59 protein-coding genes, 5 tRNA genes and 2 rRNA genes (2 of these 66 running past the window's edge) are annotated in these 56,306 nt (G+C 59.5%); 3 read left to right on the top strand and 63 right to left on the bottom strand.

All coding sequences use genetic code 11. The features are described 5' to 3' along the window. A protein-coding gene (locus NY023_RS02535) for an asparaginase (RefSeq protein ID WP_024086175.1) crosses the window boundary here: on the top strand, positions 1-811 show its 3' portion. Its footprint begins 179 nt before the window's first position; 811 of the gene's 990 nt are visible here — the last part of the coding sequence; the start codon falls outside the window, past its left edge; it ends in the stop codon at positions 809-811. A gap of 126 nt (positions 812-937) precedes the next feature. Here the strand turns inward: NY023_RS02535 and NY023_RS02530 are convergent. From NY023_RS02530 to NY023_RS02490, 9 genes are all read right to left on the bottom strand, one after another. Next, positions 938-1,033 (bottom strand) — tRNA-Sec (locus tag NY023_RS02530). Between the two features lie 6 nt (positions 1,034-1,039). Further along, positions 1,040-2,962, bottom strand: coding sequence for a selenocysteine-specific translation elongation factor (gene selB, locus NY023_RS02525; RefSeq protein ID WP_013970654.1), 1,923 nt, complete (start codon positions 2,960-2,962; stop codon positions 1,040-1,042). After that, positions 2,959-4,386, bottom strand: a complete 1,428-nt coding sequence (gene selA / locus NY023_RS02520; protein WP_013970653.1) for an L-seryl-tRNA(Sec) selenium transferase — start codon at positions 4,384-4,386, stop codon at positions 2,959-2,961. Before selA ends, selB begins: the two co-directional genes overlap by 4 nt. Positions 4,387-4,545: 159 nt before the next feature. Next, positions 4,546-5,466 carry a formate dehydrogenase accessory protein FdhE gene (fdhE, locus tag NY023_RS02515; RefSeq protein ID WP_024086174.1) on the bottom strand — a complete coding sequence of 307 codons (921 nt, stop codon included), beginning with the start codon at positions 5,464-5,466 and terminating at the stop codon, positions 4,546-4,548. Positions 5,467-5,470: 4 nt separating this feature from the next. Next, positions 5,471-6,127 carry a formate dehydrogenase subunit gamma gene (locus NY023_RS02510; protein ID WP_013970651.1) on the bottom strand — a complete coding sequence of 219 codons (657 nt, stop codon included), beginning with the start codon at positions 6,125-6,127 and terminating at the stop codon, positions 5,471-5,473. Further along, the gene (fdxH, locus tag NY023_RS02505) at positions 6,124-7,074 is read right to left on the bottom strand and encodes a formate dehydrogenase subunit beta (protein WP_013970650.1); all 951 of its coding nucleotides are present in this window, start codon (positions 7,072-7,074) and stop codon (positions 6,124-6,126) included. The genes NY023_RS02510 and fdxH overlap by 4 nt, the downstream gene beginning before the upstream one ends. Continuing rightward, positions 7,074-10,142, bottom strand: a complete 3,069-nt coding sequence (gene fdnG, locus NY023_RS02500) for a formate dehydrogenase-N subunit alpha (RefSeq protein ID WP_143133120.1) — start codon at positions 10,140-10,142, stop codon at positions 7,074-7,076. Before fdnG ends, fdxH begins: the two co-directional genes overlap by 1 nt. Before the next feature lie 272 nt (positions 10,143-10,414). Beyond that, positions 10,415-11,176: an SDR family NAD(P)-dependent oxidoreductase gene (locus NY023_RS02495; protein WP_013970647.1), complete on the bottom strand. Its 762-nt coding sequence runs from the start codon at positions 11,174-11,176 to the stop codon at positions 10,415-10,417. 21 nt (positions 11,177-11,197) lie between these two features. Then, a complete protein-coding gene (locus NY023_RS02490) occupies positions 11,198-11,983 on the bottom strand; it encodes a TSUP family transporter (RefSeq protein WP_044046878.1) in 786 nt (261 codons plus the stop codon). A 199-nt stretch (positions 11,984-12,182) separates the two neighbouring features. Here NY023_RS02490 and NY023_RS02485 point away from each other — a divergent pair, with 199 nt between their 5' ends. Further along, on the top strand, positions 12,183-13,565 hold the full coding sequence (locus NY023_RS02485) for a PLP-dependent aminotransferase family protein (RefSeq protein ID WP_044046877.1): 1,383 nt from the start codon (positions 12,183-12,185) through the stop codon (positions 13,563-13,565). A 143-nt stretch (positions 13,566-13,708) separates the two neighbouring features. Here NY023_RS02485 and NY023_RS02480 read toward each other — a convergent pair whose 3' ends face one another. Next, on the bottom strand, positions 13,709-14,251 hold the full coding sequence (locus NY023_RS02480; RefSeq protein ID WP_013970644.1) for a single-stranded DNA-binding protein: 543 nt from the start codon (positions 14,249-14,251) through the stop codon (positions 13,709-13,711). Between the two features lie 9 nt (positions 14,252-14,260). Beyond that, the gene (locus tag NY023_RS02475; RefSeq protein ID WP_013970643.1) at positions 14,261-15,655 is read right to left on the bottom strand and encodes an MFS transporter; all 1,395 of its coding nucleotides are present in this window, start codon (positions 15,653-15,655) and stop codon (positions 14,261-14,263) included. 129 nt (positions 15,656-15,784) lie between these two features. Here NY023_RS02475 and uvrA point away from each other — a divergent pair, with 129 nt between their 5' ends. Next, a complete protein-coding gene (gene uvrA / locus NY023_RS02470) occupies positions 15,785-18,619 on the top strand; it encodes an excinuclease ABC subunit UvrA (RefSeq protein WP_013970642.1) in 2,835 nt (944 codons plus the stop codon). A gap of 116 nt (positions 18,620-18,735) precedes the next feature. On the opposite strand, the gene bfr is transcribed toward uvrA, so the two are convergent. The 52 genes from bfr to NY023_RS02210 form a co-directional block, all read right to left on the bottom strand. Beyond that, entirely contained in the window at positions 18,736-19,200 is a 465-nt protein-coding gene (gene bfr, locus NY023_RS02465; RefSeq protein WP_003257116.1) for a bacterioferritin, read from the bottom strand. Positions 19,201-19,363: 163 nt separating this feature from the next. Next, a complete protein-coding gene (locus tag NY023_RS02460; RefSeq protein ID WP_013970641.1) occupies positions 19,364-20,803 on the bottom strand; it encodes a catalase in 1,440 nt (479 codons plus the stop codon). Positions 20,804-20,974: 171 nt separating this feature from the next. After that, positions 20,975-21,361, bottom strand: a complete 387-nt coding sequence (gene rplQ / locus NY023_RS02455) for a 50S ribosomal protein L17 (RefSeq protein WP_003255451.1) — start codon at positions 21,359-21,361, stop codon at positions 20,975-20,977. A 42-nt stretch (positions 21,362-21,403) separates the two neighbouring features. Then, positions 21,404-22,405: a DNA-directed RNA polymerase subunit alpha gene (locus NY023_RS02450; protein ID WP_003255452.1), complete on the bottom strand. Its 1,002-nt coding sequence runs from the start codon at positions 22,403-22,405 to the stop codon at positions 21,404-21,406. 22 nt (positions 22,406-22,427) lie between these two features. Beyond that, a complete protein-coding gene (rpsD, locus tag NY023_RS02445) occupies positions 22,428-23,048 on the bottom strand; it encodes a 30S ribosomal protein S4 (RefSeq protein ID WP_003257114.1) in 621 nt (206 codons plus the stop codon). Between the two features lie 15 nt (positions 23,049-23,063). Continuing rightward, entirely contained in the window at positions 23,064-23,453 is a 390-nt protein-coding gene (gene rpsK / locus NY023_RS02440; protein ID WP_003255454.1) for a 30S ribosomal protein S11, read from the bottom strand. An 18-nt stretch (positions 23,454-23,471) separates the two neighbouring features. Beyond that, complete coding sequence (gene rpsM, locus NY023_RS02435) at positions 23,472-23,828, bottom strand: 30S ribosomal protein S13 (protein WP_003257112.1); 357 nt, start codon at positions 23,826-23,828, stop codon at positions 23,472-23,474. A gap of 131 nt (positions 23,829-23,959) precedes the next feature. Beyond that, entirely contained in the window at positions 23,960-24,076 is a 117-nt protein-coding gene (rpmJ, locus tag NY023_RS02430) for a 50S ribosomal protein L36 (RefSeq protein ID WP_002555468.1), read from the bottom strand. A 28-nt stretch (positions 24,077-24,104) separates the two neighbouring features. Continuing rightward, on the bottom strand, positions 24,105-25,436 hold the full coding sequence (secY, locus tag NY023_RS02425) for a preprotein translocase subunit SecY (RefSeq protein ID WP_003257108.1): 1,332 nt from the start codon (positions 25,434-25,436) through the stop codon (positions 24,105-24,107). After that, positions 25,437-25,871 carry a 50S ribosomal protein L15 gene (rplO, locus tag NY023_RS02420; protein ID WP_003257107.1) on the bottom strand — a complete coding sequence of 145 codons (435 nt, stop codon included), beginning with the start codon at positions 25,869-25,871 and terminating at the stop codon, positions 25,437-25,439. A 3-nt stretch (positions 25,872-25,874) separates the two neighbouring features. After that, positions 25,875-26,051, bottom strand: a complete 177-nt coding sequence (gene rpmD / locus NY023_RS02415) for a 50S ribosomal protein L30 (RefSeq protein ID WP_003255463.1) — start codon at positions 26,049-26,051, stop codon at positions 25,875-25,877. Positions 26,052-26,053: 2 nt separating this feature from the next. After that, complete coding sequence (gene rpsE, locus NY023_RS02410) at positions 26,054-26,554, bottom strand: 30S ribosomal protein S5 (RefSeq protein WP_003255465.1); 501 nt, start codon at positions 26,552-26,554, stop codon at positions 26,054-26,056. 3 nt (positions 26,555-26,557) lie between these two features. Further along, complete coding sequence (rplR, locus tag NY023_RS02405; protein WP_009397496.1) at positions 26,558-26,908, bottom strand: 50S ribosomal protein L18; 351 nt, start codon at positions 26,906-26,908, stop codon at positions 26,558-26,560. 10 nt (positions 26,909-26,918) lie between these two features. Further along, positions 26,919-27,452, bottom strand: coding sequence for a 50S ribosomal protein L6 (gene rplF, locus NY023_RS02400; RefSeq protein WP_009681972.1), 534 nt, complete (start codon positions 27,450-27,452; stop codon positions 26,919-26,921). Positions 27,453-27,464: 12 nt separating this feature from the next. Continuing rightward, the gene (gene rpsH / locus NY023_RS02395) at positions 27,465-27,857 is read right to left on the bottom strand and encodes a 30S ribosomal protein S8 (protein WP_009681971.1); all 393 of its coding nucleotides are present in this window, start codon (positions 27,855-27,857) and stop codon (positions 27,465-27,467) included. 209 nt (positions 27,858-28,066) lie between these two features. Next, positions 28,067-28,372 carry a 30S ribosomal protein S14 gene (gene rpsN / locus NY023_RS02390; protein WP_013970638.1) on the bottom strand — a complete coding sequence of 102 codons (306 nt, stop codon included), beginning with the start codon at positions 28,370-28,372 and terminating at the stop codon, positions 28,067-28,069. A gap of 13 nt (positions 28,373-28,385) precedes the next feature. Then, positions 28,386-28,925: a 50S ribosomal protein L5 gene (rplE, locus tag NY023_RS02385; RefSeq protein WP_003257095.1), complete on the bottom strand. Its 540-nt coding sequence runs from the start codon at positions 28,923-28,925 to the stop codon at positions 28,386-28,388. A 20-nt stretch (positions 28,926-28,945) separates the two neighbouring features. Further along, positions 28,946-29,260: a 50S ribosomal protein L24 gene (rplX, locus tag NY023_RS02380; protein WP_013970637.1), complete on the bottom strand. Its 315-nt coding sequence runs from the start codon at positions 29,258-29,260 to the stop codon at positions 28,946-28,948. 11 nt (positions 29,261-29,271) lie between these two features. Then, on the bottom strand, positions 29,272-29,640 hold the full coding sequence (gene rplN, locus NY023_RS02375; RefSeq protein WP_002555479.1) for a 50S ribosomal protein L14: 369 nt from the start codon (positions 29,638-29,640) through the stop codon (positions 29,272-29,274). 23 nt (positions 29,641-29,663) lie between these two features. Then, positions 29,664-29,930 carry a 30S ribosomal protein S17 gene (rpsQ, locus tag NY023_RS02370; RefSeq protein ID WP_003255478.1) on the bottom strand — a complete coding sequence of 89 codons (267 nt, stop codon included), beginning with the start codon at positions 29,928-29,930 and terminating at the stop codon, positions 29,664-29,666. 2 nt (positions 29,931-29,932) lie between these two features. Continuing rightward, a complete protein-coding gene (rpmC, locus tag NY023_RS02365; protein ID WP_002555481.1) occupies positions 29,933-30,124 on the bottom strand; it encodes a 50S ribosomal protein L29 in 192 nt (63 codons plus the stop codon). Beyond that, on the bottom strand, positions 30,124-30,537 hold the full coding sequence (gene rplP, locus NY023_RS02360) for a 50S ribosomal protein L16 (protein ID WP_003255479.1): 414 nt from the start codon (positions 30,535-30,537) through the stop codon (positions 30,124-30,126). Before rplP ends, rpmC begins: the two co-directional genes overlap by 1 nt. 12 nt (positions 30,538-30,549) lie before the next feature. Continuing rightward, complete coding sequence (rpsC, locus tag NY023_RS02355; protein ID WP_003255481.1) at positions 30,550-31,236, bottom strand: 30S ribosomal protein S3; 687 nt, start codon at positions 31,234-31,236, stop codon at positions 30,550-30,552. Between the two features lie 13 nt (positions 31,237-31,249). Continuing rightward, the gene (gene rplV, locus NY023_RS02350) at positions 31,250-31,582 is read right to left on the bottom strand and encodes a 50S ribosomal protein L22 (protein ID WP_003103908.1); all 333 of its coding nucleotides are present in this window, start codon (positions 31,580-31,582) and stop codon (positions 31,250-31,252) included. 11 nt (positions 31,583-31,593) lie between these two features. Then, positions 31,594-31,869: a 30S ribosomal protein S19 gene (gene rpsS, locus NY023_RS02345; RefSeq protein WP_003255482.1), complete on the bottom strand. Its 276-nt coding sequence runs from the start codon at positions 31,867-31,869 to the stop codon at positions 31,594-31,596. 16 nt (positions 31,870-31,885) lie between these two features. Then, positions 31,886-32,710 (bottom strand): 50S ribosomal protein L2, encoded by an 825-nt coding sequence (gene rplB / locus NY023_RS02340; protein ID WP_015268750.1) that lies wholly within the window; start codon positions 32,708-32,710, stop codon positions 31,886-31,888. Positions 32,711-32,724: 14 nt separating this feature from the next. Continuing rightward, the gene (gene rplW / locus NY023_RS02335; protein ID WP_003255484.1) at positions 32,725-33,024 is read right to left on the bottom strand and encodes a 50S ribosomal protein L23; all 300 of its coding nucleotides are present in this window, start codon (positions 33,022-33,024) and stop codon (positions 32,725-32,727) included. Beyond that, positions 33,021-33,623, bottom strand: coding sequence for a 50S ribosomal protein L4 (rplD, locus tag NY023_RS02330; protein WP_008089819.1), 603 nt, complete (start codon positions 33,621-33,623; stop codon positions 33,021-33,023). The genes rplW and rplD overlap by 4 nt, the downstream gene beginning before the upstream one ends. Positions 33,624-33,635: 12 nt before the next feature. After that, complete coding sequence (gene rplC, locus NY023_RS02325; protein WP_003257089.1) at positions 33,636-34,271, bottom strand: 50S ribosomal protein L3; 636 nt, start codon at positions 34,269-34,271, stop codon at positions 33,636-33,638. An 80-nt stretch (positions 34,272-34,351) separates the two neighbouring features. After that, positions 34,352-34,663 carry a 30S ribosomal protein S10 gene (rpsJ, locus tag NY023_RS02320; protein ID WP_003186070.1) on the bottom strand — a complete coding sequence of 104 codons (312 nt, stop codon included), beginning with the start codon at positions 34,661-34,663 and terminating at the stop codon, positions 34,352-34,354. Positions 34,664-34,804: 141 nt separating this feature from the next. Beyond that, positions 34,805-35,998, bottom strand: coding sequence for an elongation factor Tu (tuf, locus tag NY023_RS02315; protein ID WP_013970634.1), 1,194 nt, complete (start codon positions 35,996-35,998; stop codon positions 34,805-34,807). A gap of 27 nt (positions 35,999-36,025) precedes the next feature. Beyond that, on the bottom strand, positions 36,026-38,173 hold the full coding sequence (gene fusA / locus NY023_RS02310) for an elongation factor G (RefSeq protein ID WP_013970633.1): 2,148 nt from the start codon (positions 38,171-38,173) through the stop codon (positions 36,026-36,028). Positions 38,174-38,203: 30 nt separating this feature from the next. Beyond that, on the bottom strand, positions 38,204-38,674 hold the full coding sequence (rpsG, locus tag NY023_RS02305; protein WP_003246741.1) for a 30S ribosomal protein S7: 471 nt from the start codon (positions 38,672-38,674) through the stop codon (positions 38,204-38,206). 106 nt (positions 38,675-38,780) lie between these two features. Beyond that, entirely contained in the window at positions 38,781-39,152 is a 372-nt protein-coding gene (gene rpsL / locus NY023_RS02300; RefSeq protein ID WP_003257088.1) for a 30S ribosomal protein S12, read from the bottom strand. 211 nt (positions 39,153-39,363) lie between these two features. Further along, complete coding sequence (gene rpoC / locus NY023_RS02295; protein ID WP_013970632.1) at positions 39,364-43,563, bottom strand: DNA-directed RNA polymerase subunit beta'; 4,200 nt, start codon at positions 43,561-43,563, stop codon at positions 39,364-39,366. Between the two features lie 64 nt (positions 43,564-43,627). Beyond that, positions 43,628-47,701 carry a DNA-directed RNA polymerase subunit beta gene (gene rpoB / locus NY023_RS02290; protein ID WP_013970631.1) on the bottom strand — a complete coding sequence of 1,358 codons (4,074 nt, stop codon included), beginning with the start codon at positions 47,699-47,701 and terminating at the stop codon, positions 43,628-43,630. 220 nt (positions 47,702-47,921) lie between these two features. After that, a complete protein-coding gene (rplL, locus tag NY023_RS02285) occupies positions 47,922-48,293 on the bottom strand; it encodes a 50S ribosomal protein L7/L12 (protein ID WP_013970630.1) in 372 nt (123 codons plus the stop codon). A 78-nt stretch (positions 48,294-48,371) separates the two neighbouring features. Further along, a complete protein-coding gene (rplJ, locus tag NY023_RS02280; RefSeq protein WP_003257082.1) occupies positions 48,372-48,872 on the bottom strand; it encodes a 50S ribosomal protein L10 in 501 nt (166 codons plus the stop codon). A gap of 197 nt (positions 48,873-49,069) precedes the next feature. Beyond that, positions 49,070-49,765 carry a 50S ribosomal protein L1 gene (gene rplA, locus NY023_RS02275; protein ID WP_013970629.1) on the bottom strand — a complete coding sequence of 232 codons (696 nt, stop codon included), beginning with the start codon at positions 49,763-49,765 and terminating at the stop codon, positions 49,070-49,072. Next, a complete protein-coding gene (rplK, locus tag NY023_RS02270; protein WP_003255500.1) occupies positions 49,765-50,196 on the bottom strand; it encodes a 50S ribosomal protein L11 in 432 nt (143 codons plus the stop codon). Before rplK ends, rplA begins: the two co-directional genes overlap by 1 nt. 119 nt (positions 50,197-50,315) lie before the next feature. Further along, positions 50,316-50,849: a transcription termination/antitermination protein NusG gene (gene nusG, locus NY023_RS02265; RefSeq protein WP_003255501.1), complete on the bottom strand. Its 534-nt coding sequence runs from the start codon at positions 50,847-50,849 to the stop codon at positions 50,316-50,318. Between the two features lie 9 nt (positions 50,850-50,858). After that, positions 50,859-51,227: a preprotein translocase subunit SecE gene (gene secE, locus NY023_RS02260; protein WP_003257081.1), complete on the bottom strand. Its 369-nt coding sequence runs from the start codon at positions 51,225-51,227 to the stop codon at positions 50,859-50,861. Positions 51,228-51,271: 44 nt separating this feature from the next. Further along, positions 51,272-51,347, bottom strand: a tRNA-Trp gene (locus NY023_RS02255). 54 nt (positions 51,348-51,401) lie between these two features. Continuing rightward, entirely contained in the window at positions 51,402-52,595 is a 1,194-nt protein-coding gene (gene tuf / locus NY023_RS02250; RefSeq protein ID WP_013970626.1) for an elongation factor Tu, read from the bottom strand. 78 nt (positions 52,596-52,673) lie between these two features. After that, a tRNA-Thr gene (locus NY023_RS02245) sits at positions 52,674-52,749 on the bottom strand. 29 nt (positions 52,750-52,778) lie between these two features. Beyond that, positions 52,779-52,852: transfer RNA gene (locus NY023_RS02240), tRNA-Gly, on the bottom strand. A gap of 24 nt (positions 52,853-52,876) precedes the next feature. Beyond that, positions 52,877-52,960: transfer RNA gene (locus NY023_RS02235), tRNA-Tyr, on the bottom strand. Between the two features lie 152 nt (positions 52,961-53,112). After that, a complete protein-coding gene (locus NY023_RS02230; RefSeq protein ID WP_013970625.1) occupies positions 53,113-53,538 on the bottom strand; it encodes a hypothetical protein in 426 nt (141 codons plus the stop codon). A 7-nt stretch (positions 53,539-53,545) separates the two neighbouring features. Next, on the bottom strand, positions 53,546-54,295 hold the full coding sequence (locus tag NY023_RS02225; RefSeq protein WP_013970624.1) for a pantothenate kinase: 750 nt from the start codon (positions 54,293-54,295) through the stop codon (positions 53,546-53,548). Beyond that, positions 54,285-55,244: a bifunctional biotin--[acetyl-CoA-carboxylase] ligase/biotin operon repressor BirA gene (gene birA / locus NY023_RS02220; protein ID WP_013970623.1), complete on the bottom strand. Its 960-nt coding sequence runs from the start codon at positions 55,242-55,244 to the stop codon at positions 54,285-54,287. The genes NY023_RS02225 and birA overlap by 11 nt, the downstream gene beginning before the upstream one ends. Positions 55,245-55,529: 285 nt before the next feature. Continuing rightward, positions 55,530-55,645, bottom strand: a 5S ribosomal RNA gene (gene rrf, locus NY023_RS02215). A gap of 131 nt (positions 55,646-55,776) precedes the next feature. Then, positions 55,777-56,306 (bottom strand): 23S ribosomal RNA (locus NY023_RS02210) (it continues 2,362 nt past the right edge of the window).

The following is a 56,306-nucleotide window of genomic DNA, read 5'->3' as shown; positions in this document are numbered from 1 at the left end:
CAGCGCCAACATGCAACAGCACAACTGGCTGGCGATGCGCGATGCAATCGTCGCAGCGGTAGAGGTGGCTGGCCATGATGGCGTGCTCGTACTGCATGGTACCGACAGCCTGGCCTACAGCGCCGCGGCGTTGTCGTTCCTGCTGCTGGGCCTGCCGGTGCCAGTGCTGCTGACCGGCTCGATGCTGCCGGCAGGTAGCGCGGACAGCGACGCCTGGGGCAACTTGTGCGGCGCACTGCGCCAGTTCGAACAAGGGCTGGAAGATGGCGTGCAGCTGTACTTCCATGGGCAGCTGCTGCATGGCTGCCGGGCGTCGAAGCTGCGCAGCGAGGCGTTCGATGCCTTTGCCGCGCTGCCGCGTCATCGTGACAGTGAGCGCGCAACGGCGATCCCTGCCGAGCTTGGCTACAAGCACCCGCGCCAGCCAGTCAACCTGGCGGTAGTGCCGGTGTTCCCGGGCCTGCAGGCCGGGCATTTGCAGGCACTGCTGGGCAGCGGCGTGCAGGGTTTGCTGCTGGAATGCTACGGCAGCGGAACCGGGCCGTCGGATGACCAGGCGTTGCTGGATGTGCTGAGCACGGCACGCCAGCGGGGTGTGATGCTGGCAGCTATCAGCCAGTGCCCTGAGGGGTCGGTGGTGTTCGATACCTATGCGGCGGGTAACCGCTTGCGCGGGGCCGGGCTGGTCAGTGGCGGGGGCATGACCCGGGAGGCGGCGCTGGCCAAGATGGTTGCGTTGCTGGGGGCCGGGCTGGATGTCGAAACGGCAGAGCGGTGGTTTGCCCTGGATCTGTGTGGCGAGCGGGCCTGACTGTTACCTGCTCTGGCCTCTTCGCGGGTAAACCCGCTCCTACAGGGGCGTCACAGTTCCAGAGACTTGTACGGTACCTGTGGGAGCGGGTTCACCCGCGAATAGGCCCTGACAGGCAAAAGAAAATGGCGGAAGGCAGCGGGAGTCGAACCTGCCCGGGAACGGCTGCCGTCCCCAACCGGGTTTGAAGCCCGGCCGCGCCACCGGGCGCGATTGCCTTCCTTGAACTCAGTGCCTGGCCTGCTGCTGGGCCAGGGCGCTGTCGGCGCGAATGTGACGCTGATCGGCCACCCTCCGGGTCAGGCCGATGCGGTCGAAGTACTCCAGAATCTGCACACTGCGCTTGCGACCGATGCCCAACATATCGCGAAACGCGGCAACCTGCACTATCGGCGTTTCACTGGCCTGCCCCAGCAGCAGCTCTGCCATGCGCTGTAGCGTCGCCTCGGGGTAGAACAGGTCGCGCACCACCTGGTGCACCAGGCCCAACCGGGCCAGCTTGCGCAGCAACAGGCGCACATCGGCTTCGGCACAATTTTCCTCGCTCGCCAGCGTCCGGACCCAGGGCGGATCGTATTGCCCCGCCAGCAACTTCGGTTGCAGACTCGCCCATAATGCACTGTCGGCTTCGCTCAACTGCACCTTGTGATCGGGCAGGTGCAGCCAAGGCCCGCTGCTGGCAATGGCGCCGTCTTCGAGCAACTCATCCAGCAGGCTGACAAAAGCGGGCCGCTCCAGCGGCAAGGCAGCAAAGCGGCGCAGGCGGTCGCGGTCCGGGCCGAGCTGGTCGGGCTCCTGTTCATGGAACCGCGCCAGCTGCTCCAGCACCTGGCGCTTGAGCGACTGCCACCGGGCACTGGCAAACAGCAGTTGGCCCTGCCGCGTGGCCACCACCAGCACATCTTCCGGCAACTGCCAGGTTTCGCGCAGGCGATTGAACTGCCGTTCCAGACGTTGCGGGTCGATACCCCCGGGTGCGCTGGCAAGCAGTGCCGGCAAGGCCTGCTCCAGGTCCTCGGCATCACGCAGCACCTGCAATTGGCGCAGGCGCTCATCACTGCGACGCTGACGGCTTGGCGCGAACGGATCGAGTACCTTGCCGCCCCCCAGTGTGCGCTGGGCACGCTGATCGCGCAGCACCAAGCGGTCGCCGTGCACCGCCTGCAGCGGCGCGTTGAGCAGCAACTGGGCGAACATGCGCTGGCCTGCCACCAAGGTTTCACCCTCGAGCAAGGCTACCCGGGCCGTTACATCCTGGGTGCCCAGGTGCACGTGCACAGCGCTGAAATGCTCGAAGGTACGGGTCTCGCCCGGCAACAGGTTCAGCTCGATATCCACCCGCACGCTAGGCGCATGCAGCCACTCGGGCACCAGCCAGTCCCCCCGGCGCACCTGCTCCACCGCCAGGCGTTCGGCAGCAATGTTCAGTGCCACCCGCTGGCCCGCTTCGGCCACCAGTGCGGCCTGGTTCTGCGCATGCAGGCCACGCACCCGCACCGGTTTGCCGGCCTTGCCCAGTAACAAGGTGTCACCGGCACTGACCCGCCCGGCCAGCGCCGTGCCCGTGACCACCACACCCGCACCGGTAACGGCAAAGGCGCGGTCGACGGCCAGGCGGAAACCGCCGCGCACGCTGCGCTGGCACACGCGCTGTTGCGCGGCCAGCAAGGCCTGGCGCAAGGCATCGATACCTTCACCGGTCACACTGGACAACGGAAACTGCCGCGCACCGGCATATGGGCCCGGCGCCAGAAGTTCGCTGACCTGTGCCTGCACTTCGGCCAGGCGGGCCGGCTCTACACGGTCGCATTTGCTGATCGCCACCAGGGCTTGTGGGATGCCCAGCAACTCGATGATCGCCAGGTGCTCACGGGTTTGAGGCATTACCCCGTCGTCGGCCGCCACTACCAGCAGTACCAGATCGATGCCATGGGCGCCGGCCAGCATGTTGTGGATAAAGCGCTCGTGACCGGGCACGTCGATGAAGCCGGTCAGCGCTGCGCCCTCGGTCAACGCCGCATAGCGATAGCCAAGGTCGATGGTCATGCCACGGGCGCGCTCCTCCTGGCGCTGGTCACCGGCCTGGCCGGTCAGGGCCTGGAGCAGTGCGGTCTTGCCGTGGTCGATGTGGCCGGCGGTACCAACGATCACTGTACCGGCCCCAATTGCAGGGCGGGCAACTGAGCCAGCCACTGGGCCTCGTCATCCAGTTGGCGCAGGTCCAGCCACAGGGCGTCATCGTCGATTCGGCCGAGCACTGGCACGGGCAGACCGCGCAAGGCGCGCTCCACTACATGCAGGCTGCGCCCGCGCAACTTCTTCGACACCTGCGGGCGCAGGCACAATGCCGCGCTTGGCAGGCGGGCCACCGGTTGGCTGCCACTGCCAATCATGCCCAACGCCGGCTCCACACTGACCGCCCATTGCTCGCCGAGGCGAGCTTTGATTTCAGGGGCCAGGCGCTCGGCCTGGGCCTGGATTTCTGCCTGGCTGCGGGTCAGCAGGCGCAGGCTGGGCAGGCGCTCGGCCAGGCGGTCGGGGTTTCGGTACAACGCCAGCACCGCTTCGAGTGCGGCAAGGGTGATCTTGTCGACCCGCAGCGCGCGCTTGAGCGGGTTCTTCTTGATTCTGGCGATCAGCTCCTTGCGCCCGACGATGATTCCGGCTTGCGGCCCGCCAAGCAGTTTGTCGCCGCTGAAGGTGACGATATCGGCGCCGTCAGCCAGGGCCTGACGCACAGTAGGCTCGGCGGGCAGGCCCCAGCGGGTAAGGTCAAGCAGGCTGCCGCTGCCAAGGTCTTCAAGCAACGGCAAGTCATGTTGGTGGGCGATACGCGCCAGCTCGGCGGTGGGCACCTGGGTAGTGAAGCCCTGAATGCTGTAGTTGCTGCAATGCACCCGCATCAGCAGGCCCGTACGCGGGCTGATGGCGGCCTCGTAGTCACGGGCGTGAGTGCGGTTGGTGGTGCCGACTTCGTGCAGCTTCACGCCGGCGCGGGCCATGATGTCGGGGATGCGGAAGGCACCGCCGATCTCGATCAGCTCACCGCGGGAGATGATCCCCTCCTTGCGCGCACCCAGGCTGTTGAGCGCCAGCAGCACGGCGGCGGCGTTGTTGTTGACCACGGTGACGGCTTCGGCGCCTGTCAGCTCGCGGATCAGGCCCTCGATCAGGTCGTCACGGTCGCCGCGCTTGCCGGTGGCCAGGTCGAACTCCAGGTTGAGCGGGTAGCGGGCGGCGGTCTGCATGGCCTCGATGGCCTCCTCTGGCAACAGGGCGCGGCCGAGGTTGGTGTGCAACACGGTGCCGGTGAGGTTGAACACTCGGCGGACCTGGCTGCGTTGCTGGGTGGCCAAGCGTTCGCCAGTGCGGCCCAACAGGACTTCAGCGGCCAGTTCGGCGGTGCTGAGCTGGCCGGTGCGGGCGGGGTCGCGCAGGTCGTCGAGCAGTTGCCGCAGGGTGGCCAGGACCGCGTCGCGACCGTGGCGGTCGATCAGCGGGAGGCAGGCTGGGTGGCGCAAAAGGGTGTCGATGGAGGGCAGGCGTGGGGTGTCGCTGGCTAGGCTGGAGGACATGCGGTACTACCTTGGACTGATCCGTTGTCTGTACTGGCCTCTTCGCGGGTAAACCCGCTGCTACAAGGGCCGCGCAAGCCTCAAAAGCTGCGCGGGCCCTGTGGGAGCGGGTTTACCCGCGAAGACGGCGACTCGGTCTTACAGTGTAGACACTCTCCATTACCCGGGTGCGAGCATCAGGTTCGGTGCCAACCGATGGAAGCCCTCCTCGTCCAGGCGAATGTCCAGTGCCAGGCTGGCCAGGTCATCGGCCAGCGGCTCGGCCGCCGCATCGTTTTCCAGGTAGTTCTGCTTCAGGTAGCTCTCGCACTCCGGGCAGCACTCCGCCCGTAGCGGCGCCTTGCCCGGCGCATGGCGGTCATCGTCAAGGCTGGTATAGCGCAGGTCCTTGCTCGACTCGCAGTACACGCATTTGACCCGCACCACATGCCATTCGCAGGCACACAGCGAACAAGCCAGGTAGCGCAGGCCATTGTGCTTGCCGCGGTTGCGCACCACCCCGGCCATCGCCGGCGAACCGCAGGCCGGGCACTGGGCCAGGCTGTCGGCGGGCTTGAGCTCTGGTGCGGGCAGCGCCAGCAACCAGCTGGACCAGGCCGCCTGCAAGGCCGCCCCGATGAACGGCACCAGTGCTGCGGGCACTGCGTCGTACTGGCCGGCGAGCAAGGCGATGCCCCAACCCTTGCGTTGACAGTCATCACTGCTGCGCAGGACTTGCAGCGCCTCCCCTAATGGACCGCTGGTCTGCGCATTGAAGTGCTTGAGCAAGGCCTGCAACCAGACCAGCCACGGCCCTTCACGCACCAGGCTGTCCGCCGCCAGTGGCGGCAAACCATGACTTATGCACAGGCGCTGACGCTCCTCTGCCACCGGCATGCCAGCGGGTGGGTTATCCACAAGCTGCTGCTGGATACGGCACAAACAAGCCACCAGCTTCAGGTATTCGCCAAGGGCATTGCCCTCGGCCAGCTGCTCCAGGCGCTCGGCGCGCAGTTCGAACAGGTTGGCGGGGGGCAGGTGCAGAAACGGCGGCATCACTGCCGACGCTTCGATCTGCCCGGGTTCGAGTATCGTGCTCAAGCGCTCATCCTTCTTTTCGTCCGTGATTGCCCGGCGTCTTGTCACCAGTCACTTCGCGGTACCACAACTCATGGTGCTTGCGCGCCCAGGCGCGGCTGACCCAGCCATGCAGCATGGCGCCGATCGAGCCCTTGATCCAGATACCGGCGTAGATGTGCACGATGATGCTGAGGATCAGCACGAACGCCGCCAGGGCGTGGAGCAGAGCGGACAGCCGAATGACCTCGATGCCGAACAAATGGCTGAAGTATGCACGCCAGATCACCACACCGCTGACCAGCAGAACCAGCATGCACACCAGCAGGGTCCAGAACAACAGCTTCTGCCCGGCGTTGTACTTGCCGATCGGTGGCACACCCTCCTCCTTGTTGAGCATCACCCGGTCCACCCGGCGCAGCCACAGTCGGTCATTGGCAGTGATGAAATTGGCGCGCCAGAAACGCAGCACCAGGCCGAGGAAGAACACGAACATCGCCACCCCGAGGAAGGGGTGCAGGATGCGTGTCCACGGGCCACCGCCGAACAGGTTGCTGAGCCAGAACAGCGCCGGATGGAACAGCGCCAGCCCCGACAGGCCAGCCAGGATGAACAGGATCGCGACGACCCAGTGGTTACTGCGCTCGTTGGCGTTGTAGCGCAGGATGGGTTTGTTGTCGTTCATGGTCGCTGCTCCCCTTGCCCACCGGGCTTGGTCGGATCATAGACATGGACCGACGGGTCCACCTGGTGCACGCTTTCATCCGCGGGTGTCGGGTGTTCGTCCTCCTCCACCCGCTGTGGCCCTACCCGCACATAGTGGAAGAACCCGGCCAGCACCGCAGCCCCCATGGCCAGCAGCGCCAGCGGCTTGGTAATGCCCTTCCACAGCCCCACCAGCGGACTGATCACCGGCTGGTCCGGCAGGCCGGCGTACAGCTTCGGCGTGTCGGCATGGTGCAGCACATACATCACGTGGGTGCCACCGACGCCGTCCGGGTCGTAAAGCCCAGCCTTGTCGTAGCCCCGCGACTGCAGGTCGACGATGCGCTCGGCAGCATGCACCTTCATCTCATCCTTGGTGCCGAACACGATCGCCCCGGTCGGGCAGGTTTTCACGCAGGCCGGCTCCAGGCCCACGGTCACGCGGTCGGAACACAGGGTGCACTTGTACGCCTTGTGGTCCTTCTGCGAAATACGCGGGATATTGAACGGGCAACCGGTGATGCAGTACCCACAACCGATGCAGTGGTCCTGGTTGAAGTCGACGATGCCGTTGGCGTGCTTGATGATCGCCCCAGGGCTCGGGCACGCCTTCAGGCAACCTGGCTCGGCGCAGTGCATGCAGCCATCCTTGCGAATCAGCCACTCCAGGTTGCCGTCGTCGCGCTCGTGCTCGGTAAAGCGCATCAGGGTCCAGGTCTCGGCAGTGAGGTCCTGGGGGTTGTCGTAGGTGCCGTGGTTGTGGCCGACCTCGTCACGCAGTTCGTTCCACTCCGAACACGCCACCTGGCAAGCCTTGCAGCCGATGCATTTGGTGGTGTCGATCAGCTTGGCGACTTCCTGCTGCTGGCGTACCGAAGGCGGTACGGTGGTGGTGGCCGAGCGGGCGATGATGTCTTGGCTGGCCATCAGAGTTTCTCCACTTTGACGAGGAACGACTTGGACTCTGGCGTCTGGGTATTGCCGTCACCCAGGAAAGGCACCAGGGTGTTGGTCAGGTAGCCATGCCGCGTAGCCCCGGTGAAGCCCCAGTGCAGCGGGATGCCGATCTGGTGCACGGTCTGGTTGTTGACCTGGAGCGGGCGAATCCGCTTGGTCACTACCGCCACCGCATCGATATGCCCGCGCTTGCTCGATACCCGCACCCGGTCACCGGCCTTGATACCTTTCTCGTTGGCCAGCACCTCGCCGATTTCGACGAACTGCTCGGGCTGGGCAATGGCGTTGAGCCGGCAATGCTTGCTCCAGAAGTGGAAGTGCTCGGTCAGCCTGTACGTGGTCGCCGCGTACGGGAACTCTTCGTGCTTGCCGAGGGTGTCCCACACCGAGTCGAACACCCGCCCGGCCGGGTTGCTGGTGGCCTTCTTGTTCTGCGGGTGCAGCGGGTTGATGCCAATCGGCGTCTCGAACGGCTCGTAGTGCTCGGGGAACGGGCCTTCGGCCATCTTGTCGATGGCAAAGAACCGCGCCACGCCTTCGGGGTTCATGATGAACGGGTTCATCCCCGCCTCGGGCGGCGAGTCGACCTTGAAGTCGGGCACATCGGTCCCGGTCCAGGCCTTGCCGTTCCACCACACCAGGCGCTTCTTCTCCGGGTCCCACGGCTTGCCTTGCGGGTCGCTGGAAGCACGGTTGTAGAGGATGCGGCGGTTGGCCGGCCAGGCCCAGGCCCAGTTCTGCACCTGGTGCATGCCGTACGGGTCGCTGTTGTCACGGCGAGCCATCTGGTTACCCTGCTCGGTCCAGCTGCCGGCGAAGATCCAGCAACCGGACGCAGTGCTGCCGTCGTCCTTGAGCTGGCCAAAGCCCGCCAGTTGCTGGCCGGCCTTGAGCACTGCGCCAGTCGGATCGGTGACGTCCGTCACCGCCCAGCCGTTCATTTCCTTGGCCAGCTCCTCCGGGGATGGCTCTTCAGGGACCTTGTATGGCCAGTTGATGTTCATCAGCGCGTCAGGATAGGCGCCGCCTTCGGCCTGGTAGCGTCGGCGCAGGCGCAGGAACAGCTCGCTCATGATGTGAACGTCGGTGCGGGTCTCGCCCGGGCCGTCGGCGCCCTTCCAGTGCCACTGCAGCCAGCGGCTGCTGTTGACCAGCGAGCCGTCTTCCTCGGCAAAGCAGGTAGTGGGCAGGCGGATCACTTCGGTCTGGATGTTGGCCGTGTCGACATCGTTGAACGGCCCGGCGTTGCGCCAGAACTCCGAGGTCTCGGTGGCCAGCGGGTCCATGATCACCAGCCACTTGAGTTTGCTCAGGGCGGCAGTGACACGGTTCTTGTCCGGCAGCGCGGCAATCGGGTTGAAACCTTGGCACATGTAGCCGTTTACCTTGCCCTGGCCCATCATCTCGAACATGCGCAGCACGTCGTAGGCCGGCACATCGAGCTTGGGCAGCCAGTCGTAGCCCCAGTTGTTCTCCGCCGTGGCATTGGCGCCGTACCACGCCTTCATCAGGCTGACATGGAACTTGCCGTAGTTCTGCCAGTACGACAGTTGGCCAGGACGCAGTGGCTTGGAGGCGCGCTTGTCGATATAGGCGGCATAGTCCTGCTCGGCATCGCCGGCAAGGGTCAAGTAACCCGGCAACGAGTTGGACAGCAGGCCGAGGTCGGTCAGGCCCTGGATGTTGGAGTGCCCGCGCAAGGCGTTGACCCCGCCACCTGGCATGCCGACGTTACCCAGCAGCAACTGCACCATGGCCGCACTGCGGATGATCTGCGCACCGATCGAGTGCTGCGTCCAGCCCAGCGCGTAGAGGATCGTCATGGTCTTGCCCGGTACCGAGCAGGTGGCGATCTCTTCCCAGATCTTCAACATGGCGTCCTGCGGCATGCCACAGGTCATGCTTGCCAGTTCCGGTGTATAGCGGCTGTAGTGCTGCTTCATCAGCTGGAACACGCAGCGCGGGTGCTGCAGCGTCGGGTCAACCTTGGCAAAGCCGTCTGCACCCAGCTCGTAACCCCAGCCGGACTTGTCGGAATACACGCGCTTGGCCTCGTCGTACCCGCTGAACAGGCCATCCTCGAAGCCATAGTTCTCTTTGACGATGAACGACACATCGGTGTAGTTGCGCACGTACTCGTGCTGGATCTTGTCATTGCTCAGCAAGTAATTGATCAACCCGCCCATGAAGGCGATGTCGGTACCGGTACGAATCGGTGCGTAGTAGTCGGCCACCGAAGCGGTACGGGTAAACCGCGGGTCGACCACGATCAGCCGCGCCTTGTTGTGCGCCTTGGCCTCGGTCACCCACTTGAAGCCGCACGGATGCGCTTCTGCTGCGTTGCCACCCATCACCAGGACCAGATTCGCATTGGCGATATCGGACCAGTGGTTGGTCATGGCGCCACGGCCGTACGTCGGGGCAAGACTTGCCACCGTCGGGCCATGTCAGACACGAGCCTGGTTATCGAACCCCAGCATGCCTGTTGCGCGGATGACCTTGTGGGTCAGGTAGCCGGCCTCGCTGGAGGCGGCGGAAGCAGCAAGAAAACCGGTGGTGAGCCAGCGGTTGACCGTTTGCCCCTGGGCGTTCTTTTCGATGAAGTTGGCGTCGCGGTCCTGCTTCATCAGGTCGGCGACGCGATCGAGCGCCTCGTCCCAGCTGACCCGCACCCACTCCTTGCTGCCCGGCTTGCGTACCTCGGGGTACTGCAGGCGGCTCGGGCTGTGGATGAAGTCCAGCAGGCCAGCGCCTTTCGGGCAGAGGGTGCCGCGGTTGACCGGGTGGTCGGCGTCACCTTCGATATGGATGATGTTCTGTTTGACGTTCTTGCCCGCATCGCCCTGGCTGTACATGATCAGGCCGCAGCCGACCGAGCAGTAAGGGCAGGTGTTACGGGTTTCCTTGGTATGCGCCAGCTTGAAGTGACGCACCTGCTCGGCAAATGCTGGTGTCGGGGCCATGCCCAACGCCGCAAGGCTCGAGCCTCCAAGGCCGACGGCGGCGACCTTGAAGAACTGCCGACGGTTCAGGTCCATCGTGCACTCCTGATCAGGTGGTGGACGCACGGAACATGGCCGGCGCCTCTTGGTAGTCACGGTGGCGGCCAATTGATGGCCGCCAACAGTTAAGACTAGCCAAGAATCGAGAAGGTGCGATGACATGGGTCAGCTGAAGGCGCTGTGTTGCCTGATTCGCGGGTGAACCCGCTCCCACAGTTACTGCACATGCCCGAAGCAGGGCGCCATTCCTGTGGGAGCGGGCGTGCACGCGAACACCGGCAACACCGGTGCCATCCACCACCGGCCGATCAGCAAGCCGGCAGGTTGCGCACCACGTTCAGCGCCGCACTGCTCTGGGCCACCGGCATGATCTCGATGGTATTGATGTTCACATGCGCCGGCTGCTCGGCAATCCAGGCCACCGTGGCCGCGATGTCCTCGGGCAGGATGGCCTCCACGTCCCGATACAGCGCCTGCACGGCATCCAGATCACCGTTCAGGCGCACCACCGAGAAATCGGTCCCCGAGCACAGCCCAGGCTCGATGTTGCTCACTCGAACGCGGGTGCCCGCCAGATCGGCGCGCAGGTTGAGGCTGAAGTGGCGAACGAAGGCCTTGCTGGCGCCATACACGTTACCGCCCGGGTAGGGATAGGTGCCGGCGATCGAGCCGATATTGATGATCATGCCGCTGTCAGCTTCCACCATCTGCGGCAGGATCTTGTGGGTGACCATGGCCAGGCCAGTGATGTTGGTGTCGATCATCCGCTGCCAGTTTTCCGCACTACTGGCCTGGGCACGGTCCACGCCCAGCGCCAGCCCGGCATTATTGACCAGCAGGTCGACCTGCAGTGACGCATCACTAATCTGCTCGACCACCTTCTCGAGCGACACCGGGTCGGTGACATCCAGCGCCAGCGGAATGAAATTGACGCCTAGCTCGGCGGCCAGCGCTTGCAGCTTGTCCATGCGCCGGGCGCCACCGATCACGCGGTAGCCTTTGCCGATCAAGGTACGGCAGATGGCGCGGCCAAAGCCCGAGGAGGCGCCGGTTACGAATGCAGTTTTCATCAGTTGTCTCCTATGGAAGGGTCAGGCCAGATACTTAACGCCCAGGCTGGTGAACAGGCAGAGCATCGAGAACACCAGCGCCTTGCGCACCACTTCGTTGCCCTTGCGCAGGGCCAGTGCACTGCCAAGGTGGTTACCGAGGATGTTGCAGGCCACCAGCGCCACCGCCAGCAGGTAGACGACCTTGCCGGCAATGACGAAGGCCACCAAAGCGCCGATGTTGGATGCGAAGTTGAAGGTTTTTGAATTGGCCGAGCTGGAGACCAGGTCCATGCGCAGCAGGTAGTGGAACGCGATGATGAACATGCTGCCGGTACCCGGGCCGAAGAAGCCGTCGTAGAAGCCGATGGCCAGGCAGGTCAGCGGCACCACGGTGAAGAGCATGCGCGATGACAGTTCGCGCTCCTCGACCAAGCGGTCCTTGGGGGTGAGGAAGATGAGGATGCCGAAGGGGATCAGCGCCAGGATGATCTTGCCCACAGCTTCCTGGGAGATCGAGACGATCAGGTGCGCTCCCAGGTAGGCACCGAGCAACGAGAATGGCACGCCGACCAGCGCCACCTGCCAGACCATCTTGCTGTTGGCCAGGAAGTTGCGAATGGCTGCCAGTGTGCCAAGGGTACTGACCAGTTTTTCCTGGCCGAGGGCAACCTGCGGTGGCATGCCGACCAGCAGAAAGCCCGGCACCAGGAACAACCCGCCGCCACCGGCAATGCTGTCTACGAAGCCGGCAACGAAAGCGATAGCCCCAAGCATGAGCACCGCAAGCAACCAGTGTTCCGCCCAGAAAGCGCCCAGAATTTCCATAGCGAAGTCCATCCAGTGGAATGTCCTGCCAAGCACAACGCAAGTGTGCATGTCCCAATCAGCGCGATGATTGTAATTACAAAAATTGAATCGATGCAATATAGAATTAAATCGACTCAATGGCGAAGATTGCCATCATTACCCGCATCCTGGCTTTCATGTTAGGCTGCGCGCAATTGCAGAATCTGGTGCCATTTCCATGTGGGTCCCTCAATACGGCGATCAAACCCAGCCGGTTTACCTGATGATCGCTAATGCCCTTGAACAGGACATCGAAAGTGGTCGGCTTACAGCAGGCGATCGTTTGCCCACCCTCAAAGACCTTGCCGAGGCACTGAATGTAACCCCCGGCACCGTTGGAAGAGCCTACGACGAAGCCGCCAAGCGCGGCCTGGTGGTTGGAGAGGTAGGCCGTGGCACATTTGTCAGACAGTTGCGACAGCGGTTATCCGCCCCGTCGGTGCCTACACCAGTTACTGGCGAAAGCAGCCAGATCGACCTCTCGATCATCAAACCCAACGACGCCCACATGAGCGAGTGGCTGGGTACGGCGATCAGCGAGCTGGCCACCTCTGCGGACCTGGGACAGGTACTCGACTATGTGACAGAAGGTGGTCACACCTCCCACAAACAAGCAGGTGCAGACTGGATTCGGCGCTGGCTGCCTGATGCGCGCTGGCAACAGGTTGTACTGACCTCTGGCGCGCAGCATGGACTATTGGTGGCCCTCAGCAGCCTGTCGAAGAGCGACGATGTGGTGCTGTGCGAATCGTTCTGCTACCCAGGCATCATCTCCCTGGCCCACAGCATGGGCCGCCGCCTGCGTGGCGTGGCCATGGACGAGCATGGCCTTATTCCCGAGGCATTGCGCGCGGCCTGCCTGGAGCATCGCCCTTCCCTGTTGGTGTGTGTCACCACCCACCAGAACCCCACCAACTCGATCATGCCCCACGCACGGCGCCAGGCCATCGCAGAGATCGCCCGCGAGTTCGACCTGTTCATCGTCGATGACGATATCTACGGCTTCCTTGAACCCGCACCGGATTACCAGCCACTGGCGGCGTATGCGCCAGAACGTTCGGTGTATCTCACCAGCCTGTCCAAAAGTGTGCTGCCGGCGCTGCGTATCGGTTACCTGTACGCCCCACCGCAAACCCTCTCGCGGCTATCGTCGATGGTACGCAGCAGCGTCTGGATGCCATCGCCGTTGATGGCACAACTGGCCAGCAACCTGATCAACAGCGGCATGGCCGACCAGTTGGTGCGAGAACAACAGGAAGAGGCGGCCGCGCGCCAGCAAATGGCCCAGGAGATCCTTGGCAAGTACAAGATCCGCAGCCAGCCCAACAGCTTCCACATCTGGCTGGAGTTGCCCGCGCCGTGGACCAGCGACGAATTCGCCAACCTGGCGCGTAACAACGGCGTCACTGTAGTCAGTGGCAGCCAGTTCCTGCCAGAGCGCAGCCACGCCAGCTGCGGCGTGCGCATCGCCTTGATGGCCCCCAGCCGTCAGGAGTTGGGCTTTGCCCTGACCAAGCTGGTCAGCTTGCTGGACTCGCCGGAGCCGCGGCTGTTCTATTGATCAGGCTCGCTACTGGAGTGGCAGTCGGTACCAATTCATTCTCGGGCAAACCCGCCCACAAAAAGGTACGCGGCACCGCCCATAAAAAAACCCAGGGCAACTGCCCTGGGTTTCTGGTTTTGCCAGACGCCTAACCGTTCTGATCAGAACGGAATATCGTCATCGAAGCTGTCGAAGTCAGCCGCCGGCTGCGGGGCTGGCTGCTGCGGGGCCGGGCGCTGAGGAGCCTGTTGCGGGCGCGGGGCCTGCTGGCGTGGGGCCTGGTTGTACTGCTGCGGCTGGCCGCCACCGTAGTTGCCGCCACCCTGGTTGTACGGGTCACCGCCCTGCTGCTGGTTCTGCGGACGACCGCCGAGCAGCTGCATGGTGCCGTTGATGTCGACGATGATCTCGGTGGTGTAGCGCTTGATGCCGTCTTTTTCCCACTCGCGGGTCTGCAGCTTGCCTTCGATGTAGCACTGCGAACCTTTGCGCAGATATTCGCCGGCGATTTCGGCAACCTTGCCGAACAGCGACACACGGTGCCACTCGGTACGCTCGACCTTCTGGCCCGACTGCTTGTCGGTCCACTGCTCGCTGGTAGCCAGGCTCAGGTTGGTCACGGCGTTACCGTTGGGCAGGTAGCGGACTTCGGGATCCTGGCCACAGGTGCCGACCAGAATGACTTTGTTAACCCCACGGGCCATAACGTTCTCCTAGGCTTCGCACGCCGAAGAGGCCGGGTTCACCAGGCGCTCGAGGGTCGTACGGTCCAAAATTTTCGTATCCAGTTTGATATAGATGGCGGCTTCTTCCGCCACCACGACGGCGTCGGTCACACCCGGTACAGCCATCAGGCGCTCGGTCAGGCCGGCTTCCCGGACTGCCTCTGGCGTCAGCGGCATGCGCAGGCTGGTCACATAGGGCGGCTCGTTCATGCGCAAGGCGACGACCAACCAGATGGCACACAGTACCGCACAACCGAGGAACACCATGTTCAGCCCGCCGTGCTGGAACAACCAGCCACCGAGGATTCCTCCCAGGGCAGCACCGAGGAACTGGCTGGTGGAGTAGACCCCCATTGCCGTCCCCTTGCCACCTGCAGGCGACACCTTGCTCACCAGCGAAGGCAGTGATGCCTCCAGCAGGTTGAATGCAGTAAAGAATACCACGGTGCCGATCACCAGTCCGCGCAAACCGTCAGCCCACTGCCAGAAGAACACCTCCACCAGCAGCAACACACTGACCGCCCCGGCCAGCACGCGTCTCATCTTGCGCTTTTTTTCGCCATAGATGATGAACGGGACCATTGCAAAAAATGAGATGAACAACGCGGTCAGGTATACCCACCAGTGCTGCTCCTTCGGCAGGCCGCCGCGCTCGACAAAGGCCAGTGGCAATGCGACGAAGCTGGCCATGAGGATGGCGTGGAGGATGAAGATGCCCACATCCAGGCGCAGAAGGTCCGGATGGCGCAGGGTCGGGCCGATGGCCTGGCGCGCCACACCCGACTCACGGTGCTGCAGGATGCTGTGGGTATTGGGCACCACAAAGGCGATCAGCAAGATGCCGACCAGGGCAAGTCCTGCCGTGGCGAGGAACAATCCTGACAAGCCAAAGGCACGAGTCAGCAATGGGCCGACGACCATGGCGACGGCAAACGACAGGCCGATGCTCATGCCGATCATGGCCATGGCCTTGGTCCGGTGCTGCTCGCGGGTGAGGTCGGACAGCAGCGCCATGACCGCAGCGGAAATCGCCCCGGCGCCCTGCAGGATACGCCCGGCGATCACTCCCCAGATGGAGTCGGCCTGGGCCGCCAATACACTGCCCAGGGCAAAGATGACCAGCCCCAGGTAAATCACCGGCCGGCGGCCGATGCGATCGGAAATCATCCCGAACGGGATCTGCAATACGGCCTGCGTCAGGCCATAGGCACCAATGGCCAGGCCGATCAGCGCAGGCGTGGCACCTGCCAGGTCCATGCCGTAGGTAGCCAGCACCGGCAAGACCATGAACATGCCCAGCATACGAAAGGCAAAGACCAGGGCCAGGCCGCCAGCGGCGCGGGTTTCGCCGCCACTCATGCGCTCGTTGTGGGTGTCGTGCATGGATTAACCTCGTGTGAACCGGCGGCGATTCTATCAGTCCGACAGCTTGACGGCATCTACGCGACGCTTTGCCGCGTACTGGCAGCGCGCCGTATACTTCCTTGTTTATGCCCGCCGAGCGAGGCCGCAGTGGACAAGATCCTGATTCGTGGGGCACGTACCCACAACCTGAAGAACATCGACCTGACCCTGCCCCGGGACAAGCTGATCGTGATCACCGGCCTGTCCGGTTCCGGAAAGTCGTCCCTGGCGTTCGACACCCTGTACGCCGAAGGCCAGCGCCGCTATGTGGAATCGCTGTCGGCCTACGCCCGGCAGTTCCTGTCGATGATGGAAAAGCCCGACGTCGACACCATCGAAGGCCTGTCGCCGGCCATTTCCATCGAGCAGAAGTCGACCTCGCACAACCCCCGCTCCACGGTCGGCACCATCACCGAAATCTACGACTATCTGCGCCTGCTGTACGCTCGCGTGGGTACCCCACGCTGCCCGGATCACGATATCCCGCTGGAAGCGCAAACGATCAGCCAGATGGTCGACCTGGTGCTGGAGCGACCGGAAGGCAGCAAGCTGATGCTGCTGGCGCCGGTGGTGCGCGAGCGCAAGGGCGAGCACCTGGCGGTATTCGACGAGCTACGGGCCCAGGGCTTTGTGCGCGCCCGGGTCAACGGCAAGCTCTACGAGCTCGACGAACTGCCCAAGCTGGACAAGCAGAAAAAACACAGCATCGATGTGGTGGTGGACCGTTTCAAGGTCCGCGCCGACCTGCAACAGCGCCTGGCCGAGTCGTTCGAGACCGCGCTCAAGCTGGCCGACGGCATAGCCCTGGTAGCGCCGATGGATGACGAGCCAGGCGAGGAGACGATCTTCTCCGCGCGTTTCGCCTGCCCGGTCTGTGGCCATGCCATCAGCGAGCTGGAGCCGAAACTGTTCTCCTTCAACAACCCCGCCGGCGCCTGCCCGACCTGCGATGGACTGGGGGTGAAGCAGTTCTTCGACACCAAGCGCCTGGTCAATGCCGAGCTCACCTTGGCCGAAGGCGCGATCCGCGGCTGGGACCGGCGCAACGTGTACTACTTCCAGATGCTCGGCTCGCTGGCCGCGCATTACGGCTTCAGCCTGGAGGAACCATTCGGCCAGCTTTCGGCCGAGCACCAGAAGGTGATCCTGCAGGGCAGCGGCAAGCAGAGCGTCGACTTCAAGTACCTCAACGACCGTGGCGACATCGTCAAGCGCTCGCACCCGTTCGAAGGCATCGTGCCGAACCTGGAGCGTCGCTACCGCGAGACCGAGTCGGCCACCGTGCGCGAAGAACTGGCCAAGTTCCTCGGCACCCAGCCGTGCCCCGATTGCCGCGGCACCCGCCTGCGCCGTGAGGCAAGGCATGTGTGGGTGGGCGAAAAAACGCTACCGGCAGTGACCAACCTGCCGATCGGTGAAGCCAGCAACTACTTCGGCGAGCTGACTCTGACCGGACGCCGTGGCGAGATTGCGGCGAAGATCCTCAAGGAAATCTGCGAGCGCCTGCAGTTCCTGGTGAACGTCGGTCTCGACTATCTCACCCTGGACCGCAGCGCTGATACCCTATCCGGTGGCGAAGCGCAGCGTATCCGCCTGGCCAGCCAGATCGGTGCTGGCCTGGTGGGAGTGATGTACATCCTCGATGAGCCGTCCATCGGCCTTCATCAACGTGACAATGACCGCCTGCTGGCCACCCTCAACCACCTGCGCGACCTGGGCAACACGGTGATCGTGGTGGAACACGACGAAGACGCCATCCGCCTGGCTGACTACGTGGTGGACATCGGCCCTGGGGCCGGCGTGCACGGCGGTCAGATCGTCGCCGAGGGGTCGCCGCAGGAAGTCATGGAGCACCCCGACTCGCTGACCGGCAAGTACCTGTCAGGGCGCAAGAAGATCGTAGTGCCGGCCAAGCGCACGCCGCGCAACAAGAAGCTGCAACTCAAGCTCAAGGGCGCGCGTGGCAACAACCTGCAAAACGTCGACCTTGAAATCCCGATCGGCCTGCTGACCTGCGTGACGGGGGTGTCCGGTTCGGGCAAGTCGACACTGATCAACAACACCCTATTCCCACTGGCCGCGACCGCCCTGAATGGCTCAAGCAGCCTGGAAGCGGCGCCGCATGCCAGCATGGATGGCCTGCAGCACCTGGACAAGGTAGTGGACATCGACCAGAGCCCGATCGGCCGCACCCCTCGCTCGAACCCGGCGACCTACACCGGCATCTTCACGCCGATCCGCGAGCTGTTCTCCGGTGTGCCGGAATCGCGTTCGCGCGGCTATGGTCCGGGGCGTTTCTCGTTCAACGTCAAGGGAGGCCGTTGCGAGGCCTGCCAGGGCGATGGCCTGATCAAGGTGGAGATGCACTTCCTGCCGGATATCTATGTGCCGTGCGACGTGTGCAAGAGCAAGCGCTACAACCGCGAAACCCTGGAGATCAAGTACAAGGGCAAGAACATCCACGAGGTGCTGGAAATGACCATCGAGGATGCCCGCGAGTTCTTCGACGCAGTGCCGGCGCTGGCGCGCAAGCTGCAGACGTTGATGGATGTGGGGCTGTCATACATCAAGCTGGGCCAGTCGGCGACCACGCTGTCGGGCGGTGAGGCACAGCGAGTGAAGCTGTCGCGCGAGCTGTCCAAGCGTGATACCGGCAAGACCTTGTACATTCTCGACGAGCCGACCACGGGCCTGCACTTTGCCGATATTCAGCAGTTGCTGGACGTCCTGCATCGCCTGCGCGACCACGGCAATACCGTGGTGGTGATCGAGCACAACCTGGATGTGATCAAGACCGCGGATTGGCTGGTGGATCTGGGGCCGGAGGGTGGTTCGAAAGGCGGGCAGATCATTGCCTGCGGTACGCCGGAAGAACTGAGTACGATGAAGCAGTCGTATACCGGGCACTACCTGAAACCGTTGCTGGAGCGGGATCGGGCGTAAGGCCTTGGGGGCGCTTTTTGCCCTTTTCGCGACAAAAGGCCGCTCCACAGGAGGAATGCATTTCCCTGTGGGAGCGGCCTTTTGTCGCGATAGGGCTGCAGAGCAGCCCCAGCCTTTTACATCTGCGACTGCAGGTAATTCTCGAGGCCAATGGCCTTGATCAGCCCCTGCTGCTTCTCCAGCCAGTAGGTGTGATCTTCTTCGGTATCAGCCAACTGAGCGCGCAGGATGTCGCGGCTGATGTAGTCCTTGTGCAATTCGCACAGTTCGATGCCTTTGCACAGCGCGCCGCGTACCTTGTACTCGAGCTTGAGGTCGGCCTCGATCATTTCCGGCACGGTGCTGCCCACTTCCAGGTCGTCCGCGCGCATGTCAGGGGTGCCTTCGAGCATGAGGATGCGACGCATCAGGGCATCGGCGTGCTGCGTCTCTTCTTCCATTTCGTGGTTGATGCGCTCGTAGAGCTTGGACAGGCCCCAGTCTTCGTACATACGCGAGTGAATGAAGTACTGGTCGCGAGCCGCCAGTTCGCCCTTCAGCAGCGTAACGAGGTAGTTGATTACGTCCGGGTGACCTTGCATCGCCCTGTTTCTCCATGTGAAAACGTCTATGCCACACAGTGTGAACCAGCTTTTGCCTGCGGTCACTGAAAACCGCGCAATTAGAAGCAAAAAATCGGTTAAACAGTAGTGATATTCATTGAAAAACCGCCCAAATGAGGGCGGTTCTTCTTATCACTTCGACTTAGGCGAGATTGACGCCCAAGGCCTTGGCAACCCCTTCGCCGTAGGCCGGATCGGCCTTGAAGAAGTATTGCAGCTGACGCTGGATCACGTCTTCGCTGACGCCTGCCATGGTGCCGGCTATGTTGTTTATCAGCAGGGCTTTCTGCTCATCGCTCATCAGGCGGAACAGCGCGCCGGCGTGGCTGTAGTAGTCGGTATCCTCGCGGTGGTCGTAGCGATCTGCCGAACCATTCAGGGCCAGTGCAGGCTCGGCGTGGCCTGGTGACTGCTTCGGTGCATCGCTGTAGCTGTTGGGCTCATAGTTCGGCGCGCTGCCGTAACTGCCAGCGGCCATGGAACCATCACGCTGGTAGCTGTTGACCGGGCAGCGTGGTGCGTTCACCGGCAGCTGCTGGTGGTTGGTACCCACCCGGTAGCGATGCGCGTCGGCGTAGGCGAATACCCGCCCTTGCAGCATGCGGTCCGGCGACAGGCCAACACCCGGCACCATGTTGCTCGGGCCAAACGCAGCCTGCTCGACCTCGGCAAAGTAGTTGAGCGGGTTACGGTTGAGCTCCAGCACGCCCACTTCAATCAGCGGGTAGTCCTTCTGCGACCAGGTCTTGGTAACGTCGAAGGGGTTTTCGTCGCGGCTGGCAGCCTCGGCTTCGCTCATCACCTGGATGCATACGGTCCAGCGTGGGTAATCGCCCCGCTCGATGGCTTCGAACAGGTCGCGCTGGGCGTAGTCTGGGTCAGTACCTGCCAGGCGCGCAGCATCTGCCGGTGCGAGGTTCTTGATGCCTTGCTGGGTCTTGAAGTGCCATTTGACCCAGGTGCGTTCACCCTTGGCATTGATCAGGCTGTAGGTATGGCTACCGAAGCCGTGCATGTGGCGGTAGCCGTCCGGAATGCCGCGATCGGAGAACAGAATGGTGACCTGATGCAGCGCCTCGGGAGAGTGTGACCAGAAGTCCCACATCATCTGAGCGTTCTTCAGGTTGGATTGTGGGTGACGCTTCTGGGTGTGGATAAAGTCCGGAAACTTCAGTGGGTCGCGGATGAAGAACACCGGCGTGTTGTTGCCGACGATGTCCCAATTGCCTTCCTCGGTGTAGAACTTGACGGCAAAACCACGGGGATCGCGCTCGGTATCAGCGGAGCCACGCTCACCACCAACGGTGGAGAAGCGCAGGAAGGTTTCGGTCTGCTTGCCAACCTGTTCAAACAACTTGGCACTGGTGTAATCGGTGATATCGCGGGTGACGGTAAAGGTGCCGTAGGCGCCCGAGCCTTTTGCGTGTACGCGGCGCTCAGGAATGTTCTCGCGGTTGAAGTGGGCGAGCTTCTCGATCAGGTGGAAGTCATCGAGCAGCAGCGGGCCGCGCGGGCCGGCGGAACGGGAATTCTGGTTGTCTGCTACAGGTGCACCGCTGGCGGTGGTGAGAATCTTGCTCATGGGCTCTCCTTATCGGTCTTCAAGCGCCGGCTAATCGGCTCTGGGAGAGTATTGACGAGCAAGGTTACAAGAACAAATGCATTACATGACTTGAATCAATAGAAATAAACAATACATCTTAAAACAAAAAACCGGGCACTAGGCCCGGTTCTTTGTAGCAGACAGAACGTCTTACTCAGCAGCTTCTACAGCACCGCCGACCGGACGATCAACCAGCTCGACGTACGCCATAGGAGCGTTGTCGCCAGCGCGGAAACCGCACTTCAGGATGCGCAGGTAGCCGCCCTGACGGGTGGCGTAACGCTTGCCCAGGTCGTTGAACAGCTTGCCAACAGCGGACTTCGAACGGGTACGATCGAAGGCCAGACGGCGGTTAGCTACGCTGTCTTCCTTGGCCAGGGTGATCAGCGGCTCGGCAACGCGGCGCAGTTCCTTGGCTTTCGGCAGGGTGGTTTTGATCAGCTCGTGCTCGATCAGCGACACTGCCATGTTCTGGAACATAGCCTTGCGGTGAGAGCTGGTACGGCTCAGGTGACGTCCACTTTTACGATGACGCATGATTCATTCCTTACCAAACACTACGTTCGGTGATTACGACGATCAGGCGGTCGCCTTGTCGTCTTTCTTAAGACTTGCAGGCGGCCAGTTGTCGAGGCGCATGCCGAGAGACAGACCACGAGAGGCCAGGACGTCCTTGATTTCAGTCAGGGACTTCTTGCCCAGGTTAGGAGTCTTCAACAGCTCTACTTCGGTACGCTGAATCAGGTCGCCGATGTAGTAGATGTTCTCCGCCTTGAGGCAGTTGGCCGAACGTACAGTCAGTTCCAGGTCGTCAACCGGACGCAGCAGGATCGGATCGATCTCGTCTTCCTGCTCGACTACGACAGGCTCGCTGTCACCTTTGAGGTCGACGAACGCGGCCAGCTGCTGTTGCAGGATGGTCGCAGCGCGGCGGATAGCCTCTTCAGGATCCAGGGTGCCGTTGGTTTCCAGATCAATGACCAGCTTGTCCAGGTTGGTACGCTGTTCAACACGGGCGTTCTCGACCACATAGGCGATACGACGCACCGGGCTGAACGAAGCGTCCAACTGCAGACGGCCAATGCTACGGCTTTCGTCTTCGTCGGTTTGACGGGAGTCGGCCGGCTCGTAACCACGACCACGAGCTACAGTGAGCTTCATGTTCAGGGCGCCGTTCGACGCCAGGTTCGCGATTACGTGATCGGGGTTGACGATCTCGACATCGTGATCCAGCTGAATATCGGCAGCGGTAACCACCCCCGAACCCTTTTTCGACAAGGTCAGCGTAACTTCGTCACGACCGTGCAGTTTGATAGCCAGGCCTTTCAGGTTCAACAGGATTTCAATGACGTCTTCCTGAACACCTTCGATCGCGGAGTACTCGTGGAGTACGCCGTCGATCTCGGCCTCGACTACTGCACAGCCAGGCATGGAGGACAACAGGATGCGGCGCAGCGCGTTGCCCAGGGTATGGCCGAAACCACGCTCGAGAGGCTCGAGCGTAATCTTGGCGCGGGTCGGACTGACTACCTGCACATCAATGTGGCGGGGAGTCAGGAACTCATTTACCGAAATCTGCATGGATGCACCTATTTTCTAGCCCTTACTTGGAGTAGAGCTCGACAATCAGGTTCTCGTTGATGTCGGCAGACAGGTCGCTGCGAGCAGGAACGTTCTTGAAAACGCCCGACTTTTTAGCAGCATCCACGTCAACCCACTCAACGCGGCCACGCTGGGCGCACAGTTCAAGGGCTTGAACAATGCGCAGCTGGTTCAGCGACTTCTCGCGAACCGCGACCACGTCACCCGGACGAACTTGGTAGGATGGAATGTTTACAGTCTTACCGTTGACGCTGATCGCTTTGTGCGAAACCAGCTGACGGGACTCGGAACGAGTCGAGCCGAAGCCCATACGGTAGACGACGTTATCCAGACGGCACTCGAGCAGTTGCAGCAGGTTCTCACCGGTTGCGCCTTTTTTCGAGGCTGCAGCCTGGTAGTAACCGCGGAACTGGCGCTCCAGAACACCGTAGATACGACGAACTTTTTGCTTCTCGCGCAGCTGGGTACCGTAGTCGGACTGACGGCCACGGCGCTGGCCGTGGATACCTGGGGCTGCTTCGATGTTGCACTTCGATTCCAGAGCGCGAACGCCGCTCTTCAGGAACAGGTCAGTGCCTTCACGACGAGACAGTTTGCATTTTGGACCAATGTAACGTGCCATTTATCTGTCTCCTGATTACACGCGACGCTTCTTCGGCGGACGGCATCCGTTGTGCGGGATTGGCGTCACGTCGGTGATGCTGGCGATCTTGTAGCCGCAGCTGTTCAGTGCACGAACGGCGGACTCACGACCTGGACCTGGACCCTTGACGTTTACGTCGAGGTTCTTCAGACCGTATTCCAGCGCAGCTTGACCAGCACGCTCAGCAGCGATCTGGGCTGCGAACGGGGTGGATTTGCGCGAACCACGGAAACCCGAACCACCGGAGGTCGCCCAGGACAAAGCGTTGCCCTGACGGTCGGTGATGGTCACGATGGTGTTGTTGAAAGAGGCATGGATGTGGGCGATGCCATCAACCACTGTCTTTTTGACTTTCTTACGAGGACGAGCAGCAGGTTTTGCCATGTCTATATTCCTGGGCGATTACTTGCGGATCGGCTTACGCGGGCCCTTACGGGTGCGTGCGTTGGTCTTGGTGCGCTGACCGCGAACCGGCAGACCTTTACGATGACGCAGGCCGCGATAGCAACCCAGGTCCATCAAGCGCTTGATCTTCATGTTGATGTCACGACGCAGGTCACCTTCGGTGGTGAACTTCGCGACTTCGCCACGCAGGGTTTCGATTTGCTCGTCGCTCAGATCCTTGATCTTAGCGGCTGGGTTTACACCAGCGTCTGCACAGATCTTCTGTGCAGTAGTGCGACCGACACCATAGATGTAGGTCAGCGAGATAACAGCATGCTTGTTATCTGGAATGTTGACGCCTGCAATACGGGCCATTCAGTGGGACTCCAATTGACAGCTACCTACGCCCCGGAAGCCAAGAAATAGGGCGCGAGATAATATCGCTGTAGAAACGAATAATCAACCCAGCAGCACACTAGCTGCTGGGTTTGAAGCGCAGATCACACTCAGCCTTGGCGCTGTTTGTGACGCGGTTCCGCGCTGCAGATCACTCGTACGACGCCTTCGCGACGGATGATCTTGCAGTTACGGCACAGCTTTTTCACCGATGCACGAACTTTCATTACCGACTCCTCGAACCTTAGGGGCGTATCAGCGCAGCAGACCGCTGCCACCGTAGCCTTTCAGGTTGGCTTTCTTCATCAGGGATTCGTACTGGTGCGAAACGAGGTGCGATTGTACTTGGGACATGAAGTCCATCACAACCACTACCACAATCAGCAACGAGGTCCCGCCAAGGTAGAACGGCACATTTGCTGCCACCACCAGGAACTGGGGCAGAAGGCAGACGGCCATCATGTAAAGAGCACCGAACATGGTCAGACGGGTCAGAACGCCATCAATGTAGCGTGCCGACTGCTCACCAGGACGGATACCCGGAATAAAGGCACCGGACTTCTTCAGGTTTTCCGCTACGTCTTTCGGGTTGAACATCAGCGCTGTGTAGAAGAAGCAGAAGAAAATGATCCCTGCACTAAACAGCAGAATGTTCAACGGCTGACCAGGAGCGATCGACTGCGAGATGTCCTGCAGCCAGCCCATACCTTCGGACTGACCGAACCAGGCACCCAGCGAAGCCGGGAACAGCAGAATGCTGCTCGCGAAAATGGCCGGGATAACCCCCGCCATGTTCACCTTCAGCGGCAAGTGGCTGGTCTGCGCAGCGAAGACCTTGCGGCCCTGCTGACGCTTGGCGTAGTGAACGGCGATACGACGCTGACCACGCTCAATGAACACCACAAAACCGATAATCGCTACTGCCAGCAAACCGATAGCGACCAGGGCGAAAATGTTGATATCGCCTGTGCGCGCAGACTCGAAAGACTGCCCGATTGCTCTCGGAAGACCGGCAACGATACCCGCGAAGATCAACATCGAGATACCGTTGCCCACACCGCGCTCGGTGATCTGCTCGCCCAGCCACATCATGAACATCGCGCCTGCCACGAAGGTGGAGACGGCAACGACATGGAAGCCCAGGCCTACAGAAAACGCCACGCCCTGGTTGGCCAGGCCAATGGACATGCCAATGGCTTGAACCAGTGCCAGGATAACGGTGCCGTAGCGGGTGTACTGGCTGATCTTGCGACGGCCAGCTTCACCTTCCTTCTTCAACTGTTCCAGTTGCGGGCTGACCGCCGTCATCAGCTGCATGATGATCGATGCCGAGATGTACGGCATGATCCCCAGTGCAAAGATGCTCATGCGCTCAAGCGCGCCACCGGAAAACATGTTGAACAAGCTAAGAATGGTCCCCTCATTCTGCCGAAACAGATCCGCCAGACGGTCTGGATTGATGCCAGGAACCGGGATATGCGCACCTATCCGATAGACGATGATCGCCATGAACAGAAAGCGCAGACGAGCCCAGAGTTCCGACATCCCGCCCTTACCGAGCGAAGAGAGAGCACCTTGCTTAGCCATTTATTCCTCGAACTTGCCGCCAGCTGCTTCGATAGCCGCACGCGCACCCTTGGTGGCTGCGATACCCTTGATGGTGACTGCGCGAGTGACTTCGCCAGACAGCATGATTTTCACGCGCTGTACGTTCTGGCCGATCACGTTGGCATCCTTCAGGGATTGCACGGAGATCACGTCGCCTTCCACCTTGGCCAGCTCGGACAGACGCACTTCGGCGCGATCCATGGCTTTCAGGGAAACGAAGCCGAACTTCGGCAGACGACGGTGCAGCGGCTGTTGACCGCCTTCGAAGCCAGGAGCGATCGAACCACCCGAACGGGAAGTCTGACCTTTGTGGCCACGGCCGCCGGTCTTACCCAGACCGCTACCGATACCACGACCTGGACGATGCTTCTCGCGACGGGAACCCGGCGCTGGACTCAGATCATTGAGTTTCATCGATTAACCCTCGACCTTCAGCATGTAGTAAGCCTTGTTGATCATCCCGCGGTTTTCGGGAGTATCCTGGACTTCTACAGTGTGACCGATGCGACGCAGACCCAGGCCCTTAACGCACAGCTTGTGGTTAGGCAGACGGCCCGAGACGCTCTTGATCAGCGTTACTTTTACGGTTGCCATGATCAGAAGATCTCCTCGACGCTCTTGCCGCGCTTGGCAGCAATGGATTCAGGAGATTGCATGGCTTTCAGACCCTTGAAGGTGGCGTAAACCACGTTCACTGGGTTGGTCGAACCGTAGCACTTGGCCAGAACGTTCTGAACACCAGCAACTTCCAGGACAGCACGCATTGCGCCACCGGCGATGATACCGGTACCTTCCGAGGCAGGCTGCATGTAAACCTTCGAGGCGCCGTGGGCAGCCTTGGTGGCGTACTGCAGGGTGGTGCCCTTCAGGTCAACCTGGATCATGTTGCGGCGAGCAGCTTCCATGGCTTTCTGGATCGCGGCAGGTACTTCGCGCGATTTGCCACGGCCGAAGCCAACACGGCCTTTACCATCACCTACCACGGTCAGCGCGGTGAAGGTGAAGATACGGCCGCCTTTTACGGTTTTGGCAACGCGGTTAACTTGAACCAGCTTCTCGATGTAGCCTTCGTCGCGCTTTTGATCGTTATTTGCCATAACTTAGAACTCCAGCCCGCCTTCACGAGCAGCATCGGCCAGCGCTTTGACGCGGCCATGGTACTTGAAGCCGGAACGGTCAAAGGCAACTTGAGATACACCGGCGGCTTTCGCACGCTCAGCTACCAGCTTGCCAACCTTAGTGGCCGCGTCGATGTTGCCAGTGGCGCCATCACGCAGTTCTTTGTCCAAGGTCGAGGCGCTTGCCAGAACCTTGCTGCCGTCGGCCGAAATGACCTGGGCGTAGATGTGCTGCGAGGAGCGGAACACGCACAGGCGCACGACTTCGAGTTCGTGCATCTTGAGACGTGCTTTGCGAGCGCGACGCAGTCGAGTAACTTTTTTGTCGGTCATTTGCTAGGCCCTACTTCTTCTTGGCTTCTTTACGACGGACTACTTCGTCCGCGTAACGCACACCCTTGCCTTTGTAAGGCTCTGGCGGACGGAAGTCGCGGATTTCAGCGGCCACCTGACCCACCAGCTGCTTGTCGATACCCTTGATCAGGATGTCGGTCTGGCTTGGGGTTTCAGCGGTGATACCGGCTGGCAGTTCGTAGTCCACTGGGTGCGAGAAGCCCAGGGCCAGGTTCAGGACGGTGCCCTTGGCCTGTGCCTTGTAACCAACACCGACCAGCTGGAGCTTGCGCTCGAAGCCTTGGCTTACGCCCTGGACCATGTTGTTCACCAGAGCGCGGGTGGTACCGGCCATGGCGCGAGCTTGCTGGTCACCGTTACGAGCGACGAAACGCAGCTCGCCAGACTCTTCGGTAACTTCAACAGACGAGTGAACGTTCAGTTCGAGAGTGCCTTTGGCACCCTTCACCGAAAGCTGCTGGCCGGCGAATTTGACTTCGACGCCTGCTGGCAGCTTAACGGGGTTCTTAGCGACGCGAGACATGCCTATCTCCCCTTAGAACACTGTGCACAGAACTTCGCCGCCGACACCGGCAGCGCGCGCAGCGCGATCAGTCATCACACCTTTGTTGGTGGAGACGATAGACACGCCCAGACCGCCACGTACTTTCGGCAGTTCTGCGACGGACTTGTACTGGCGCAGGCCTGGACGGCTGGAGCGCTTCAGTTCCTCGATGACCGGACGGCCTTCGAAGTACTTCAGTTCGATCGACAGGGAAGGCTTGGCCTCACCAGTTACCTGGTAGCCGGCGATGTAACCTTCGTCTTTCAGAACTTTGGCAACCGCGACCTTCAGGGTGGAGGAAGGCATGCTTACGACGGACTTTTCAGCCATCTGGGCATTACGGATGCGAGTTAGCATGTCCGCTAACGGGTCCTGCATACTCATGGGCTAGATGCTCCTGATACAAGAATTATTAGCCTTGCGGCTATCACAACCACCCGAGCGGACAGGGCAAAAAACCCAGGCTCAGGTGAGCCGGTCATTCTAGACACAAGGTAGAAACGAAACAAGCCCCATATAGGGGCTTGTTTGTTGGCGAGGTCACCGGCGGTCGGAAGATTGCTCCCCTTCCGCCGGGATCCAGCCTGCAGCGATTACCAGGAGGCCTTGACCAGACCTGGTACGTCACCGCGCATTGCAGCTTGACGCAGCATGTTACGGCCCAGGCCGAACTTACGGTATACACCGTGAGGACGACCGGTCAGGCGGCAACGGTTGCGCAGACGCGAAGCGCTGGCATCACGTGGCTGCTTCTGCAGGGCGACAACGGCAGCGAAACGCTCTTCAGGAGAGGCGTTCAGGTTGACGATGGTCGCTTTCAGCTCGGCACGCTTCTTGGCGTACTTGGCTACCGTGAGCTGACGCTTCAGCTCGCGGTTTTTCATGCTCTTCTTGGCCATTTTCCTACTCCAATCAGTTGCGGAACGGGAACTTGAAAGCACGCAGCAGAGCGCGGCCTTCGTCGTCCGAACGAGCAGTGGTGGTCAGGGTGATGTCCAAACCGCGCAGAGCATCGATCTTGTCGTAGTCGATTTCCGGGAAGATGATCTGCTCTTTCACGCCCATGCTGTAGTTGCCACGGCCATCGAAGGACTTGGCATTCAGGCCGCGGAAGTCGCGAACCCGAGGCAGGGAGATCGCCAGCAGGCGGTCCAGGAATTCGTACATCTTGTCGCGACGCAGGGTCACCTTGACACCGATCGGCCAGCCTTCACGGACTTTGAAGCCCGCGATGGATTTACGAGCGAAAGTCACTACCGGCTTTTGACCGGTGATCTTTTCCAGGTCGGCAACAGCGTGCTCGATGACTTTCTTGTCGCCGATCGCTTCGCCCAGACCCATGTTCAGGGTGATCTTGGTAACGCGCGGAACTTCCATCACGTTCGACAGCTTAAGTTCTTCCTTAAGCTTAGGAGCGATTTCGTTCCGGTAAATCTCTTTCAGTCGTGCCATGGTCTTCTACCTAGCAGTGTTCAAGCATCAACCGCTTTTTGGGTCGACTTGAAGACACGAATTTTTTTACCGTCTTCTACTTTGAAACCAACGCGGTCAGCCTTGTTGGTTTCGCCGTTGAAGATGGCAACGTTGGAAGCGTGCAGAGGCGCTTCTTTTTCGACGATACCGCCCTGTACGCCCGCCATCGGGTTAGGCTTGGTATGACGCTTGACCAGGTTCACACCACCAACAACCAGACGGTTGTCAGCCAGAACCTTCAGCACCTTACCGCGCTTACCTTTGTCTTTGCCGGCGATCACGATGATCTCGTCGTCACGACGAATCTTTTGCATGTCGGATCTCCTTACAGCACTTCAGGGGCGAGCGAGACGATCTTCATGAACTTCTCAGTACGAAGTTCACGGGTCACTGGCCCGAAGATGCGAGTGCCGATCGGCTCTTGCTTGTTGTTCAGCAGAACAGCAGCGTTGCCGTCGAAACGAATGATGGAACCGTCAGCGCGACGAACACCGTGACGGGTGCGCACGACAACAGCAGTCATCACTTGGCCTTTCTTGACCTTACCGCGCGGAATTGCTTCCTTGACGGTTACTTTGATGATGTCACCGATGCCGGCGTAACGGCGGTGCGAACCGCCGAGTACCTTGATGCACATGACGCGACGAGCGCCGCTGTTATCGGCCACATCGAGCATGGATTGAGTCTGAATCATAAAATTTCTCCGACCCCTAGCCCTTAGACTTCAACAGCGCGTTCGAGGACTTCAACCAGTGCCCAGGACTTGGTCTTGGCCAGCGGACGGGTTTCACGGATGGAAACCTTGTCGCCGATCTTGCACTGGTTGGCTTCGTCGTGCGCGTGCAGCTTAGTCGAACGCTTAACGTATTTACCGTAGATCGGGTGCTTTACGCGACGCTCGATCAGAACGGTGATGGTCTTGTCCATTTTGTCGCTGACGACACGGCCAGTCAGCGTACGGACGGTTTTTTCAGCTTCAGCCATGATCACTTACCTGCCTGCTGGTTGAGCACAGTTTTCACGCGAGCGATGTCACGCTTAACTTGCGAGAGCAGGTGCGACTGCCCCAACTGGCCAGTTGCTTTCTGCATACGCAGATTGAACTGGTCGCGCAGCAAGCCGAGCAGTTGCTCATTCAGTTGCTGTGCCGATTTTTCACGAAGTTCATTCGCTTTCATCACATCACCGTCCGCTTAACAAAGGAGGTGGCGAGAGGCAGCTTTGCAGCAGCCAGGGCGAAAGCTTCGCGCGCCAGCTCTTCAGAAACACCCTCGATTTCATACAGGACTTTGCCTGGCTGAATCTGGGCAACCCAGTATTCCACGGAACCCTTACCTTTACCCATACGAACCTCGAGAGGCTTCTTGGAGATCGGCTTGTCCGGGAACACACGGATCCAGATCTTACCGCCACGTTTTACGTGACGGGTCAGCGCACGACGTGCGGACTCGATCTGGCGAGCGGTGAGGCGACCGCGAGCAACAGCTTTCAGGGCGAATTCGCCGAAGCTGACTTTGCTACCGCGCAGTGCCAGACCACGGTTGTGGCCAGTCATCTGCTTGCGGAATTTTGTACGCTTTGGTTGCAACATTTGGCGTACCCCTTACTTAGCAGCTTTTTTACGAGGCGCTGGTGCTTGTGGTTTCAGTTCTTCTTGGCGACCACCAATAACTTCGCCTTTGAAGATCCAAACCTTCACACCGATCACACCGTAAGTGGTGTGAGCTTCGTAGGTGTTGTAGTCGATATCGGCACGCAGGGTGTGCAGAGGCACACGACCTTCGCGATACCACTCGGTACGAGCAATCTCAGCACCGCCGAGACGACCGCTCACCTGGATCTTGATGCCCTTGGCACCAATACGCATGGCGTTCTGTACGGCGCGCTTCATGGCGCGACGGAACATTACGCGGCGTTCCAGCTGCTGAGCTACGCTCTGCGCAACCAGCATAGCGTCGAGTTCCGGCTTGCGGATCTCTTCGATGTTGATGTGCACAGGCACACCCATCTGCTTGGTCAGGTCCTGACGCAGCTTCTCGACATCTTCACCTTTCTTACCGATAACGATACCGGGACGAGCGGTGTGGATGGTGATGCGTGCAGTTTGAGCCGGACGATGAATATCGATACGGCTTACGGACGCGCTTTTTAGTTTGTCCTGGAGGTACTCACGCGTTTTCAGATCCTTCAACAGGTAATCTGCGTAAGTAGCACCGTCTGCGTACCAGACGGAGGTGTGCTCCTTGACGATTCCCAGGCGAATGCCAGTGGGATGTACTTTCTGACCCATCTGATCGACTCCGTTACTTGTCCGCAACCTTGACAGTGATATGGCAAGACCGCTTGACGATGCGATCAGCACGGCCTTTGGCACGTGGCATGATGCGCTTCAGCGAACGCCCTTCGTTGACGAAGACGGTGGAGACCTTCAGGTCATCAACGTCTGCGCCTTCGTTGTGTTCGGCGTTGGCAACGGCCGACTCGAGGACTTTCTTCATGATTTCAGCGGCTTTTTTGCTGCTGAAGGCCAACAGGTTGAGCGCTTCGCCCACCTTCTTCCCGCGGATCTGGTCGGCGACCAAGCGGGCTTTCTGGGCGGAGATGCGAGCGCCCGACAACTTAGCGGCTACTTCCATTTCCTTACCCCTTAACGCTTGGCTTTCTTGTCAGCCACGTGCCCGCGATAGGTGCGGGTACCGGCGAACTCGCCCAGTTTGTGGCCGACCATGTCTTCGTTCACCAGAACTGGGACATGTTGACGACCGTTGTGTACCGCGATGGTCAGACCGACCATTTGTGGCAGGATCATCGAACGGCGCGACCAGGTTTTAACTGGCTTGCGATCGTTCTTCTCCACCGCCACTTCGACCTTCTTCAGCAGGTGAAGATCGATAAAAGGACCTTTTTTCAGAGAACGTGGCACTGTCGTATCCCTCTAGTTACTTGCGACGACGGACGATCATGTTGTCGGTACGCTTATTACCACGGGTCTTCGCACCCTTGGTTGGGAAGCCCCATGGCGATACCGGATGACGACCACCGGAGGTACGACCTTCACCACCACCATGCGGGTGGTCAACCGGGTTCATGGCAACACCACGAACGGTTGGGCGAACGCCGCGCCAGCGTTTGGCACCAGCTTTACCCAGCGAACGCAGGCTGTGCTCGGAGTTCGAGACTTCGCCCAGGGTCGCACGGCACTCAGCCAGTACTTTACGCATCTCACCGGAACGCAGACGCAGAGTCACGTAGACGCCTTCACGAGCGATCAGCTGAGCCGAAGCACCAGCGGAACGAGCGATCTGAGCACCTTTACCCGGCTTCAGTTCGATGCCGTGAATGGTGCTACCTACTGGGATATTGCGCAGCTGCAGGGAGTTACCGGCCTTGATTGGGGCCAGGGCACCTGCGATCAGCTGGTCGCCAGCGCTCACGCCTTTAGGGGCGATGATGTAGCGACGCTCACCGTCTGCGTAGCACAGCAGGGCGATGTGAGCAGTACGGTTCGGGTCGTATTCGATACGCTCGACAGTGGCTGGAATGCCATCTTTGTCGTTGCGACGGAAGTCGACCAGACGGTAATGCTGCTTATGACCACCACCAACGTGACGAGTGGTGATGCGGCCATTGTTGTTACGACCACCAGACTTCGATTTTTTCTCGATCAGCGGTGCGTGAGGAGCGCCTTTGTGCAGCTCCTGGTTGACCACCTTGACCACGAAACGGCGGCCAGGGGAAGTCGGTTTGCATTTAACGATTGCCATGATGCACCCCTTCCTTACTCAGCACTGCTGCTGAAATCGAGATCTTGGCCTGGCTGAAGGGAGACGATCGCCTTCTTCCAGTCATTACGCTTGCCCAGACCACGTGCGGTACGCTTGGTTTTACCCAGAACGTTAACAGTCGACACGTTTTCAACTTTTACGTTGAACAGGCCTTCGACAGCTTTCTTGATTTCCAGCTTGGTTGCATCGGTAGCAACCTTGAATACGAACTGGCCTTTTTTCTCAGCCAGAACGGTAGCCTTCTCGGAAACGTGCGGGCCAAGGAGGACTTTGAATACGCGTTCCTGGTTCATCCCAGCAGCTCCTCGAATTTCTTCACGGCCGAGACAGTGATCAACACTTTCTCGTATGCGATCAGACTGACCGGGTCGGAACCTTGCACGTCACGTACATCGACGTGCGGCAGGTTGCGAGCAGCCAGGTACAGGTTCTGATCAACAGCGTCGGAAACGATCAGTACGTCGTTCAGACCCATGCCGTTCAGCTTGTTCAGCAGATCTTTGGTTTTCGGTGCTTCAACAGCGAAGTCCTGAACCACGACCAGACGGTCGCTACGCACCAGCTCAGCGAGGATGGAGCGCAGGGCTGCGCGGTACATCTTCTTGTTGAGCTTCTGCGAGTGATCTTGAGGGCGAGCTGCGAAGGTTACACCACCGCCACGCCAGATCGGACCACGAGTGGTACCAGCACGAGCACGGCCAGTACCCTTCTGACGCCATGGGCGCTTACCGCCACCAGCCACGTCGGAACGGGTCTTCTGCTGCTTGGTGCCCTGACGGCCGCCGGCCATGTAGGCCACGACTGCTTGGTGTACCAGCGTCTCGTTGAATTCGCCACCGAAAGTCAGTTCGGAAACTTCGATCGCCTGAGCGTCATTTACATTGAGTTGCATGTCAGTTTCCCCTTAACCGCGAGCCTTGACAGCTGGACGTACAACCACGTCGCCGCCAGTAGCGCCTGGAACGGCACCCTTGACCAGCAGCAGGTTGCGTTCAGCGTCTACGCGAACTACTTCCAGGGACTGAACAGTCACGCGCTCGGCGCCCATGTGACCGGACATTTTCTTGCCCTTGAACACACGACCAGGAGTCTGGCACTGGCCGATGGAACCTGGGACACGGTGCGACACGGAGTTACCGTGGGTGTTGTCCTGGCCACGGAAGTTCCAGCGCTTGATGGTACCGGCGAAGCCTTTACCTTTGGACTGACCAGTAACGTCTACCAGCTGGCCTGCAGTGAAGAGTTCAGCTTTGATCAGATCGCCAGCCTGGAAATCGCCTTCTTCAAGACGGAACTCCCAGACACCGCGACCAGCGGCAACGTTGGCCTTGGCGAAGTGGCCTGCCTGAGCGGCAGTCACGCGCGAAGCACGACGCTCGCCGACAGTGACTTGCACTGCACGGTAGCCATCGGTTTCTTCAGTTTTGAACTGGGTGACGCGATTCGGCTCGATCTCGATGACCGTGACCGGAATGGAGACACCTTCTTCGGTGAAAATGCGGGTCATACCGCACTTGCGACCGATTACACCAATAGTCATGTTGTAAACCTCATGAGTGTACGGGGCTTTCACCCGCTATGGCCGCCCATTTCAGAGCGTTACACGACCAGACCGAAGTCTTAGCCGAGGCTGATCTGTACTTCCACACCTGCCGCCAGATCAAGCTTCATCAGCGCATCAACGGTTTTATCCGTTGGCTGGACGATGTCCAGAACACGCTTATGAGTGCGGATCTCGTACTGGTCACGCGCGTCTTTGTTGACGTGCGGGGAAACCAGAACGGTGAAACGCTCTTTGCGGGTAGGCAGTGGAATTGGACCACGCACTTGTGCACCAGTACGTTTCGCGGTTTCCACGATTTCCTGGGTGGATTGGTCGATCAGGCGATGGTCGAAAGCCTTCAACCTGATACGGATTTGCTGATTTTGCATTGGATTTCAGACTCCAGGCTGTTCCCAACGGACGCACTACGCCCGCTAAAAGGAGGCGTGATTCTATAGACGCCCCCATTTAGTGTCAACCCAATAAAAAAAACCCCCGCTGAGCGGGGGTTTTTTCAATCGGTCGAGTGATTACTCGATGATTTTTGCTACGACGCCGGCGCCGACGGTACGACCGCCTTCACGGATAGCGAAGCGCAGACCGTCTTCCATTGCGATGGTCTTGATCAGGGTGACAGTCATCTGAATGTTGTCACCTGGCATTACCATTTCAACGCCTTCCGGCAGTTCGCAGTTACCGGTCACGTCAGTGGTACGGAAGTAGAACTGAGGACGGTAGCCTTTGAAGAACGGAGTGTGACGACCGCCTTCTTCCTTCGACAGAACGTAGACTTCTGCGGTGAACTTGGTGTGCGGCTTGACCGAACCTGGCTTGACCAGAACCTGGCCACGCTCAACGTCATCACGCTTGGTACCACGCAGCAGAACGCCGCAGTTCTCGCCAGCACGGCCTTCGTCCAGCAGCTTGCGGAACATTTCAACACCGGTGCAGGTGGTGGTCGAAGTGTCACGCAGACCAACGATTTCCAGCGGATCCTGAACGCGGACGATACCACGCTCGATACGACCGGTAACAACGGTACCACGACCCGAGATCGAGAATACGTCTTCGATCGGCATCAGGAACGGCTGGTCAACGGCACGAACTGGCTCAGGGATGTAGGCATCCAGAGTTTCTACCAGCTTCTTGACAGCGGTAGTACCCATTTCGTTGTCGTCTTTGCCTTCCAGGGCCATACGAGCCGAACCGATGATGATCGGGGTGTCGTCGCCTGGGAAGTCGTAGGTGGACAGCAGGTCGCGAACTTCCATCTCGACCAGTTCCAGCAGCTCGGCGTCGTCTACCAGGTCAGCCTTGTTCAGGAAGACCACGATGTAAGGAACGCCTACCTGACGGGACAGCAGGATGTGCTCACGGGTTTGCGGCATCGGACCATCGGCGGCCGAGCAAACCAGGATCGCGCCGTCCATCTGGGCAGCACCGGTGATCATGTTCTTCACGTAGTCAGCGTGACCTGGGCAGTCAACGTGAGCGTAGTGACGAATGTTCGAGTTGTACTCGACGTGAGCGGTGTTGATGGTGATACCGCGCGCTTTTTCTTCCGGAGCCGAGTCGATCTTGTCGAACTCAACGACTGCCGAACCGAAAACTTCGGAGCAGACGCGAGTCAGAGCTGCGGTCAGAGTGGTCTTACCGTGGTCAACGTGGCCGATGGTGCCGACGTTAACGTGGGGAAGGGAACGATCAAATTTTTCTTTAGCCACGACAGTGAACCTCTTGCCTAAAGGGGATTAGCCTTGTTTTTTAACGAGTGCTTCGACGATGTTCGACGGAGCTTCGGCGTATTTGGAGAATTCCATGGAGTAGCTTGCGCGACCCTGAGACATGGAACGAACGTCGGTTGCGTAACCGAACATCTCTCCGAGCGGAACTTCAGCGCGGACGACACGGCCAGAGACCGATTCATCCATACCCTGGACCAGACCACGACGACGGTTCAGGTCACCCATCACGTCACCCAGGTAGTCTTCCGGGGTTACAACTTCGACCTTCATGATCGGCTCGAGGACCACGCCACCACCCTTCTGGGCCAGTTGCTTGGTTGCCATCGAAGCAGCGATCTTGAACGCCATTTCGTTGGAGTCGACGTCGTGGTACGAACCGTCGAACACGGTAGCCTTCAGGCCGATCAGCGGATAGCCGGCAACAACGCCGTTCTTCATCTGCTCTTCGATACCCTTCTGGATCGCAGGGATGTATTCCTTCGGAACCACACCACCAACGACTTCGTTGGTGAAGACCAGGCCCTCAGTGATATTGCCCTTATCGTCTTCATCCGGCTGAGAGAAGCGAATCCAGCAGTGACCGAACTGACCACGACCACCCGACTGGCGAACGAACTTGCCTTCGATCTCCACACCGGACTTGGTGATCTTCTCGCGGTACGAAACCTGCGGCTTGCCGATGTTGGCCTCAACGTTGAATTCACGCTTCATGCGGTCAACGATGATGTCCAGGTGCAGCTCACCCATACCGGAGATGATGGTCTGACCAGTCTCTTCGTCGGTCTTGACGCGGAACGACGGGTCTTCCTGAGCCAGCTTGCCCAGAGCGATACCCATCTTTTCCTGGTCCTGCTTGGTCTTCGGCTCGACAGACAGCGAAATCACTGGCTCCGGGAAGTCCATGCGCTCAAGGATGATTGGCTTGTCGGCGTCGCACAGGGTTTCACCAGTGGTAACGTCCTTCATGCCGATCAGGGCCGCGATGTCGCCAGCGCGCACTTCCTTGATCTCTTCACGCTGGTTGGCGTGCATCTGCACCATACGACCAACGCGCTCTTTCTTGCCTTTGACCGAGTTGATGACCGAGTCACCGGAGCTCAGAACGCCCGAGTAGACGCGAACGAAGGTCAGGGTACCTACGAACGGGTCGGTAGCGATCTTGAACGCCAGAGCCGAGAACGGCTCGTTGTCGTCGGCGTGACGCTCGTCCTGCTGCTCTTCGGTGATCTCATCCTTCGGCACTTCGGCCAGATCAGGGTGGATACCCTTGATCGCAGGAATTTCGGTCGGAGCAGGCAGGAAGTCGATAACGGCGTCGAGAACCAGGGGAACACCCTTGTTCTTGAACGACGAACCGCAGACAGCCGGAACGATCTCGCTGGCCAGGGTGCGCGCACGCAGACCTGCCTTGATTTCTTCGACGGTCAGCTCACCTTCTTCAAGGTACTTGTTCATCAGCTCTTCGCTGGCTTCGGCGGCGGCTTCAACCATGTTGTTGCGCCATTCGTTAGCCAGTTCGACCATGTCCGCTGGAATTTCTTCTTCGCGGTACGTGGTGCCCTTGTCGTCTTCGTTCCAGTAGATGGCTTTCATCTTGATCAGGTCGACCTGACCCTGGAAGTCGTCTTCTGCACCGATAGCCAGCTGGACCGGAACCGGGGTGTGACCCAGGCGGTTCTTGATCTGACCGACAACGCGCAGGAAGTTGGCACCAGCACGGTCCATCTTGTTCACGTAGACAACACGCGGAACACCGTACTTGTTGGCCTGACGCCATACGGTTTCGGACTGCGGCTCAACGCCGGAGGTACCGCAGAACACAACGACCGCGCCGTCGAGTACACGCAGCGAACGCTCTACTTCAATGGTGAAGTCAACGTGGCCGGGGGTATCGATGACGTTTACGCGGTAGTTGTCGTACTGACCACGGGAACCTTTCCAGAAGGTGGTAACGGCAGCGGAGGTAATGGTGATACCGCGCTCCTGCTCCTGCACCATCCAGTCGGTGGTCGCGGCGCCGTCGTGCACCTCGCCCATCTTGTGGCTCAGACCTGTGTAGAACAGGATCCGCTCGGTAGTGGTAGTCTTGCCCGCGTCAACGTGGGCGCAGATACCGATGTTACGGTAGCGGTTAATTGCTGTAGTACGAGCCATAAAGCCCTCGCAAAATGATTGATGCTTGAATTAGAAGCGGTAGTGCGAGAACGCTTTGTTGGCCTCGGCCATACGGTGCACGTCTTCACGCTTCTTGACTGCAGCACCCTTGCCTTCAGCAGCATCCAGCAGTTCGCCGGCCAGGCGCAGGGCCATCGACTTCTCGCCGCGCTTGCGGGCGTAGTCTACGAGCCAGCGCATTGCCAGAGCGTTACGACGGGACGGACGAACTTCAACCGGAACCTGGTAAGTGGCACCGCCAACACGGCGGGACTTAACTTCGACCAGCGGAGCGATGGCGTCGAGAGCTTTCTCGAAGATTTCCAGGGGGTCGCTGTTCTTGCGTGCTTTGACGGTATCCAGGGCACCGTAAACGATGCGCTCGGCTACGGCCTTCTTGCCGCTTTCCATCACGTGGTTCATGAACTTGGCGAGAATCTGGGATCCGTACTTCGGATCGTCAAGGATCTCACGTTTTGCTGCTACACGACGTCTTGGCATGATAAGCCCTCAAACGGTCTTCAGGTTAGCCCGGGACCAGGTCTTTCGACCCCTGCCCGACCTTACTCTTATCGACTCAAATAAATGGATGTCTGCAAACGGCCGATTACTTCGGACGCTTGGTACCGTACTTCGAACGACCCTGGTTACGGCCTTTAACGCCCGAAGTATCCAGAGAGCCGCGAACGGTGTGGTAACGAACACCTGGCAAGTCTTTTACACGGCCGCCACGGATCAGGACGACGCTGTGCTCTTGCAGGTTGTGGCCTTCACCACCGATGTACGAGGAAACCTCGAAACCGTTGGTCAGACGCACACGGCATACTTTACGCAGTGCCGAGTTTGGTTTTTTCGGCGTGGTGGTGTACACGCGGGTGCACACGCCACGACGCTGCGGGCAGTTCTGCAGCGCAGGTACGTCGGATTTCTCGACGGTACGCTTACGCGGCTGACGTACCAGCTGGTTGATAGTTGCCATCTACTAGCTCCACTGATTGTCTTGCGACGCTATTGTCTTGCAAGAAAGCCAAAAATTGGCGAGACGGAGCCTCACCAAATTTAAGGGTACAAAAGTCTAAAGAGGATCTTGCACCCAGTCAAGACGAGGCCCCGGCCCTCCCCGTCCGATCATCGGCAACATTTCATGTCGCCGCTGATCGCTCGGGGCTTGCCGGGGCCCTGCCCTGTACTTAGTTACCGCTGGAGTTCAGCGCTTCGGTCAGTGCGGCTTCCACCTCACTGGCGCTCACACGCAGCGGCTTGTCGGCATCACGGCGACGCTTACGCTCGCTGTGGTAGGCCAGACCAGTACCGGCCGGAATCAGACGACCCACGACCACGTTCTCTTTCAGGCCGCGCAGGTAGTCGCGCTTGCCGGTTACCGCCGCTTCGGTCAGTACGCGGGTGGTTTCCTGGAAGGAAGCCGCGGAGATGAACGACTCGGTCGACAGCGAGGCCTTGGTGATACCCAGCAGCACGCGGGAGAACTTGGAGATGAACTTGTCCTCGCTGGCGAGACGCTCGTTCTCTACCAGTACCTGGGTCAGTTCCATCTGGTCGCCCTTGATGAAGCTGGAGTCACCCGACTCGGTGATCTCGACCTTGCGCAGCATCTGACGCAGGATGGTCTCGATGTGCTTGTCGTTGATCTTAACGCCTTGCAGACGGTAAACGTCCTGGATCTCGTTGACGATGTACTTCGCCAGCGCGCTCACACCCAGCAGACGCAGAATGTCGTGCGGATCGCTCGGGCCGTCGGAGATAACTTCGCCGCGGTTTACCTGTTCGCCTTCGAAGACGTTCAGGTGGCGCCACTTCGGAATCAGCTCTTCGTACGGATCGCTACCGTCGGTCGGGGTGATGACCAGACGACGCTTGCCCTTGGTCTCCTTGCCGAACGCGATGGTGCCGCTGACTTCAGCCAGAATCGAGGCCTCTTTCGGACGGCGCGCTTCGAACAGGTCGGCAACGCGCGGCAGACCACCGGTGATGTCACGGGTCTTCGACGTTTCTTGCGGGATACGCGCGATAACGTCACCAACACCGATCTGGGCACCGTCAGCCACGCCGACGAGGGCGTTGGCCGGCAGGAAGTACTGGGCAGGTACGTCGGTACCTGGCAGGTACAGATCCTTGCCAGAAGCGTCGACCATCTTGATAGCAGGACGGATTTCCTTGCCAGCGGCAGGGCGATCCTTGACGTCCAGTACTTCAATGTTGGTCAAACCCGTCAATTCGTCAGTCTGACGCTTGATGGTGATGCCTTCTTCCATGCCAACGAAGGTCACGGTACCTTTCAGTTCGGTAACGATCGGGTGGGTGTGCGGGTCCCACTTGGCGACGATAGCGCCAGCTTCGACCTTTTCACCTTCCTTGACCGAAATTACCGCACCATAAGGCAGCTTGTAGCGCTCACGCTCACGACCGAACTCGTCGGCAATGGCCAACTCGCCCGAACGCGATACGGCAACCAGGTTGCCATCGGCACGTTCTACCTGCTTCAGGTTGTGCAGACGCACCATACCGCCGTTCTTCACCTGGACGCTGTCGGCAGCCGAGGTACGGCTTGCAGCACCACCGATGTGGAACGTACGCATGGTCAGCTGGGTACCCGGCTCACCGATCGACTGCGCAGCGATAACGCCGACAGCTTCACCGATGTTCACCTGGTGACCGCGAGCCAGGTCACGACCGTAGCACTTGGCGCAGATGCCGTAACGGGTTTCGCAGTTGATCGGCGAACGCACGACCACTTCGTCGATGCTGTTCAGCTCGATGAATTCGACCCACTTCTCGTCGACCAGGGTACCGGCCGGAACGATGACGTCCTCGGTGCCTGGCTTGAACACGTCACGGGCGATGACACGACCCAGCACACGCTCACCCAGCGGTTCTACAACGTCACCACCTTCGATGTGCGGGGTCATCAGCAGGCCCTGGTCGGTGCCGCAGTCGATCTCGGTAACAACCAGATCCTGGGCAACGTCTACCAGACGACGAGTCAGGTAACCGGAGTTGGCGGTCTTCAGTGCGGTATCCGCCAGACCCTTACGAGCACCGTGGGTCGAAATGAAGTACTGCAGAACGCTCAGACCTTCACGGAAGTTCGCAGTGATCGGCGTCTCGATAATGGAGCCGTCCGGCTTGGCCATCAGGCCACGCATACCGGCCAGCTGACGGATCTGGGCTGCGGAACCCCGCGCACCGGAGTCAGCCATCATGTACATCGAGTTGAAGGACTCTTGCTCGACTTCCTTGCCTTCGCGATCGATGACCTTCTCTTTCGAGAGGTTGGCCATCATCGCCTTGGACACTTCGTCGTTCGCCTTCGACCACAAGTCGATGACCTTGTTGTACTTTTCGCCCTGGGTTACCAGGCCGGAGGCGTACTGGCTCTCGATTTCCTTCACTTCGTCGGTAGCGGTACCGATGATGCGAGCTTTCTCGTCCGGGATAACGAAGTCGTTAACACCAATCGAAACGCCGGAAATGGTCGAGTAAGCGAAACCGGTGTACATCAGCTGGTCAGCAAAGATTACGGTCTCTTTCAGACCAACCACGCGGTAGCACTGGTTGATCAGCTTGGAGATCGCCTTCTTCTTCATCGGCTGGTTGACCACGTCGTAGGGCAGACCTGCCGGTACAACCTGGAACAGCAGCGCACGGCCGACGGTGGTGTCGACGATGCGGGTGTTCTTGACCACGGAACCGTCACGCTCTTTCACGGTTTCGTTGATACGAACCTTGATTTTCGCGTGCAGGGCAGCTTCGCCGGCGCGGAATACGCGGTCGACTTCCTGCAGGTCGGCGAACACGCGACCTTCGCCCTTGGCGTTGATGGCCTCACGGGTCATGTAGTACAGACCCAGTACCACGTCCTGCGACGGAACGATGATTGGCTCACCGTTGGCTGGCGACAGGATGTTGTTGGTCGACATCATCAACGCGCGCGCTTCGAGCTGGGCTTCCAGGGTCAGCGGCACGTGAACAGCCATCTGGTCACCGTCGAAGTCGGCGTTGTACGCGGCACAGACCAGCGGGTGCAGCTGGATAGCCTTACCTTCGATCAGAACCGGTTCAAATGCCTGGATACCCAGACGGTGCAGGGTCGGTGCACGGTTGAGCAGCACGGGGTGTTCGCGGATCACCTCGGCGAGTACGTCCCACACCTCTGGCAGCTCACGCTCGACCATCTTCTTGGCAGCCTTGATGGTGGTCGCCAGACCACGCATTTCCAGCTTGCCGAAAATGAACGGCTTGAACAGCTCGAGGGCCATCTTCTTCGGCAGACCGCACTGGTGCAGACGCAGGGTCGGGCCTACGGTAATTACCGAACGGCCGGAGTAGTCCACACGCTTACCGAGCAGGTTCTGACGGAAGCGACCTTGCTTACCTTTGATCATGTCGGCCAGGGACTTCAGCGGACGCTTGTTCGAGCCAGTGATGGCGCGACCGCGACGGCCGTTGTCCAGCAGGGCGTCGACCGCTTCCTGCAGCATGCGCTTTTCGTTGCGCACGATGATGTCCGGCGCCGACAGATCCAGCAGGCGCTTCAGACGGTTGTTACGGTTGATCACCCGACGATACAGGTCGTTCAGGTCGGAGGTCGCGAAGCGGCCGCCATCCAGCGGTACCAGCGGACGCAGGTCCGGCGGCAGCACAGGCAGGACGGTCAGGACCATCCACTCAGGCAGGTTGCCCGAACCCTGGAACGCTTCCATCAGCTTCAGGCGCTTGGACAGCTTCTTGATCTTCGTTTCCGAGTTGGTCTGCGGAATCTCTTCGCGCAGGCGACCGATCTCGTGCTCCAGGTCGATAGCGTGCAGCAGCTCGCGGACAGCCTCGGCACCCATGCGGGCGTCGAAGTCATCACCGAACTCCTCCAGCGCTTCGAAGTACTGCTCGTCGTTCAGCAGCTGGCCTTTTTCCAGGGTCGTCATGCCCGGGTCGATAACGACGTAGCTCTCGAAGTAGAGCACGCGCTCGATGTCACGCAGGGTCATGTCCATCAGCAGGCCGATACGGGACGGCAGCGACTTCAGGAACCAGATGTGGGCAACCGGTGAGGCCAGTTCGATGTGCGCCATGCGCTCACGACGAACTTTTGCCAGGGCAACTTCAACGCCGCACTTCTCGCAGATCACGCCGCGATGCTTGAGGCGCTTGTACTTGCCGCACAGGCACTCGTAGTCCTTGACTGGGCCAAAGATCTTGGCGCAGAACAGGCCGTCACGCTCAGGTTTGAACGTACGGTAGTTGATGGTTTCCGGCTTCTTAACTTCACCGAACGACCACGAACGGATCATTTCAGGCGACGCCAGACCGATGCGGATGGCGTCGAACTCTTCGACTTGACCCTGGTTTTTCAGCAAATTCAGTAGGTCTTTCAAGGCCTTTCCTCCTGGCGGAGCAGGGAGCGGGCATTACCTGCCCCACTCCCCTTCGCGTCACGTGTTATTCGGTTTCCAGATCGATATCGATACCGAGCGAACGGATCTCTTTGATCAACACGTTGAAGGACTCGGGCATGCCCGGCTCCATACGGTGATCGCCATCCACGATGTTCTTGTACATCTTGGTACGGCCGTTCACGTCGTCCGACTTCACTGTGAGCATTTCTTGCAGGGTGTATGCCGCGCCGTATGCTTCCAGCGCCCACACTTCCATCTCCCCGAAACGCTGACCACCGAACTGCGCCTTACCACCCAGCGGCTGCTGGGTAACCAGGCTGTAGGAACCAGTGGAACGCGCGTGCATCTTGTCGTCCACCAAGTGGTTCAGCTTGAGCATGTACATGTAACCAACGGTCACAGGACGCTCGAACTTGTTGCCGGTACGGCCATCGAACAGCACCATCTGGCCGCTCTCTGGCAGGTCGGCCAGCTTCAGCATGGCCTTGATCTCGCGCTCCTTGGCACCGTCGAAGACCGGGGTAGCCATTGGCACGCCCTTCTTCAGGTTGTGGGCCAGGGCCAGGATCTCTTCGTCGGTGAACTCGTCCAGGTTTTCCTGACGACCGCCGATCTCGTTGTAGACCTCGGTCAGGAACACGCGCAGTTCAGCGGCCTTGCGCTGCTCTTCGATCATGCGGTCGATCTTCTCGCCCAGACCCTTGGCCGCCAGGCCCAGGTGGGTTTCGAGGATCTGACCGACGTTCATACGCGAAGGTACACCCAGCGGGTTCAGTACGACATCGACCGGAGTACCGTTGGCGTCGTGCGGCATGTCTTCGACCGGCATGATTACCGAGACGACACCCTTGTTACCGTGACGACCCGCCATCTTGTCACCCGGCTGGATGCGACGGCGGATTGCCAGGTAAACCTTGACGATCTTCAGTACGCCCGGTGCCAGGTCATCACCCTGCTGCAGCTTGCGCTTCTTGTCTTCGAACTTGTCGTCCAGCAGACGGCGACGATCGACGATGTACTGCTGAGCCTTTTCCAGCTGCTCGTTCAGTGCATCTTCGGCCATGCGCAGTTTGAACCACTGCCCGTGCTCCAGACCATCCAGCACTTCGTCAGTGATCACGGTGCCTTTCTTCAGGCCCGCGCCACCGTCGACCACCTGGCCGTTCAGAGCAGAACGCAGACGCTCGAAGGTTGCACCTTCGACGATGCGGAACTCTTCGTTGAGGTCCTTGCGAATCTCGTCCAGCTGCATCTTCTCGATGGCCAGGGCGCGGCTGTCGCGCTCGACGCCATCACGGGTGAAGACCTGTACGTCGATGACGGTACCCTTGGTGCCGGTTGGCACGCGCAGGGAGGTGTCCTTAACGTCGCTGGCCTTCTCACCGAAGATTGCGCGCAGCAGTTTCTCTTCCGGAGTCAGCTGGGTTTCGCCTTTTGGCGTTACTTTGCCGACCAGGATGTCGCCAGCACCGACTTCGGCACCCACGTAGACGATACCGGCTTCGTCCAGCTTGTTCAGTGCGGCTTCACCCACGTTCGGGATGTCCGCAGTGATTTCCTCTGGGCCAAGCTTGGTGTCACGCGCCACACAGGTCAGTTCCTGGATGTGGATGGTGGTGAAGCGGTCTTCCTGAACCACACGCTCGGAAAGGCAGATGGAGTCTTCGAAGTTGAAGCCGTTCCACGCCATGAACGCGATGCGCATGTTCTGACCCAGTGCCAGTTCACCCATGTCGGTGGACGGGCCGTCGGCCATGATGTCGCCACGCTGGACCTTGTCACCCTTGCTCACCAGCGGACGCTGGTTGATGCAGGTGTTCTGGTTGGAACGGGTGTACTTGGTCAGGTTGTAGATATCCACACCTGCTTCGCCGGTTTCCACTTCGTCGTCGGCAACGCGAACAACGATACGGCTGGCGTCGACGGAGTCGATCACACCACCGCGGCGAGCAACGACGCAGACACCGGAGTCACGGGCAACGTTGCGCTCCATGCCGGTACCTACCAGCGGCTTGTCGGCGCGCAGGGTCGGTACAGCCTGACGCTGCATGTTGGAACCCATCAATGCACGGTTGGCGTCGTCGTGCTCGAGGAACGGAATCAACGACGCAGCGACGGAAACAACCTGCTTCGGCGAAACGTCCATCAGGGTGACGTCTTCCGGCGCCTTGACGGTGAATTCGTTCAGGTGACGAACAGCTACCAGCTCATCGATCAGTTGCTTCTTCTCGTTCATCGCGGCCGAAGCCTGGGCGATGACGTGATCCGCTTCTTCAATGGCCGACAGGAACACGATGTCGTCGCTGACCACGCCTTCCTTCACCACGCGGTACGGGCTTTCCAGGAAGCCGTACTGGTTGGTGCGGGCATAGGCTGCCAGGGAGTTGATCAGACCGATGTTCGGACCTTCTGGGGTCTCGATCGGGCACACACGGCCGTAGTGGGTCGGGTGTACGTCACGGACTTCGAAGCCGGCACGCTCACGGGTCAGACCGCCTGGGCCGAGTGCGGAGACGCGGCGCTTGTGGGTAATCTCGGAGAGCGGGTTGTTCTGGTCCATGAACTGGGACAGCTGGCTGGAACCGAAGAACTCTTTCACCGCTGCCGCAACCGGCTTGGCGTTGATCAGGTCTTGCGGCATCAAGCCTTCGCTTTCCGCCATCGACAGGCGTTCCTTGACCGCGCGCTCGACACGCACCAGGCCAACGCGGAACTGGTTCTCGGCCATCTCACCGACGCAACGTACACGACGGTTACCCAGGTGGTCGATGTCGTCGACGATGCCTTTGCCGTTACGGATGTCGACCAGGGTCTTCAGAACCTCGACGATATCTTCCTTGCTCAGCACGCCCGAACCTTCGATCTCGGTACGACCGATACGACGGTTGAACTTCATGCGGCCAACGGCGGACAGGTCGTAACGCTCGGCGCTGAAGAACAGGTTGTTGAACAGGGTCTCGGCAGCATCCTTGGTCGGCGGTTCGCCAGGACGCATCATGCGGTAGATCTCGACCAGGGCTTCCAGCTGGTTGCTGGTGGTGTCGATCTTCAGGGTATCGGAGATGAACGGACCGCAATCGATGTCGTTGGTGTACAGGGTCTCGATACGGACGACCTGTGCCTTGGCGACCTTGATCAGCAGTTCGGTGGTCATCTCGGTGTTGCATTCGGCCAGGATCTCGCCGGTAGCCGGATGCACGATGGCCTTGGCGGTAGTGCGGCCCAGGACGTATTCCATAGGAACGTCCAGCTGCTTGACGCCGGCCTTCTCGAGCTGGTTGATGTGGCGCGCGGTAATACGGCGGCCTTGCTCGACGATGACTTTGCCGGTTTCGTCATGGATATCCATGACTGCAACCTCACCACGCAGACGCTGCGGTACCAGTTCCAGGCTGAGTTTCTCGCCGGAAATGTGGAACACGTTGGTGGTGTAGAAGGTATTCAGCACTTCTTCAGTGCTGTAACCCAGGGCACGCAGCAGCACCGAGGCCGGCAGTTTGCGGCGACGGTCGATACGTACGAACACGCAGTCCTTCGGGTCGAACTCGAAGTCCAGCCAGGAGCCGCGGTACGGGATGATGCGAGCGGAGTACAGCAGCTTGCCGGAGCTGTGAGTCTTGCCACGGTCGTGGTCGAAGAACACACCAGGCGAACGGTGCAGCTGGGAAACGATCACACGCTCGGTACCGTTGATAACGAAGGTACCGTTCTCAGTCATCAGGGGGATTTCACCCATGTAGACTTCTTGCTCTTTGATGTCCTTGATCGCTTTGTTCGACGATTCCTTGTCGAAGATGATCAGGCGCACCTTGACCCGCAGTGGGACCGCGAAGGTCACGCCACGCAGGACACATTCCTTCACATCGAAGGCGGGTTCGCCCAGGCGATAGCCTACGTACTCCAGGGCAGCATTGCCGGAGTAGCTGATGATCGGGAATACCGATTTGAAGGCCGCGTGCAGGCCGACGTCGCGGAACTGATCCTTGGATGCTCCCGCTTGCAGGAATTCGCGATACGAATCCAGCTGGATGGCCAGGAGGTAAGGCACATCCATGACGTCCGGCAACTTGCTAAAGTCCTTGCGGATACGTTTTTTCTCAGTGTATGAGTAAGCCATCAGCGTTCCCCAGCTTGGTCACCTGCTTGTTTGGCTTCTCCCGGCGGGAGCAGCCAGAAAATCGTGCAAACCCCTTGGTTTGCGCCACCCACATGGGTGTCTTGCAGCTTGTTATCGGGGCCGGCCTGACCGGCCACCAATAACGGAAAAAGGCCGGTGGCATAAGCCACCAGCCATCAGCCCTTCGCTCAACGCTCGGACTGGAGTCGCAAGGTCGAGATTACTTCAGCTCGACTTTAGCGCCAGCTTCTTCCAGCTTCTTCTTCGCGTCTTCAGCGGCTTCTTTCGAAACGCCTTCAGCGATAACCTGAGGAGCGCCGTCGACTTTCTCTTTGGCTTCTTTCAGGCCCAGACCGGTCAGTTCACGAACGGCCTTGATCACGTTTACTTTCTTGTCGCCAGCTTCGGTCAGAACGACGTTGAACTCGGTCTGCTCTTCAACAGCGGCAGCAGCGCCAGCAGCTGGGCCAGCGGCAACAGCGGCAGCAGCGGTAACGCCGAAGGTTTCTTCCATCGCTTTGATCAGTTCAACAATTTCCAGAACAGTTTTCTGGCCGATTGCTTCGATGATTTGCTCGTTAGTCAGAGACATGACTTCAATCCTGTATTGGGGTGACAGCCTACGCAGCCATCAAATTAAACGTATGATTTTGAAAGAGTTGCGCGTGCCTTAGGCAGCAGCAGCTTCTTTCTGGTCGCGCAGAGCTGCCAGGGTACGAGCCAGCTTGCTGGTTGCACCTTGGATTACGCTCATCAGCTGTGCGATAGCCTCGTCGCGAGTTGGCAGGGTTGCCAGCACGTCGATCTGGTTAGCGGCAAGGAACTTGCCGTCGAACGCAGCTGCCTTGATCTCGAACTTGTCCTGACCCTTGGCGAACTCTTTGAACAGACGAGCAGCAGCGCCCGGGTGTTCGTTGGAGAAAGCAATCAGGGTCGGGCCTTTGAACGCGTCGTTGAGGATCGAGAATTCGGTGCCTTCAACAGCGCGCTTCAGCAGGGTGTTACGTACGACACGTACGTAAACGCCAGCTTCGCGGGCCTCTTTACGGAGTCCGGTCATTGCGCCTACAGTCACACCACGGGCATCAGCCACGACAGCGGACAGAGCGACTTTGGCAGCCTCGTTGACTTCAGCGACGATGGCCTTCTTGTCTTCGAGTTTAATTGCCACGGGTTTACTCCTGGTTTTTACCGTTTCATCTGGCCGAGGCCGGATGTCGTTTTGGTGTCTGATTCGGTAACGAATCGGGAGCACCATCTGCGTGGGCTGGTGTTTTAAGGCTTGCGCCGCCTACGGTCTTGGATAGCCCCCGCCAGGCAGGGACCCCAATTTTTGCTGGTGGCGCGACAGGTCGCGCCACCATGTTCTTACACGTTCAGCGAGCTCTGATCGATGACCAGACCTGGGCCCATGGTGGTGCTCAGGGTAACGCGCTTGACGTAGATACCTTTCGAGGAAGCTGGCTTGATACGCTTCAGATCAGCGATCAGGGCTTCAACGTTTTCCTTCAGCTTGCCGGCTTCGAAGCCGACCTTGCCAACGGAGGTGTGGATGATACCGTTCTTGTCGGTACGGTAGCGAACCTGACCAGCCTTGGCGTTCTTGACGGCGCCGGCTACGTCTGGGGTCACGGTACCAACTTTCGGGTTAGGCATCAGGCCGCGAGGACCCAGAACCTGACCCAGCTGACCTACAACGCGCATGGCATCAGGCGATGCGATAACGACGTCATAGTTCAGGTCGCCGCCTTTCATTTCGGCAGCCAGATCGTCCATACCTACGCGGTCAGCGCCGGCAGCCAGAGCGGCTTCAGCAGCTGGACCCTGGGTGAAGACAGCAACGCGAACGGTCTTGCCAGTGCCGTGCGGCAGCACGGTAGCGCTACGTACGACCTGGTCGGATTTACGCGGGTCAACACCGAGGTTAACGGCGATGTCGTAGGATTCTACGAACTTGGCAGCCGGCAGCGAAGCCAGCAGAGTGGCCGCTTCTTCGAAGTTGTAGGCCTTGCCTGCTTCGATTTTCTCGGCGATTGCCTTTTGGCGTTTGGTCAGCTTAGCCATTACACACCCTCCACGTTCAGGCCCATGCTGCGGGCAGAGCCAGCGATGGTGCGTACAGCAGCGTCCAGGTCAGCGGCAGTCAGATCAGCCTGTTTAGCCTTGGCGATGTCTTCCAGCTGAGCACGGGTAACGGTACCGACTTTAACGGTGTTCGGGCGAGCCGAACCACTGGTCAGGCCAGCAGCTTTCTTCAGCAGAACCGAGGCAGGGGTGCTCTTGGTCTCGAAGGTGAAGCTACGGTCGCTGTAGACAGTGATGATAACAGGAGTCGGCAGGCCGGCTTCTTGACCCTGGGTACGGGCGTTGAAGGCCTTGCAGAATTCCATGATGTTCACACCGTGTTGACCCAGTGCTGGACCAACGGGTGGGCTTGGGTTGGCCTGGCCGGCCTTAACTTGCAGCTTGATGTAAGCCTGAATCTTCTTAGCCATGAGCTACTCCAAAATCGGGTACGAACGCCTGCTGGCTCCCCGGATGACTTGCGTTTTATCCCAGTGACGACAAAACCCCGCAGCACACAGGGCTGCGGGGTATGGGATGCTTCGTCCGCCTAGACCTTTTCGACCTGGCTGAACTCGAGCTCTACCGGAGTAGAGCGACCGAAAATGAGCACCGCTACCTGCAGGCGACTCTTTTCGTAGTTAACCTCTTCGACACTACCATTGAAGTCAGCGAACGGACCGTCAATGACTCGAACCACTTCACCAGGCTCGAACAGCGTCTTCGGCTTCGGCTTGTCGCTACCGTCGGCAACGCGACGCAGGATAGCCTCTGCTTCTTTATCGGTGATCGGCGCAGGCTTGTCTGCGGTGCCACCAATAAAGCCCATCACACGAGGGGTGTCCTTGACCAAGTGCCAAGTCCCTTCGTTCATCTCCATCTGGACCAGTACATAGCCAGGGAAGAATTTACGCTCACTCTTGCGCTTCTGGCCGTTGCGCATTTCGACGACTTCTTCGGTCGGGACCAGGATCTCGCCGAAACCGTCTTCCATGCCAGCCAGCTTGACGCGCTCGATCAGGGAGCGCATTACATGCTTCTCGTAACCCGAGTAAGCATGCACAACATACCAACGCTTAGCCACGGGACACCTTTAGCCAACGATCAAGGAGACCGCCCAGCCGAGCAGGGAATCAAGACCCCACAGCAGCAGTGCCATAACCAGCACGACAGCCACGACAATCAGCGTGGTCTGGGTGGTTTCCTGGCGGGTCGGCCACACGACTTTACGAATCTCGGTACGAGCTTCCTTCGCCAGCGCAAAGAACGACTTACCCTTCGCAGTCTGCAGAGCTACAAAGCCCGCGACAGCAGCCAGGACGAGAAGTGCAAGGACGCGATACAGGATCGGAGAGGCGGAGTAATACTGGTTACCCACTACACCGACAACCACCAAAGCCACTACAGCCAGCCACTTGAACAGATCAAAACGCGATTCTTGGGCTTCAGTTTTGGGAGTCATCGAGGAGGATCCTGTGAGAAGAAAGCCATCACACCGAGGTGAAATGGCAGGTCAGGAGGGAATCGAACCCCCAACCTACGGTTTTGGAGACCGTCGCTCTGCCAATTGAGCTACTGACCTGTAACGCTGTATCAGGCCGGCCATTATACCGGCCTGATCAAGTAAATCAACTACTTATTCAATAATTTTTGCTACGACGCCGGCGCCGACGGTACGACCGCCTTCACGGATAGCGAAGCGCAGACCGTCTTCCATTGCGATGGTCTTGATCAGGGTGACAGTCATCTGAATGTTGTCACCTGGCATTACCATTTCAACGCCTTCCGGCAGTTCGCAGTTACCGGTCACGTCAGTGGTACGGAAGTAGAACTGAGGACGGTAGCCTTTGAAGAACGGAGTGTGACGACCGCCTTCTTCCTTCGACAGAACGTAGACTTCTGCGGTGAACTTGGTGTGCGGCTTGACCGAACCTGGCTTGACCAGAACCTGGCCACGCTCAACGTCGTCACGCTTGGTACCACGCAGCAGAACGCCGCAGTTCTCGCCAGCACGGCCTTCGTCCAGCAACTTGCGGAACATCTCAACACCGGTGCAGGTGGTGGTGGTGGTGTCACGCAGACCAACGATTTCCAGCGGATCCTGAACGCGGACGATACCACGCTCGATACGACCGGTAACAACGGTACCACGACCCGAGATCGAGAATACGTCTTCGATCGGCATCAGGAACGGCTGGTCAACGGCACGAACCGGCTCAGGGATGTAGGCATCCAGAGTTTCTACCAGCTTCTTGACAGCGGTAGTACCCATTTCGTTGTCGTCTTTGCCTTCCAGGGCCATACGAGCCGAACCGATGATGATCGGGGTGTCGTCGCCTGGGAAGTCGTAGGTGGACAGCAGGTCGCGAACTTCCATCTCGACCAGTTCCAGCAGCTCGGCGTCGTCTACCAGGTCAGCCTTGTTCAGGAAGACCACGATGTAAGGAACGCCTACCTGACGGGACAGCAGGATGTGCTCACGGGTTTGCGGCATCGGACCATCGGCGGCCGAGCAAACCAGGATCGCGCCGTCCATCTGGGCAGCACCGGTGATCATGTTCTTCACGTAGTCAGCGTGACCTGGGCAGTCAACGTGAGCGTAGTGACGAATGTTCGAGTTGTACTCGACGTGAGCGGTGTTGATGGTGATACCGCGCGCTTTTTCTTCCGGAGCCGAGTCGATCTTGTCGAACTCAACGACTGCCGAACCGAAAACTTCGGAGCAGACGCGAGTCAGAGCTGCGGTCAGAGTGGTCTTACCGTGGTCAACGTGGCCGATAGTGCCGACGTTAACGTGGGGAAGGGAACGATCAAACTTTTCCTTAGCCATCGATACAATCCTCCGCAGAAGAAATAGTCTTGCGCTGATAAAACAAAGGCAGATATTTTCATATCTGCCTTGTTTATATGGAGCTCTTGAGCGGACTTGAACCGCTGACCTCACCCTTACCAAGGGTGTGCTCTACCAACTGAGCTACAAGAGCGAAACACTTTGCGCAAAATCCAGCAAACTTGGAGCGGGTAGCGGGAATCGAACCCGCATCATCAGCTTGGAAGGCTGAGGTTCTACCACTAAACTATACCCGCGGAGCTTGCGGCTCTCGCTAAAACTGGTGGAGGGAGAAGGATTCGAACCTTCGAAGCTCTCGCAACGGATTTACAGTCCGTCCCCTTTGACCGCTCGGGAATCCCTCCAGATGTGGCCGGCATTCTATTTGCCTGCCGTCCCAGTGTCAAGCGTTTTTTCAAATTTTTTCAATCAAATCTGAAACTTAGCTGCTTTGACACTGCTTCCAGTTCTGCCACCTAAGTGGTGCTCCCTGTGAAGCGGGCGCCATTCTATCAAGCTATTCGACAGTTGCAATACCCTGGCAGAAAATAATTTTGTGTTTTAAGTCTTTGAAATCGTTGGAAAGAGTCGCAAGGACGGTTTGGTCCAGCAAACGCTCGCTTTCCGGGGCAACCTTGAGCCAACGACCGTCCGCCCCTGGCAGCTGCCCCACCACCGGCAGCGTGGCAATATCCAAGCTCACCAAACGCTGACGCAGCGCATCGAGCTGCCCCTGCCCCATCACACCACCGACCACCAGGCACTCGTCCCGCCGCTTGGGCGGTGCCGACACCCCTGTTTCGCGCAACAGGCGGATTTCTTGCTGATTGCCCTTGTACAGCGACAAGGGCGCGACTTCCTTGACCTTCAGCGGGGCTTCCCGCTGGTGCCACACGTAATAGAAGACGTTAAGCACCAGTAACAGCAGAAACAACCAACGCATAGGCACCTCAATCCAATGGGCAGGCCATGGCCAGGCCTACGAAAACCAGGTCAGGCACGACACGCGCCTGGGGGACGGCCTCCTTTACCAGCGGCGCATCGCCACCTGTGAGGAACACCGTGAAATCCTCCCCCCACAATGCACGCGCCTGTTCGAGCTGGGTACGCGCAAAACCCTGAAGCATCAACACGCAACCGCGCTCGACCGCCTCGACCGTCGAGCGTCCCGGCGCCAGGCTGGCCAATGCCCGCTCGGCGGAAGCATCGTCATAACGGATACGCCGGGTGTGCGTACGCAACTGGCTACGCATCAATGGCATCCCCGGGCAGATGTAGCCACCCAGATGCTCGCCATCCGCCGCAACGAAATCCGCTTTTGCAGCGGTCCCCAGATCAATGACCAGGCAGGCGCCCCTGGCCAAGTGAAAGGCCCCCAGCGCCGCCAACCAACGGTCCATGCCCAGGCGCTGGTAATCGTCATAGCCATTGCGCACACCCGCCATTTCCCGGGCCGGGTGCGCCACCCGTGCCTGCACGGCAAACGCCTGGGCAATCAGCGCGCAAAGCGCATCGGTTTCTTCCTCACTGCGCACACTGACAATGCGGCAACCGCTGAGACGCACCGAAGCCAGTGCAGCCACTTCGGCCACCAGCGCCTGATCGGAGTCGACGATACCGCCGCTTTCAATCACTGCATCAGCGACATGGATTACTCGCCATTTGATGAAGCTGTTACCGCAATCGAGCTCAAGAATCATCACGCAACCTCAAACTGAGCTCACCACCACTGAAGCTCTTCTCCACCCCGTCCACCTCAAGGCGCAAGCCGCCCTGCCCGTCGACGCCAAGAACCACGCCATCAATACGCATGCTACCGGCAACCAGAGAAACACTGCGCCCCTGCCAGAGGTGCGCCTGTTCCCATTCTTCCTGGAATGCGGCAAACCCATAGCGACGATGCCGTGCCAATTCGTGCTGCAACTGCTGATTGAGCAACGCTACCAGCCGGTTACGATCGATTGCCGCACCTACTTCGCGACGCATCGAGGTCCACACCTGGTCGACCTGATCGTTGGTCTGCATGTTCACATTGATGCCGATACCCAGCACCACATGACAAACATCTGCAGGGTCGCCCACCAACTCCAGGAGGATACCGGTGATCTTTTGCCCGCGTACGAGGACATCGTTGGGCCATTTGAGCCCCACATCCTTTACCCCAAAAGCCTGCAGGGTACGCATTACTGCCAACCCCACCACCAGGCTCAAGCCCTCGAGCTGGCGCATGCCACCATCTACGCGGAGAACCAGGCTGTAATACAGGTTTTCGGCAAACGGGCTGACCCATTGCCGACCGCGACGACCCCGGCCGGCGCTCTGGCGCTCGGCCAGGACCAGAAATGGAGCGACCTGCCCTTCCCCGGCTAGCCGCAGGCCTTCGGCATTGGTCGAGTCGATGGTTTCGTGGATGAAGACGGGCCAATGCTCGCCTTCGGCAAACTCGGAGATCGCATGTGCATCGAGCAAAGCCAGTGGCGCCGACAGCTGATAGCCGCGCCCACGAACCTTGTGAATACTAAGGTTCAGCTCGCTCTCCAGGTGCTGCAGCTGTTTCCAAACGGCGCTGCGACTTACCCCGAGGGCCGCCCCCAGAGCTTCTCCGGAATGGAACCGACCATCCTTGAGGAGATTCAACAACTTCAGCATGCCAGTCTCGACTTGGAATAAGGCAGGCATGATAGCTATGGGCCGTTGGCTTGCATAGGAAAAGGGCCCGCCGGCAAGGCGATGGGGATCCTGCAGCATACCCTGAAGACCCGCGCCGCACTTATGGGCTTTCGCCGCAAAGCAGGCGACGCGGTGGATGGCACCGGCCTTGCCGGCGTTCGCGGGTGAACCCGCTCCCACAGGGGCGGCGTATGCTTGGGATTTTTTGCACCACAAAGACAAAACCCCTACCTGCATGCGCAGATAGGGGTTTTGCGAAATGAATCTTGACGATGACCTACTCTCACATGGGGAAACCCCACACTACCATCGGCGATGCATCGTTTCACTACTGAGTTCGGGATGGGATCAGGTGGCTCCAATGCTCTATGGTCGTCAAGAAATTCTGTTGCCAGAATGTCCAGATGGACAGCCCAGCGAATTCGGATATGCGATATTTGTGATGTTGCGAACTTTCGGTTGTTTCGTCTTCACCACCGCAATCTGCGCTAGCAAATTGCTTGGGTGTTATATGGTCAAGCCTCACGGGCAATTAGTATTGGTTAGCTCAACGCCTCACAGCGCTTACACACCCAACCTATCAACGTCGTAGTCTTCGACGGCCCTTTAGGGGATTCAAGATCCCAGTGAGATCTCATCTTGAGGCAAGTTTCCCGCTTAGATGCTTTCAGCGGTTATCTCTTCCGAACATAGCTACCCGGCAATGCCACTGGCGTGACAACCGGAACACCAGAGGTTCGTCCACTCCGGTCCTCTCGTACTAGGAGCAGCCCCTCTCAAATCTCAAACGTCCACGGCAGATAGGGACCGAACTGTCTCACGACGTTCTAAACCCAGCTCGCGTACCACTTTAAATGGCGAACAGCCATACCCTTGGGACCGGCTTCAGCCCCAGGATGTGATGAGCCGACATCGAGGTGCCAAACACCGCCGTCGATATGAACTCTTGGGCGGTATCAGCCTGTTATCCCCGGAGTACCTTTTATCCGTTGAGCGATGGCCCTTCCATACAGAACCACCGGATCACTAAGACCTACTTTC

Source organism: Pseudomonas sp. NBB, assembly GCF_032701105.1.
Classification (GTDB): domain Bacteria; phylum Pseudomonadota; class Gammaproteobacteria; order Pseudomonadales; family Pseudomonadaceae; genus Aquipseudomonas; species Aquipseudomonas asiatica.
The sequence above is the reverse complement of the archived record's forward strand: the minus strand, read 5'-3'. Positions and strand labels throughout refer to the sequence as shown.

Coding starts and splice junctions, on each gene's coding strand:
- selA (WP_013970653.1), bottom strand. CDS start 4,386: ATGTCCTCCAGCCTAGCCAGCGACACCCCACGCCTGCCCTCCATCGAC.
- NY023_RS02510 (WP_013970651.1), bottom strand. CDS start 6,127: ATGAACGACAACAAACCCATCCTGCGCTACAACGCCAACGAGCGCAGT.
- fdxH (WP_013970650.1), bottom strand. CDS start 7,074: ATGGCCAGCCAAGACATCATCGCCCGCTCGGCCACCACCACCGTACCG.
- NY023_RS02495 (WP_013970647.1), bottom strand. CDS start 11,176: ATGAAAACTGCATTCGTAACCGGCGCCTCCTCGGGCTTTGGCCGCGCC.
- NY023_RS02490 (WP_044046878.1), bottom strand. CDS start 11,983: ATGGAAATTCTGGGCGCTTTCTGGGCGGAACACTGGTTGCTTGCGGTG.
- NY023_RS02485 (WP_044046877.1), top strand. CDS start 12,183: ATGTGGGTCCCTCAATACGGCGATCAAACCCAGCCGGTTTACCTGATG.
- NY023_RS02480 (WP_013970644.1), bottom strand. CDS start 14,251: ATGGCCCGTGGGGTTAACAAAGTCATTCTGGTCGGCACCTGTGGCCAG.
- NY023_RS02475 (WP_013970643.1), bottom strand. CDS start 15,655: ATGCACGACACCCACAACGAGCGCATGAGTGGCGGCGAAACCCGCGCC.
- bfr (WP_003257116.1), bottom strand. CDS start 19,200: ATGCAAGGTCACCCGGACGTAATCAACTACCTCGTTACGCTGCTGAAG.
- NY023_RS02460 (WP_013970641.1), bottom strand. CDS start 20,803: ATGAGCAAGATTCTCACCACCGCCAGCGGTGCACCTGTAGCAGACAAC.
- rplQ (WP_003255451.1), bottom strand. CDS start 21,361: ATGCGTCATCGTAAAAGTGGACGTCACCTGAGCCGTACCAGCTCTCAC.
- NY023_RS02450 (WP_003255452.1), bottom strand. CDS start 22,405: ATGCAGATTTCGGTAAATGAGTTCCTGACTCCCCGCCACATTGATGTG.
- rpsD (WP_003257114.1), bottom strand. CDS start 23,048: ATGGCACGTTACATTGGTCCAAAATGCAAACTGTCTCGTCGTGAAGGC.
- rpsK (WP_003255454.1), bottom strand. CDS start 23,453: ATGGCAAAACCTGCTGCTCGTCCTCGTAAGAAAGTCAAAAAGACAGTG.
- rpsM (WP_003257112.1), bottom strand. CDS start 23,828: ATGGCCCGTATTGCAGGCGTCAACATTCCAGATAACAAGCATGCTGTT.
- rpmJ (WP_002555468.1), bottom strand. CDS start 24,076: ATGAAAGTTCGTGCATCGGTGAAAAAGCTGTGCCGTAACTGCAAGATC.
- secY (WP_003257108.1), bottom strand. CDS start 25,436: ATGGCTAAGCAAGGTGCTCTCTCTTCGCTCGGTAAGGGCGGGATGTCG.
- rplO (WP_003257107.1), bottom strand. CDS start 25,871: ATGAAACTCAATGATCTGAGTCCAGCGCCGGGTTCCCGTCGCGAGAAG.
- rpmD (WP_003255463.1), bottom strand. CDS start 26,051: ATGGCAACCGTAAAAGTAACGCTGATCAAGAGCGTCTCGGGCCGTCTG.
- rpsE (WP_003255465.1), bottom strand. CDS start 26,554: ATGGCAAATAACGATCAAAAGCGCGACGAAGGCTACATCGAGAAGCTG.
- rplR (WP_009397496.1), bottom strand. CDS start 26,908: ATGACCGACAAAAAAGTTACTCGACTGCGTCGCGCTCGCAAAGCACGT.
- rplF (WP_009681972.1), bottom strand. CDS start 27,452: ATGTCTCGCGTCGCTAAGAACCCCGTTAAGCTGCCAGCAGGCGTCGAA.
- rpsH (WP_009681971.1), bottom strand. CDS start 27,857: ATGAGTATGCAGGACCCGTTAGCGGACATGCTAACTCGCATCCGTAAT.
- rpsN (WP_013970638.1), bottom strand. CDS start 28,372: ATGGCCAAGAAGAGCATGAAAAACCGCGAGCTGAAGCGTCAGCTCACG.
- rplE (WP_003257095.1), bottom strand. CDS start 28,925: ATGGCACGACTGAAAGAGATTTACCGGAACGAAATCGCTCCTAAGCTT.
- rplX (WP_013970637.1), bottom strand. CDS start 29,260: ATGCAAAAGATTCGTCGTGACGACGAGATCATCGTGATCGCCGGCAAA.
- rplN (WP_002555479.1), bottom strand. CDS start 29,640: ATGATTCAGACTCAATCCATGCTCGATGTGGCCGATAACAGCGGCGCT.
- rpsQ (WP_003255478.1), bottom strand. CDS start 29,930: ATGGCTGAAGCTGAAAAAACCGTCCGTACGCTGACTGGCCGTGTCGTC.
- rpmC (WP_002555481.1), bottom strand. CDS start 30,124: ATGAAAGCGAATGAACTTCGTGAAAAATCGGCACAGCAACTGAATGAG.
- rplP (WP_003255479.1), bottom strand. CDS start 30,537: ATGTTGCAACCAAAGCGTACAAAATTCCGCAAGCAGATGACTGGCCAC.
- rpsC (WP_003255481.1), bottom strand. CDS start 31,236: ATGGGTCAGAAAGTACATCCCACTGGCATTCGCCTGGGAATCGTCAAG.
- rplV (WP_003103908.1), bottom strand. CDS start 31,582: ATGGAAGTAGCCGCTAAGTTGTCGGGCGCTCGCATCTCCGCCCAGAAA.
- rplB (WP_015268750.1), bottom strand. CDS start 32,710: ATGGCAATCGTTAAATGCAAACCGACTTCCCCTGGCCGCCGTTTCGTG.
- rplW (WP_003255484.1), bottom strand. CDS start 33,024: ATGAACCAGGAACGCGTATTCAAAGTCCTCCTTGGCCCGCACGTTTCC.
- rplD (WP_008089819.1), bottom strand. CDS start 33,623: ATGCAACTCAATGTAAATGACGCTCAGGCGATCGAAGTTTCCGAACTG.
- rplC (WP_003257089.1), bottom strand. CDS start 34,271: ATGACTATTGGTGTAATCGGTCGCAAGTGCGGTATGACCCGCATTTTC.
- rpsJ (WP_003186070.1), bottom strand. CDS start 34,663: ATGCAAAATCAGCAAATCCGTATCAGGTTGAAGGCTTTCGACCATCGC.
- fusA (WP_013970633.1), bottom strand. CDS start 38,173: ATGGCTCGTACTACAGCAATTAACCGCTACCGTAACATCGGTATCTGC.
- rpsG (WP_003246741.1), bottom strand. CDS start 38,674: ATGCCAAGACGTCGTGTAGCAGCAAAACGTGAGATCCTTGACGATCCG.
- rpsL (WP_003257088.1), bottom strand. CDS start 39,152: ATGGCAACTATCAACCAGCTGGTACGTCAGCCGCGTAAGCGTACCGTC.
- rpoB (WP_013970631.1), bottom strand. CDS start 47,701: ATGGCTTACTCATACACTGAGAAAAAACGTATCCGCAAGGACTTTAGC.
- rplL (WP_013970630.1), bottom strand. CDS start 48,293: ATGTCTCTGACTAACGAGCAAATCATCGAAGCAATCGGCCAGAAAACT.
- rplA (WP_013970629.1), bottom strand. CDS start 49,765: ATGGCTAAGCTGACCAAACGCCAAAAGGCAATCGCCGAGAAAATCGAA.
- rplK (WP_003255500.1), bottom strand. CDS start 50,196: ATGGCTAAGAAGATTCAGGCTTACATCAAGCTGCAAGTTAAGGCCGGC.
- secE (WP_003257081.1), bottom strand. CDS start 51,227: ATGACTCCCAAAACTGAAGCCCAAGAATCGCGTTTTGATCTGTTCAAG.
- tuf (WP_013970626.1), bottom strand. CDS start 52,595: ATGGCTAAGGAAAAGTTTGATCGTTCCCTTCCCCACGTTAACGTCGGC.
- NY023_RS02230 (WP_013970625.1), bottom strand. CDS start 53,538: ATGCGTTGGTTGTTTCTGCTGTTACTGGTGCTTAACGTCTTCTATTAC.
- NY023_RS02225 (WP_013970624.1), bottom strand. CDS start 54,295: ATGATTCTTGAGCTCGATTGCGGTAACAGCTTCATCAAATGGCGAGTA.
- birA (WP_013970623.1), bottom strand. CDS start 55,244: ATGCTGAAGTTGTTGAATCTCCTCAAGGATGGTCGGTTCCATTCCGGA.